Source organism: Exiguobacterium sp. s145 (assembly GCF_018618835.1).
GTDB lineage: Bacteria > Bacillota > Bacilli > Exiguobacteriales > Exiguobacteriaceae > Exiguobacterium_A > Exiguobacterium_A artemiae.
Genome location: NZ_JACSMV010000028.1, coordinates 1 through 40,876 on the forward strand (window position 1 = coordinate 1; position 40,876 = coordinate 40,876).

General features: G+C 40.0%; 44 protein-coding genes. 4 read left to right on the forward strand and 40 right to left on the reverse strand.

All coding sequences use genetic code 11. The features are described 5' to 3' along the window. Positions 1-59 precede the first annotated feature (59 nt). Positions 60-1,121, reverse strand: coding sequence for a hypothetical protein (locus KNQ07_RS14995; protein ID WP_214767633.1), 1,062 nt, complete (start codon positions 1,119-1,121; stop codon positions 60-62). A 436-nt stretch (positions 1,122-1,557) separates the two neighbouring features. On the opposite strand from KNQ07_RS14995, the gene KNQ07_RS15000 reads away from it, so the two are divergent. Both KNQ07_RS15000 and KNQ07_RS15005 read left to right on the forward strand, forming a co-directional pair. Then, positions 1,558-1,992: a sigma factor gene (locus KNQ07_RS15000; RefSeq protein ID WP_214767634.1), complete on the forward strand. Its 435-nt coding sequence runs from the start codon at positions 1,558-1,560 to the stop codon at positions 1,990-1,992. Beyond that, positions 1,989-2,828 (forward strand): tyrosine-type recombinase/integrase, encoded by an 840-nt coding sequence (locus KNQ07_RS15005; protein WP_214767636.1) that lies wholly within the window; start codon positions 1,989-1,991, stop codon positions 2,826-2,828. The genes KNQ07_RS15000 and KNQ07_RS15005 overlap by 4 nt, the downstream gene beginning before the upstream one ends. On the opposite strand, the gene KNQ07_RS15010 is transcribed toward KNQ07_RS15005, so the two are convergent. The 23 genes from KNQ07_RS15010 to KNQ07_RS15120 all read right to left on the reverse strand — a co-directional run bounded on the left by KNQ07_RS15010 (position 2,806) and on the right by KNQ07_RS15120 (position 26,646). Beyond that, on the reverse strand, positions 2,806-3,624 hold the full coding sequence (locus tag KNQ07_RS15010) for a tyrosine-type recombinase/integrase (RefSeq protein WP_214767638.1): 819 nt from the start codon (positions 3,622-3,624) through the stop codon (positions 2,806-2,808). The two genes, KNQ07_RS15005 and KNQ07_RS15010, sit on opposite strands and share 23 nt — an antisense overlap. A 185-nt stretch (positions 3,625-3,809) precedes the next feature. Continuing rightward, on the reverse strand, positions 3,810-4,049 hold the full coding sequence (locus tag KNQ07_RS15015; protein WP_214767640.1) for a hypothetical protein: 240 nt from the start codon (positions 4,047-4,049) through the stop codon (positions 3,810-3,812). Positions 4,050-4,129: 80 nt separating this feature from the next. After that, a complete protein-coding gene (locus tag KNQ07_RS15020; RefSeq protein ID WP_214767642.1) occupies positions 4,130-5,365 on the reverse strand; it encodes a transglutaminase domain-containing protein in 1,236 nt (411 codons plus the stop codon). A gap of 164 nt (positions 5,366-5,529) precedes the next feature. Beyond that, positions 5,530-6,696, reverse strand: a complete 1,167-nt coding sequence (locus KNQ07_RS15025; RefSeq protein ID WP_214767644.1) for a nucleotide sugar dehydrogenase — start codon at positions 6,694-6,696, stop codon at positions 5,530-5,532. 19 nt (positions 6,697-6,715) lie between these two features. After that, positions 6,716-8,443, reverse strand: a complete 1,728-nt coding sequence (locus KNQ07_RS15030; protein ID WP_214767646.1) for a phospho-sugar mutase — start codon at positions 8,441-8,443, stop codon at positions 6,716-6,718. Positions 8,444-8,470: 27 nt separating this feature from the next. Further along, positions 8,471-9,421, reverse strand: coding sequence for a mannose-6-phosphate isomerase, class I (gene manA / locus KNQ07_RS15035; protein ID WP_214767648.1), 951 nt, complete (start codon positions 9,419-9,421; stop codon positions 8,471-8,473). Positions 9,422-9,445: 24 nt separating this feature from the next. Then, positions 9,446-10,417: a UDP-glucose 4-epimerase GalE gene (galE, locus tag KNQ07_RS15040; protein WP_214767652.1), complete on the reverse strand. Its 972-nt coding sequence runs from the start codon at positions 10,415-10,417 to the stop codon at positions 9,446-9,448. A 4-nt stretch (positions 10,418-10,421) separates the two neighbouring features. After that, the gene (locus tag KNQ07_RS15045) at positions 10,422-11,495 is read right to left on the reverse strand and encodes a hypothetical protein (RefSeq protein WP_214767654.1); all 1,074 of its coding nucleotides are present in this window, start codon (positions 11,493-11,495) and stop codon (positions 10,422-10,424) included. A gap of 58 nt (positions 11,496-11,553) precedes the next feature. Further along, positions 11,554-12,945 (reverse strand): sugar phosphate nucleotidyltransferase, encoded by a 1,392-nt coding sequence (locus tag KNQ07_RS15050; RefSeq protein WP_214767656.1) that lies wholly within the window; start codon positions 12,943-12,945, stop codon positions 11,554-11,556. Positions 12,946-12,971: 26 nt separating this feature from the next. Beyond that, positions 12,972-14,216, reverse strand: coding sequence for a glycosyltransferase family 4 protein (locus KNQ07_RS15055; protein WP_214767658.1), 1,245 nt, complete (start codon positions 14,214-14,216; stop codon positions 12,972-12,974). Between the two features lie 4 nt (positions 14,217-14,220). Continuing rightward, entirely contained in the window at positions 14,221-15,297 is a 1,077-nt protein-coding gene (locus KNQ07_RS15060; RefSeq protein ID WP_214767660.1) for a glycosyltransferase family 4 protein, read from the reverse strand. Between the two features lie 8 nt (positions 15,298-15,305). Beyond that, positions 15,306-16,733, reverse strand: coding sequence for a lipopolysaccharide biosynthesis protein (locus KNQ07_RS15065; protein WP_214767662.1), 1,428 nt, complete (start codon positions 16,731-16,733; stop codon positions 15,306-15,308). Beyond that, the gene (locus KNQ07_RS15070) at positions 16,702-17,262 is read right to left on the reverse strand and encodes an LbetaH domain-containing protein (RefSeq protein ID WP_214767665.1); all 561 of its coding nucleotides are present in this window, start codon (positions 17,260-17,262) and stop codon (positions 16,702-16,704) included. Before KNQ07_RS15070 ends, KNQ07_RS15065 begins: the two co-directional genes overlap by 32 nt. 3 nt (positions 17,263-17,265) lie before the next feature. Further along, positions 17,266-18,231 (reverse strand): GDP-mannose 4,6-dehydratase, encoded by a 966-nt coding sequence (locus KNQ07_RS15075; RefSeq protein WP_214767667.1) that lies wholly within the window; start codon positions 18,229-18,231, stop codon positions 17,266-17,268. After that, positions 18,232-19,182, reverse strand: coding sequence for a glycosyltransferase (locus KNQ07_RS15080; protein ID WP_214767669.1), 951 nt, complete (start codon positions 19,180-19,182; stop codon positions 18,232-18,234). It abuts the gene before it with no gap. Continuing rightward, complete coding sequence (locus KNQ07_RS15085; RefSeq protein WP_214767671.1) at positions 19,145-20,473, reverse strand: O-antigen polymerase; 1,329 nt, start codon at positions 20,471-20,473, stop codon at positions 19,145-19,147. Before KNQ07_RS15085 ends, KNQ07_RS15080 begins: the two co-directional genes overlap by 38 nt. Positions 20,474-20,529: 56 nt before the next feature. Further along, positions 20,530-21,609 (reverse strand): GDP-mannose 4,6-dehydratase, encoded by a 1,080-nt coding sequence (gene gmd / locus KNQ07_RS15090; RefSeq protein WP_214767673.1) that lies wholly within the window; start codon positions 21,607-21,609, stop codon positions 20,530-20,532. 17 nt (positions 21,610-21,626) lie between these two features. After that, positions 21,627-22,571 carry a GDP-L-fucose synthase gene (gene fcl / locus KNQ07_RS15095; RefSeq protein WP_214767710.1) on the reverse strand — a complete coding sequence of 315 codons (945 nt, stop codon included), beginning with the start codon at positions 22,569-22,571 and terminating at the stop codon, positions 21,627-21,629. Between the two features lie 26 nt (positions 22,572-22,597). Further along, on the reverse strand, positions 22,598-23,230 hold the full coding sequence (locus KNQ07_RS15100; RefSeq protein ID WP_261966337.1) for a sugar transferase: 633 nt from the start codon (positions 23,228-23,230) through the stop codon (positions 22,598-22,600). Positions 23,231-23,366: 136 nt separating this feature from the next. Next, entirely contained in the window at positions 23,367-24,254 is an 888-nt protein-coding gene (gene galU, locus KNQ07_RS15105) for a UTP--glucose-1-phosphate uridylyltransferase GalU (protein WP_214767677.1), read from the reverse strand. Between the two features lie 190 nt (positions 24,255-24,444). Beyond that, positions 24,445-25,209, reverse strand: coding sequence for a tyrosine-protein phosphatase (locus KNQ07_RS15110; protein WP_214767679.1), 765 nt, complete (start codon positions 25,207-25,209; stop codon positions 24,445-24,447). Between the two features lie 11 nt (positions 25,210-25,220). Continuing rightward, positions 25,221-25,916: a CpsD/CapB family tyrosine-protein kinase gene (locus tag KNQ07_RS15115; RefSeq protein WP_214767682.1), complete on the reverse strand. Its 696-nt coding sequence runs from the start codon at positions 25,914-25,916 to the stop codon at positions 25,221-25,223. Further along, positions 25,909-26,646 (reverse strand): YveK family protein, encoded by a 738-nt coding sequence (locus tag KNQ07_RS15120; protein ID WP_214767685.1) that lies wholly within the window; start codon positions 26,644-26,646, stop codon positions 25,909-25,911. Before KNQ07_RS15120 ends, KNQ07_RS15115 begins: the two co-directional genes overlap by 8 nt. Before the next feature lie 199 nt (positions 26,647-26,845). On the opposite strand from KNQ07_RS15120, the gene KNQ07_RS15125 reads away from it, so the two are divergent. Continuing rightward, positions 26,846-28,018 carry a hypothetical protein gene (locus KNQ07_RS15125; RefSeq protein ID WP_214767687.1) on the forward strand — a complete coding sequence of 391 codons (1,173 nt, stop codon included), beginning with the start codon at positions 26,846-26,848 and terminating at the stop codon, positions 28,016-28,018. A gap of 41 nt (positions 28,019-28,059) precedes the next feature. On the opposite strand, the gene KNQ07_RS15130 is transcribed toward KNQ07_RS15125, so the two are convergent. The 8 genes from KNQ07_RS15130 to KNQ07_RS15155 all read right to left on the reverse strand — a co-directional run bounded on the left by KNQ07_RS15130 (position 28,060) and on the right by KNQ07_RS15155 (position 35,213). Further along, positions 28,060-28,986 carry an LCP family glycopolymer transferase gene (locus tag KNQ07_RS15130; RefSeq protein WP_214767689.1) on the reverse strand — a complete coding sequence of 309 codons (927 nt, stop codon included), beginning with the start codon at positions 28,984-28,986 and terminating at the stop codon, positions 28,060-28,062. A gap of 176 nt (positions 28,987-29,162) precedes the next feature. After that, positions 29,163-30,410, reverse strand: coding sequence for a hypothetical protein (locus tag KNQ07_RS15135; RefSeq protein ID WP_214767691.1), 1,248 nt, complete (start codon positions 30,408-30,410; stop codon positions 29,163-29,165). A gap of 613 nt (positions 30,411-31,023) precedes the next feature. Continuing rightward, positions 31,024-31,719: a hypothetical protein gene (locus KNQ07_RS15140; protein WP_214767693.1), complete on the reverse strand. Its 696-nt coding sequence runs from the start codon at positions 31,717-31,719 to the stop codon at positions 31,024-31,026. A 16-nt stretch (positions 31,720-31,735) separates the two neighbouring features. Beyond that, positions 31,736-32,188, reverse strand: a complete 453-nt coding sequence (locus tag KNQ07_RS16170; RefSeq protein ID WP_251139573.1) for a S8 family serine peptidase — start codon at positions 32,186-32,188, stop codon at positions 31,736-31,738. After that, positions 32,130-32,570, reverse strand: a complete 441-nt coding sequence (locus KNQ07_RS16175; RefSeq protein WP_251139574.1) for a S8 family serine peptidase — start codon at positions 32,568-32,570, stop codon at positions 32,130-32,132. Before KNQ07_RS16175 ends, KNQ07_RS16170 begins: the two co-directional genes overlap by 59 nt. Then, positions 32,567-33,256 carry a hypothetical protein gene (locus KNQ07_RS16180; RefSeq protein ID WP_251139575.1) on the reverse strand — a complete coding sequence of 230 codons (690 nt, stop codon included), beginning with the start codon at positions 33,254-33,256 and terminating at the stop codon, positions 32,567-32,569. Before KNQ07_RS16180 ends, KNQ07_RS16175 begins: the two co-directional genes overlap by 4 nt. 253 nt (positions 33,257-33,509) lie before the next feature. Beyond that, a complete protein-coding gene (locus tag KNQ07_RS15150; RefSeq protein ID WP_214767695.1) occupies positions 33,510-33,923 on the reverse strand; it encodes a hypothetical protein in 414 nt (137 codons plus the stop codon). Positions 33,924-33,986: 63 nt separating this feature from the next. After that, positions 33,987-35,213, reverse strand: coding sequence for a UDP-glucose dehydrogenase family protein (locus KNQ07_RS15155; RefSeq protein WP_251139576.1), 1,227 nt, complete (start codon positions 35,211-35,213; stop codon positions 33,987-33,989). A 126-nt stretch (positions 35,214-35,339) separates the two neighbouring features. Between KNQ07_RS15155 and KNQ07_RS15160 the strand changes: the two genes are divergently transcribed. After that, positions 35,340-35,585 carry a hypothetical protein gene (locus tag KNQ07_RS15160; protein WP_376778098.1) on the forward strand — a complete coding sequence of 82 codons (246 nt, stop codon included), beginning with the start codon at positions 35,340-35,342 and terminating at the stop codon, positions 35,583-35,585. Positions 35,586-35,652: 67 nt separating this feature from the next. On the opposite strand, the gene KNQ07_RS15165 is transcribed toward KNQ07_RS15160, so the two are convergent. The 8 genes from KNQ07_RS15165 to KNQ07_RS15200 all read right to left on the reverse strand — a co-directional run. Beyond that, positions 35,653-36,501, reverse strand: coding sequence for a pirin family protein (locus KNQ07_RS15165; protein ID WP_214767697.1), 849 nt, complete (start codon positions 36,499-36,501; stop codon positions 35,653-35,655). Positions 36,502-36,633: 132 nt separating this feature from the next. Further along, positions 36,634-37,065: a helix-turn-helix domain-containing protein gene (locus KNQ07_RS15170; RefSeq protein WP_214767700.1), complete on the reverse strand. Its 432-nt coding sequence runs from the start codon at positions 37,063-37,065 to the stop codon at positions 36,634-36,636. Positions 37,066-37,181: 116 nt separating this feature from the next. Further along, positions 37,182-38,741, reverse strand: a complete 1,560-nt coding sequence (locus KNQ07_RS15175; RefSeq protein ID WP_214767702.1) for an SdrD B-like domain-containing protein — start codon at positions 38,739-38,741, stop codon at positions 37,182-37,184. A gap of 136 nt (positions 38,742-38,877) precedes the next feature. Continuing rightward, on the reverse strand, positions 38,878-39,201 hold the full coding sequence (locus KNQ07_RS15180; protein WP_214767704.1) for a four-helix bundle copper-binding protein: 324 nt from the start codon (positions 39,199-39,201) through the stop codon (positions 38,878-38,880). A 132-nt stretch (positions 39,202-39,333) separates the two neighbouring features. Next, positions 39,334-39,756, reverse strand: coding sequence for a hypothetical protein (locus tag KNQ07_RS15185; RefSeq protein WP_012371521.1), 423 nt, complete (start codon positions 39,754-39,756; stop codon positions 39,334-39,336). A 7-nt stretch (positions 39,757-39,763) separates the two neighbouring features. Next, complete coding sequence (gene fabZ / locus KNQ07_RS15190) at positions 39,764-40,186, reverse strand: 3-hydroxyacyl-ACP dehydratase FabZ (protein WP_012371522.1); 423 nt, start codon at positions 40,184-40,186, stop codon at positions 39,764-39,766. 27 nt (positions 40,187-40,213) lie between these two features. After that, positions 40,214-40,510, reverse strand: coding sequence for a DNA-directed RNA polymerase subunit beta (locus KNQ07_RS15195; RefSeq protein WP_214767706.1), 297 nt, complete (start codon positions 40,508-40,510; stop codon positions 40,214-40,216). 77 nt (positions 40,511-40,587) lie between these two features. Continuing rightward, the coding region (locus KNQ07_RS15200; protein WP_214767708.1) for a hypothetical protein at positions 40,588-40,876 on the reverse strand (289 nt) is incomplete at its 5' end.

Below are 40,876 nucleotides of genomic sequence, written 5' to 3' on the forward strand. Positions count from 1 at the left end.
ACAGGCATTATCAAGAAATTAAATATTTAGTGGCAAAGTTCTGTACTTTTTTCTGCAATTCACTGCACAAACCTATTGCAAAATACAAGTGCGGGACTCTTCTCTTCCGAATAATTCGGCGAAGTATTTTTGTGACCGATATACGTATAGTCATAGGTCTGTTTTTTTTCAAAAAAGTCCCGTTGCTGATAAAGCACGACGGCTTCCGTAATCACTGTGATACTGCTCGATAACATCAAGATCGTCAGCAACGCCGTGATGAACTTCAAGCCATACGTCATCGACAGGAGTGTCCGCGAACGATAACTGTTGGCAAACGCTTCTTTGATCTGCAAACGACCAATCAGCAGATAGACGAGTCCATTACAGACCAGTAAGACAAGCACTAACAGCAACAGGAACGGCAAATAAGGGTCAAGCGGCGTGACCTGACGCAACAGACCGAAGCTGAGAGCGAAAATACCAAGCACAATCACGGAATCGAAGGCAATTGACTTTCCAATCATTAGCGACAATCGTTCTCCCATCGATAAACGAACCAACAGCTCTTTACGGTTCATCGATAGTTCATAAAATGTCATCAAAACGGTGATGATGACGAGCGACCAGATGCCGAGGACACGATTCCGCTCAGCCTGTTCGTTATAACCCAGTTGCGGGTGATTCCCCGCATATGTATCAATCAAGTCCATCTTAAATGCTTTGACGGCAGAGGAAGATCCGATCCCGTAAAAGTTCGGTGTATAGGCAAGACGTGGATGCTCCCGTAACGGTTTGAACGTGAAGGTGATGTCACCAAGGAAAACACTGTCGTATGTACCGCTTCGAATCTGCTGATTCGCAAGGCGTTTCTCGACACCTGCCGTTTCGTAGATCGTCTTTGTACTCGAGAAACTGCCATTCGGCGTCTCTTCATACGTAAAGACCTCCACCTGATTTCGCTCGGCAGCGGCATAGATATCAGCAATCATCTGTTTTTCCGACTTTTTCGGATTCGGATACAGGGTCGTCGTATCAAACGGTTCAGCGAATCCTTCCAGTGTCAGCATGCGGCTTTCACCGATGATGAACAGACTCGTCACGAGAATCAACGTCATCAGTAAGACTTTTAATGGTTTCATCGGCATTCCCCCGTAATTCTGCAGCAATCGCTCGGCCACTTTTCTCTGTTTACCGTAGCATCTTCCGCCAATCCGCTTCTACTTCTCTCTTGCACATCAAGGAAAGCAGTATCTGAAAAATACCGTCGGTTCTTTTAACTTCGGTCTAGCGGACTGCAAAATACCGTAGAAGCAATCAGCTTTCAAAAAAAGATTTTCTTTTCGAACACCGCCTCGGATAAGTAGAGTTATCCTCCGTCTTCAAATCATCTTTTTTGAATCATGCCAACGGTTTTCTAAACTTTCCAATTGCCGACTGCCGTCATTTCTTCGACTGAATACGAAAAACCACTTGAAAAACCGCCTGTTTGCATCACTCCCTTTAGGATAACTCTACTTATACTGAAACTACCGCGGAATACATGGATATGCATATCTCAGATTGGATGCTCTCAGAATGAATGAAGCCTTAAAACAATGGATCCCCCTCGTTAACTCTCTTCTCTCCCGCCTTTCGATTCACCCGAATGAACAGGATGAATGCCGCCAGGCCGCACTTCTCCGACTTTGGAAATCAATCGAGGAAGACAAGGTCATGACGGTCACCTTCGCCCGGATTCGTGCGAAAGGAGCGATGCTTGATTATTTAGCGACCCGTAACCGGACACTGGCCGGTGAAGTCGCCGTCGAAACGTTACCGGAACTCCCCCGCCAGCAGCAAGTCTCGTTCACTTACTTACTCGATCAACTGAAACAGGAACTCTCACAGAAGGAATTCACAATCCTCCAAGCCCTGCTCCACGGAAACGAGGAGACACTCGGCTACTCGCCGGCCCGGCTCCGTTCGCTCAAATCAGAACTGAAACAGAAGGTTCAGGAGATCCTCCTATGATGACGTTTTACTTGGAACGGTTATTGGCCATCATCGAACAGTCACCGCGTTACAGTCCGCTGACGAAAAAAGCTTACCGTGCTGACGTCCGCCATTTCTGTACCCATGCGGAAACGATTGATATCCCCTCCCTCCACCGTTATATGAACCAGTTAAAACAAACCTATGCCCCGACGACCGTCGCCCGCCGGATCCATGCTTTGGCGACACTCTTCGATACCCTCGTCACTGAACGGTCCCTCACCAAAAATCCCTTATCCCAAATCAAAAAACCGTCCCATCCAATCCCGAAACACCGGACCACTTTCAGCTACACCGATGCCCGACGTGTCATCGAATTGATAAAAGACGAAACGACCTATGCCTTCTATTTCCTGCTTTTACATACCGGTCTGCGGTTCAACGAAGCCCGACAATTATGCCGGACCGATCTCGATCTGACCGAACGCCAACTGTTTGTCCGTCACGGCAAAGGACAAAAAACGCGCTATATTCCACTCCATGATGAGCTGATCACGGTCCTAACACGATACTTCGACGTGCAGCCAAACGACGGTTACTTGTTTCAAAACGACAATGGACGCCTTCTTGATCCGAATCAAATCCGGAAGCAACTCCGGCTCGCCAGTCAACAGATTCTTAAGCGGACACTGCGACCACACGACTTGCGGGTGACCTTCGCGACGACGCTGTACCGGGAACATCACGCCGATTTACTGACGGTCATGCGCCTGCTTGGTCATAGTGACGCCAAGACGACGCAACAGTATATCCTCCCGTCGTCAGAAGTCGCCCGCTCCTCAATCAATCGGCTCATGCCGACAACGCATCAATGATGTGCTGGAGCTTCGTGTCCTGACTGAGGATGTAGCCTTCCGTTGTCCGGGAGCTGCTGTGCCCAAGCAACCGTTGAATCTCAAGTAACCTGCAATCTCCCATCTGATAGAGATGTGTGGCAAAAGAAACACGTAAGTCGTGCGGATGTAACGGTCGTCCACGGGTAGCGAGTGACTGTTTGCGTAAAATATCACGCGCTTGTTGCTCATTGATTGCTTGACCACGAATGGAACGAAACACGAGTCCTGTCGTCCTTCCTCCTAAAAATACTTGTAGCTTATGGACCAGACTCTCTCCGAGCGGAACTGTCCGCAGGCGTCGTCCTTTGCCGTGTCGCACGAGTAACGTCGACGTCGCAAATTGAATATCCTCGATCGACAACAAACGGGCCTCCATGAAGCGGAGGCCCGTTTGACTGATGAGTTCGAAGAAGAGACGATACGTTGGATGATTGATTTGGCGAATCGTTTGAATCACCTCTTCAAGCGGGTGATGTTCGCGTTGCTGGATCTGCTGATGGACAATCGGACGGACTTGTTTCATTGGATTTATCTTAAGCCGTTTCGCACGGACCAGTTCATTTCCGAGTGCCGTCAACGCATGATACCGTCGCATCGCCGTTGCTGGTTTATAGTGTTGAATCAAATGATCAAAATACATTTGAAGGGACTTCTCCGACCATTCGACACAACGCTTCTTCATTTGCCGTAAATCACTTCGGTAGGCTTTAATCGTTTGTTTGCTGTAAGTGATATGCGTGAGCAGGTAGTGATCCAAATAGTCAATGTGGGTCATGGGGAAAACCTCCTGTAGAAAGTATCTCTTCTCCATTCCCGTTTCATTTTCGACTCAATCTTTAGATGATATCTTTTTTTTGCATCCGGCTTGTTTACTTTTCTCTATTTATTAGTAAGAATAGATATCTTTACCACCTTTAGAAATTTTCCGTTCTCATTTTAGATATCTACTTCCTGTAATTCTTATTTGGAAAGTACCGGATTCGATAACGTTGTGGATTTTGTAGAATCGATGCTGTCCACCATTAATTTAATGCCGTTCATTTTACTGATATTCAGCTTAATGTGAACCGGATCCTCATCATAGTTCAATTCATACTCAGCGAGGACTTTGTTCGTTTTTGTATCAACGATTTTGAAAAACGTTCCTACTCCGTAATTTCCATACAAGTCAAGTTCCATCGCACAAGTCTGCACTCCCATTCTGCATTACACATACCAAAAGTCTTGTATATGAACTGCCCAATTCGCTCATCTTTTACGATTCATTCATTAAAAATTGCTTAATAATCGTTTTGAGCCGTCTGTGGATACTGCTTTTTGTTCCACGTATGATCCTTGCTCAAAGTTTGATCCGATACGAGGAGATAATCCTCCTGTACTTCATCCGGCCGGTTAGGAATTGGGTCATTCCAAGTCGTGTCGAGATGGTACCACTGCCCTTCCAGCTTCACCATGTTCCAAGCATGTAATCCTCCGCCGGCATGTCCGGAAATGTAACGGATGTCGACACCTGCTGCCTGTAAAAGGAGATACGCTGTCAAGGCATATCCTTCGCAGACGCCTTCTCCGTTAAAAAGAATCGAGTATGGCGTATACGGACTTTCCTTGCTTTTTAGTTTGTATGTCGTATGACGAACAATGTAATCATTGACGTATCGGACTTTTTTATCATCCGACCAGTCGTTTGGTATTTTTTGAACGATTTGTTTGACCTTTTCGTCAACCTGATTCATCTGTTCCGGTGTCAGCGCATAATCGACCGTCACTTCGTAGTCAATGTACGATCCATAATCAAGTGATTGACCGTCTCCGCCTTTATACAACCGCATCAGATAAGGTTCATGGTGCTGGAGCCATTCCCAGGCTTGACCGCTCACTTTCGTAAAGGACTCTGCTCGTCCGACATACCGGATGACAAACTGTTTGTCATGTCGACTGATATGGTAAGCAAGCGCTTGTCCCATTTCTTCAGTAGACGTCACTTGCGCGGGCAACGTATAACGGGTGGCTTTCGGAGTCATTCCGACAGCTGACTTCGGAATCTCGATTGGCGAACGGGTATCTGCTTCATCCGGCGTCCCCAGCCATTGAGTAAAACCGGTTTTGAATGAGGTTTCCTGATAGGTCACGAACACAAGACTTCCTTGAACTATACTGCCTAAGACAAAGACGGATGCAATCAGACGAAGAAGCATCAGTTCAAAAAATGAAGTGAAACGGGACCAGGAGCCTTTGATCAACCGGTTGAGTTCACGATCAATCAAATCATCGATTCGTTTCGGATTAACGGAAAACTTACTTTTTACAGTATAGGAAACGGTATTATAAACGGGCTTCAAAATTTCAAATTGTTGACCCGGATGATCTTTCCATCGAGATAATTCAGGATGGACTATTTGGAGTTCCTGTCGAAGCATCTTGCGGATCGTTTTACGAAGACGCAATGAGCGAACAACACGGTGAGTAAGCAATAAAATCCCTAAAAACAGAATGAAATAGATGAAGAATGTTACCAAACAATCACCTTCTTAGTTAAATTGTAAATAAAATCCTATTTTTAATTGTATATGATACAAATTAGCTTCCCCTGATTTTTAATTCAGATATAATTAGCCTTCTAGACATTTAAGTACTGCAAAAAAATCTACTCCTTCTTAATAGTAAGAAGAAGTAGATTTTTTTAATCGCGACTATATAAATCGCGTGTATAGACTTTTTCTTCAACATCACTCAATTCAGGATGCATCCGGTTCGAAAGAATGACATCTGATTCTTGCTTAAACGCTTCAAGGTCACGGATGACACGAGAATTGTAGAAGGTATCTTCCTTCAACACAGGTTCGAAGACCGTCACTTCAATTCCTTTTGCCTTGATCCGTTTCATGATGCCTTGAATCGACGACGCGCGGAAGTTGTCTGAATCTGTTTTCATCGTCAAACGATACACACCGACGACTTTCGGATTTTGTTTGATGATAGTATCCGCAATGTAGTCTTTCCGTGTACGGTTCGCTTCAACGATCGCACCGATGATATTGTTTGGTACTTCATCATAATTCGCAAGGAGTTGCTTTGTATCTTTCGGTAAGCAGTAACCGCCATACCCGAACGATGGATTGTTGTAGTGATTGCCGATCCGGCTATCGAGTCCGACACCTTCGATGATTTGTTTTGTATCAAGATTACGAACTTCTGCATACGTATCGAGTTCATTAAAGAACGCGACACGCATCGCTAAATAGGTGTTAGAGAATAGCTTGATGGCTTCGGCTTCTGTTGAGTCAGTCAAAAGAATCGGTACATCCTTTTTAATGGCTCCTTCAAGTAAAAGGTCCGCAAACTGTTGTGCTCGTTCTGATTGTTCACCGACGACGATCCGTGACGGATAGAGATTATCATGAAGCGCTTGTCCTTCACGCAAGAACTCCGGTGAGAAGATAATGTTTGGTGTATCGAACTTCACTTTTAATTCTTGTGTGTAGCCAACCGGAACCGTCGATTTGATGACCATCGTCGCATCCGGATTGATGGCGAGGACTGTCGCAATAACACTCTCAACCGTCCGAGTGTTGAAGTAGTTCCGTGTTGGATCGTAATCCGTCGGAGTCGCAATAATGACGAATTCAGCATCTTTGTACGCTTCAAAATTATCAGTTGTCGCATACAGATTCAATTCTTTGTTTTGTAAGAAGTTTTCGATTTCGGCATCAACGATTGGTGATTTCCGATCGTTGACAAGCTCGACACGTTCTTTAATGATATCAATCGATGTGACTTCATTATGTTGTGCGAGTAGGACAGCCATCGAAAGACCGACGTATCCTGTTCCTGCTACTGTAATTTTCATATGTTTGCTTCTCCTTAAATTAAATCGTAACACCTTGGATTGTGTTCATGAATTCTTCTTTTAACTTTCTCAACATTTCTTTACTTAAGTCGAGCGTATCTTCTTTCACGCTAAAGTAAAATTTGATTTTGGGTTCAGTGCCAGATAGACGGAGTGTAATCCAAGTATCCCCTTCTAAATACAACTTCAATACGTTTGAAGTAGGCAAATCAATTTGCGACATTACTCCAGTTTGATAATTGTTTCTTTGACCCGAAAGATAATCTTCGATCATTACTACCTTTTTACCTGCCACTTCGTTTATAGGAGATTGCCGAACCTGTTGCATCATTTCTTGAATCTGAGTCGCACCATCTTTACCTTTTAAAGTTAATGATACAAGATCTTCTTGATAATAACCGTACCGGTTCATTAACTTAAGAAGTGCAGTGTGTAAAGTGATTCCTTGCTCATGATAGTATGCTGCAACCTCTGCAATGAATACCGCCGCTTGAACCGCGTCCTTGTCACGTACAAAAGCTTTAATCAAATAACCATAACTTTCTTCGTATCCAAATAAAAATGTATGGGAAGACTGTTCTTCGAATTGTTTGATCTTTTCTCCAATAAACTTAAACCCGGTTAGTGTATCGATTGTCTCCATACCATAATCTTGGGCAATTGTACGTCCAATCTCGGAAGTAACGATCGTTTTAAGGACAACTCCATTCACAGGAAGAGTTCCTAATCCCTTCTTTTGCTCGAGAATATAATATAGCATTAAGGCACCTGTCTGATTTCCAGTTAGCACTTCATACTGTCCTTGCGCATTTTTGACGGCAACCCCTAAACGATCAGCGTCCGGATCCGTCGCAAGTAACAGATCAGCATCATGCTTTTCTCCGTAACGAATTGCGTATTCAAAAGCAGCATGCTCCTCCGGATTGGGCGAGACAACAGTTGAAAATTTCGGATCTGGAGTCATTTGTTCTTCTACTAGAATGATATGCTCAAAGCCAAATCGTTTTAATCCTTCCGGAACAAGATGATGCGCCGTTCCGTGTAGAGGTGTAAATACAATCTTCATATCAGATTTTGCAACTTTTCGAAGTTGAAGGGTATCAAGTGCAGCCAGGTACGCTTTATCAAACTCTTCACCAATCATTTGTAACAAACCATTTTTCAAAAGAGTTTCATATTGTACAAATGGAATCATCAGTTCATTTTCGACTTGGTTGATATAAGAAGTGATGACTTCTGCCATCTCAAGCGGCATTTGGCCGCCGTCTTCCGCATAAATCTTGATTCCATTGTATTCAGGAGGGTTATGACTTGCTGTAATGACAATACCAGCGAATGAATTTAAGTAACGGATTGAGAACGATAACTCAGGTGTCGGACGAAGTGCGTCGAACACATACGATTTGATATTATAGTGACCTAGCACTTGAGCGATTTCCATCGCAAACTCTTCGGATTTATATCGAGAATCATATGCAACGACGACTCCACGTCGCATTGCTTCTTCTCCTTGCTCAACGATATACCTAGCGAGCCCGTCAATTGCTTTTCGCACTGTATAGACGTTTAAGCGATTCGTCCCAACTCCTAATTCGCCACGCATTCCACCTGTTCCAAACTCGAGCGTTTTGTAAAAACGATCTTCCAGCTCCTTTGGTTGATTCAACATCGTATCAAGCTCTGTCTTTAATTCTAAGTTGAGATTGCTATATGTAATCCATTGTTGCGATTTTTCGATATAATTCATAGTTCCTCCATCATGCTCTATCTAATCTTAACGACCAATTTCACTCGTAATCCATTCCATCGTTCCAAACACGACAATATCATGCGTGCCTTTCGTAATGATTAGATGATCTCCCTTTTTTACTTCTAACGCTTCATCGTCAGTTTGTAATAATCCAGTTCCCTCAATAATTGTCATCAAGGAAAACTGTCTACGACTTGGATAACAATAACCATCACTTACCTTGTGATGATACACATTGAACTCAGACGATTTGACTAGAGTTTGTATACTTCCTGCTTCGACCATCAATTCAGTAGGTTCAGCGAGAACCGGAACATCAGGAACCGTTGTTACAGCAAGTGCTTTCTCTAAATGAAGTTCCCGTTTAGCACCCTTATCATCTATACGGTCAAAATCGTACACTCGATAGGTCGTGTCACACGATTGCTGAGTCTCAAGAATCATGATTCCTTTACCAATAGCGTGGATGGTTCCACTCTCAACAAAAACAAAATCACCTTTTTGAACAGGTTGTTTTTTCAGTAAAGCGGTCCACTCTTCATTAGAGACAGCTGTTTCCAGTTCTGCTCTCGTCCGGGCAGTATGACCAAGAATTAGCTCGGCACCGGGTTCAGCATCAAGAACGTACCAACACTCTGTTTTACCGAACCGTTCTCCTTCCAAGCTATATGCCTGTTCATCATTCGGATGGACTTGAACAGATAAATCATCCGTGGCATCCAGTATTTTAACAAGTAGAGGGAATGTCTCATGAGTAAAGTCACCAAACAATTCTTGGCGCTGATTTTCCCAAAGATCGGATAAAGTACGGCCGCTGTAGGGACCATTGCTAACCTCATTTTCACCATTTTGATGGGCAGAAATCCCCCAACACTCACCAATCAAACCGTTTGGGATATCGTAATTAAAATCTGCTTTTAGTCGTTGCCCCCCCCAGATACGTTCTTGGAAAATTGGATTCAGTTTTAATATCATGTTTTTCTCCTTACTGTTCAAACTTTAATTAACTTTCACTTCATAGTTCCAAGCATGTTGAATGATTTCGTCTAAAGAATATTTAGGCATCCATCCTAACGCTTGATGAATTTTTGCCGAACTTGCTACCAATTGTGCAGGGTCTCCTTCGCGTCGGGTACCTAAATGAACATTTGCTTTATTTCCAGTAACTTTTTCAGAAGCTTGTATGATTTCTTTAACTGAATACCCTTTGCCATTCCCTAAGTTAAAGACTTCTTTAGTGATAGTATTATTCAGCAGACCATCTAACGCTAAAATATGAGCATCAGCTAAGTCACAAACATGAATATAATCCCGAATACATGTACCATCTTTTGTATCATAGTCTTGACCGTAAACAGTGATGTTTTCTCTTCTCCCGTTCAGGTGTTGTAAGACGATTGGAATCAAGTGTGTTTCAGGATTGTGATTTTCACCGATTGTTTGATCTGGATGTGCTCCAGCTGCATTAAAATATCTTAAAGTGACGTAGTTCAACCCATTTGCTTGATGCAAATCTGATAGTATTTGTTCAATCATCAATTTAGAATGACCATATGGATTAATGGGTTTAACAAGTGTTTTTTCCGTAATGAGCGCTTCTTGTACTAAGCCATAGGTCGCTGCAGTAGACGAAAATACAAAACTGTTTACTTGATGATCTATCATGACAGATAGAAGAGTTAGAGTAGCACTTACATTATTTAAGTAATACTTCATTGGATTAACCACTGATTCTCCTACAAGGCTGTTTGCAGCAAAGTGCATAACTGCTGAAATTTCATAGTTGGTAAAAATACTTCTGAGGATATTTTCATCGCCAAGCTCACCTTGAATAAAAACAGCACGTGAATCAACAGCAAACTGAAATCCTGTTGATAAATTATCTAAAATGACTACTTTTTTATTTTGATCAAGTAATTCTTTTACAACATGACTTCCAATATAGCCAGCGCCACCCACTACAAGAATCATTTGTTCACCTCTTCAAGTTTTTTTCTAAGTCTTTAATTAATAAATGCATTACTTTTTTTGAAGGTTTTATTTGGATGTCTTTTTTCAATTGGTTGATTAATTTCGAGTTGAAACGAAGCATTGATAATTCTTTCACTGTATAGACTTTACAATAATTTGAATTTCCCAGTATCTCGATAGTTGATTGATCCTCTAGAAAAGAATTTCGATTAATCAGTATTAATCTACTAGATCCGTTTAATGCTTCACTGATTGTGCTCCAACCGGGTTTTGTAATTGTAAAGTCAGAAGCCGCTATGTAATTTTGCGTTTCAGTATAGTCGCCTGGAATTTTAAATACATTCGGATGATTTATATCAACATGTGAAGAGACAATAAATTTACAATTTTCGGTTGACCACAATGAAGAATTGTTCTCAAATTGATTACTATGATTCACTTTCATACCTAGTCCATAAAAAATCACAGTATCTGACGATGAAATATCTAAATCAGATCTGATTTTTTTCACTTCCAAATCATCGATTTCTCGTGAAAAAAAATCATGTTTTTTAGTTTTTAGATTTGAATCAATTTGCCCTTCTAGACATAAGTAATGCGTCATTTTAGCATAGGCATCTCGCATGACTTTTAGCCTGGAGTCCAAAATAATATCTTTGTATACATCACTCCATAAAAAATTTGAAATTCCTATACTGGGAATATCCAAATCATATGCAGCTTCAATAGCCGTCGGATAAATATCTGAGATGATATAGTCAATATTCTGTTCAATCAAAAAATCACTTTCATCTCTTATTTTTTGCGTCCGATGGACGAGATATGATTCATACATCTCTTGAATTTTTAGATGATCTAGCTCCAAAGTATGTGGGTTTAATATATAACCAACATCTGTTTCCAAAGTGCGAAAAGAGATGCGAGAATCTATAAGTGATTTCTTTAATAAATTTTGAGCGAAACTATGACAAATAATAATATTGAAATGTTTATCATTTTTTAACAGCTCACGAATGATTGCAATACTCCTTGTAGCATGACCATATCCATAATCGGAAATGTAATAGGCAATATTCATTTATTTCCTCCAAACAAAAAACGGGAGAGAAGCATAGGTTCTCTCCCCGGGTAAGCAATTAGTAAATGACACGAGAGTCGGATTGATTGAAGCACGAGAGAACATCTGACCATTTATAATGAAGGCGAACAAAGTCTTCTTCTGTAATTTCAAGACCGGTCTGTACCTCGATGAATTCTAGTTCAGAAAGTGCATAAATACCGTGCTCTTTGCCTGCTGGCAAGTGAACAATATCACCGGCTTTAACTCGAGTAATTCGCCCGTCTACTGCCAAGTCTCCCTCGCCTCGAACAATCGTCCAAACTTCATCTCTCAGCATATGACGATGATAGGAAGAATTACGTCCGGCATAGATACAAATCCGTTTTGTGACCATTTCTTTTTGTTCATCGTATTTAGCGTAATCAAGCGTCCGCGTCCAGCCCCACATCCGTTCTTCATACATGGGTGGTTGGTCATATTGTCCAATATAATCTTTGATTTTCGGACTAGCTTCTTTTTCAGAGACTAGAATTCCATCAGGACTAGCTGCAATAACAAGGTTCTTTACTCCAATGACTGTTACCGGTATATCAAGTTCGTTAATGAGATGTGTATTTATACTATCTTCTGAAATGATACCTTTACCGATTTGAGACGTCGCCATTTCTTCCGTCAGCGTGTTCCACGTCCCTAGATCTTTCCAGTAGCCGTCATAAGGAACAGCGATGATGTTATCTGTTTTTTCAACTACTGCGTAGTCAAAACTGATTTTAGGTAATGTCGCATAAATATTTAGTAATTCTTGATAATCTAAAGGCAACTGATTTTCTTCAAGCGTTTTAAGCAAGTATCCTAAACGAAAAGCAAATACACCACAATTCCAAAGTGCTCCTGATTCAATCAGCGTGGCAGCATCTTCTTCAGAAGGTTTTTCTGTAAAATTTTGAACTTGAATATGATCGTTAGACATACTCGAATCTGTTGTAGGAACCATATAACCATATTTAGAAGAAGGATACGTTGGCTTTACACCAACTAATGCTAAATCAGCATTAGTTGAAATCAGCATTTTTTCTAATACTTTAACTTGCTCAAAAAATTGGTCATCAACATAAGGATCAACTGGTAACACAACTACAACTTCATTCTCATCCACGTTTTGAACTGAATATAGATGACTCGCAGCAAGAGCAATAGCTGGATATGTATCACGACGCTCAGGTTCGATTATTAAAGGAATGTGTTCACCAATTTGCGCATGAATCATATCTCGTTGCATTTTCGACGTCGCAACCATCGCATCGTTCGATAATCCGGTAGCTTCGAGTTGACCCCAAACGCGCTGTACCATTGACTGTTCCTGTAAATTATGGCTTTCAAGCACTTTCAAAAATTGCTTCGAACGTGTATCGTTCGAGAGAGGCCATAGTCTTTTGCCGGACCCGCCTGACAATAGAACAAGTTTCATATCACACTTCCTCATTTCTCTTTTTATTATTGATTAATGATGTCATTTAAAGTCTCTTTATATTTGTTAAGAGAAAGTTCTTTTTTCAGATACGAATCAAGATATTCGCGACCACGCATTCCCATTTTATAACGTTCTTCGTGCGTCAGATTATAAATTGATTTAATGTTTTCAATAAAATGTACGTAATCTTGTGGTTCCGAAACCAATCCAGAGTTGCTTGTCGAGATTAAAAATTCAGCCTCACTGCCTTGTTCAAGAACTCCTAAAATAGGTTTTCCTGCTGCCATGACACCATAAATTTTACTAGGAACAGACACGCCTTTTATTCCCTTTTGATTCACAACAAGATGGACGTCCGCCACATTCAAAGAATATTTAATGAATTCTTTTGGCTGATACGGTAAAAACGTAACATTTTTTAAGTTTTCCTTAGACACGTAGTCCTGCATTTCTTTTTTTGATGCCCCTTCACCGATATATAAAAAGTGAATGTCTGGAATAGACTGCAATTCAGAAGAAATTTTGATCAAGTTCTCTAAATCATAATATAGACCTAAATTCCCAGAGTACATAATCACGAACTTGTCTTCTAAATTGTATTCGTTTAAAAATGCCAAAACATGAGTGTCCTTTTTAGATAACGGAATGATTTCGTTCTCATCCGTCCAGTTATTAATTACGCTGTGACTGAGTTGATGATTTTTTCCGAAGCGATTTTCTAGTGTTTGTTTCATATCGTTGCCTACTAAAATAATATGATCAGAAAAACTACAATTCAGCTGATCAATTTGTTTAGCAATCTTATGTACGGTTCCCCCTGTATAATTTACGGCCGCTGCTTGCTCAGGATTAAAATCTTGAATATTGTATACGTGCTTAGACCGTTTTAAAAACTTTCCGATTGTTCCTATTAACCCACCCAAGACCGGGGGTTGCGAAATTGTATAAATTAAATCCACATTCTTTTCTTTTAACAAGGCAATGTTAGCTAGTACAAAGTATTGTAAAATATACTTCATTCGACTTAACTTCGAACGTTTATTTACTTGAGGAAGTTGGACACGAACAATCTTCATTCCATTCCAGTATTCTGTTTCAATTTTCTTTTTAAACTTTCCAGAATAAGTGTCTTGACTGTATCCTGGTTGTGCCGCAATAACAGTGATTTCAAAATCATCTTTAATGTGCATACAAAGCTCGGTCATCAGTTGACCTGTTGATGCGTAATCAGGGTAAAAGTAATTGATTACAAATGCTATTTTTTTCATTTTCTTACCTCTCGTCCTTGAACTCTAATATTTTTATCAGACGTTGAATATACATCTCTTCGGTGAACTTTTCTTTAGCTTTACTTCTATTCAAAAAACCAACCTTTGTAATTTTTTCTTTCTGAACATCTAGAAGTTTATCAACAATAGAATCTATTGATTTTTCTTTGACATAGAAGCTATTCTCCTCATGCAGTACGTCTTTTATACCGCCTATTCCAGTAGTTACGCACAATAATCCACTAGCCATAGCTTCAATAACTGAAATTGGTTGACCTTCATTAGGATAATAGGTTGGCAATAAAAATACTTCTGCGTCTTGTAAGAGTTTCTTTTTTGAATGGCCGTCCACTACCCCGTGATAGAAAAAAATTTGGTCGAATTTTTTATCATTAACAATTTCATTTATAATTTTTTCACTATCTTTTTCAAAAAAACCGCCTGCAATATGCAGTTCGAATTTATTCGGCATAATTTTTTCAAGTTTTTTAAATGCATCAATGACCTCTTTGTAACCTTTTGTTTTGATTAAATTACTCAAATATAATAATTTGATTTTTGCAGAATGTTTTCTTTTACTTAAAATTTCTTCATACTCATTTTCTGTCATGAAGATAGAATCTTCCGCAAAATTTTCACATATAAAAATTTTTTCCTGACTTATTACATCATCAAATAAGAATCGATGACTTTCTCCCAAAACAATGATTTTATTTACACGACCAATTAAAAGCCTATTAAGAAATTTTTGGAAACCATTCATACTTTTGTATAATTTTTTATAATATCCTCCATGATAATGCAAAGTTATATTATTTTTTTTTATTAGTAATAAAAAAATAATCATCAAATCTCTAAGATTACCTATTTTTGAGTGAGCAATAGTGAAATAGGTAAGTTGGTTTTTCAGTTTGAAAATATTATAAAATGCAGCTGGAAGTTCTTTTTTGTTTGTAATATTAATCTTTTGAACATTGTATTTTGCATTAAAATTTTTAGAGTTGATCATTGATTGTAAGGCTTTTGATAAGCCATGTATTGGTGGTGGAAATTGACCTATCATTGCTAATTTTTTTCTCATAATATCTCCTAATTAATAATATCTATTCTTTTTATATTTTTCGCTTTTTCTGTAATATATTTGTAATTAAGTAACATGTATAGAATCAAAATAGTAATATTGAGCCAAAAGGTATTGAAATTTAATTTTATAATATTTATTGTAGCAACAACTATAATAAACATTGAATTTAAAAATAAATAATTAATATTAAATCTATACCAAACAAATCTAGATACAGTTGTTTTAAAAACAAAATAAATAAAATAAGACAGTCCTATTGATATAGAAGCTCCTAAAGCAGAAAAATTTTTTGTCAAAATATAGCAAAGACTTATATTTATGATCGAAACAAGCAATGCAATCCATAGATTTAAATTGCTTCTCCGCTTAAATGCAATTCCTAATCCAGTAGATTCAGAAATTGTGTAAAATACAGGATATAACAATAAAAAAGGCAAATAATTTACTATATTTTTATAGTCGCTAGGCACAAGATTAGGAATAATCGGTTGAAGAGTAATTATAATCAAATATATGGTTACCATACAAAAGCATACTAATGAGTTCATCGTCTCGAATTTATTGTTTGATACTTTCTTTTTTTCCCATTTAAAGGCTGTCGGTAACCATAAATTTGTAAATATAGATTGAAAAATCAGTATCAAACCAACTATTTTCAGAGCAGCTAGATATTCACCTAATTCTTTCAAGGTTGAAAATCGTGATAGAAAATAACGATCTGTTGAATTTAATAACCAAATGACAAGAGAAAAAGGAATAAACGGTATCCCATAAGCTAATAACGGTTTAAGACCTTTAAAATCAATTAAGTACTTAAAATATGTTACTTGATTATTTTTATTAACTAATTTGACAAGTAAGAATAAATCTACTACCAACTGACCTACAATAGTAGAAAATATAATCATTTCAAAGTTATTGTTTACAAATATTAAAGTAATCAATGTCAGTATAAAAATCAGGATTTTTATACTGACATTGATATTTGCAAATTCTTTCCCTTGTCCTTTCATTCTCAACGTCAATAATATAAACCTTTCAATAACTAAAAATGGTAACCAAATAGAAAACAAATAGACTAACCAAATACTTTCTCCTAAAAACAAGTAATTATTGATTTCATTTTTAAATATAATTATGAAGAACAAAAAACTAATGGATAATATAAATGGTAAAGAAAAGCATTTTAAAAGTAATTTCCCCTTATCTTCTGCTTCATAGTACTCTCTAACATAAGAGTGATCCATCCCTAAGTACAAAATTGAATTAAGTAGGAGTTGCACAATAAAAAAAATTGCTGTTTTACCATACTCTTGTGGATTAACTAGCCAAGTTATCATAGGTATAGTTAACATAGCTATTAATGAGGACAATAGTGGACCTAAAATAAACCCCAAATACTTACTTTGTTGAATTTTGTTTATTGCATTCATGTCTCTTCAGGATCCTCACCATATTATTTTGATTCAAGTATACTGTTTCATTAGTTTCTAAGCTTTTTCTAATTAAAGTTTGCGGTCCAATACTAACGTTATCATCGATTAAGATATCTCCTATGACCACTGCACTAGGATAAATAGTTACATTATTTTTTATAATAGGATATTTGTTTTTAGAAGAACCTATCGTTACGTTTTGATAAATATTTAAATTTCTACCTATTTTCACACCATCACCAATAACAATACCTGTCACATGATGTATTTGAAATCCAGTTCCAATCAATGCTTTATTTCCAACTTCTACTCCATATTTTTTTATATTGTTATTTCTAATAAATATAGAAATCAATTTGCCAACACTGTTTTTAGAAAAAAAGTAGTGTTGGCATCTAATTAGTGATGTTACTCTGAAATTCAAATCCAAAATAATGTATCTAACAAAATTTAATCGCGATAGTTTTTGTTCGTATCTAACTTCATAATCACTTTTTATCAAATGTTTAAGTTGATTATAATTCATAAGTCATTCCTTATTTCCTTCCAAAAACCATTCAACAAATTTCTTTATACCGTTTTTGAAATTAGTAGTCGGATTGTATCCGAGCATCTGTTTAGCTTTCGAGATATCAGCATAAGTTTGAAATACATCTCCAGGTTGCTGTTCTAATCTTTTTAGCTTTGCTGTTATATTTAGTTCATTTTCAATCGTTCGAACCATGTCTGTTAAAGAAATCGTTTCTGATTCACCTAAATTAAATATTTCATACACTTTTTGATTTTCTGTCACATACAAAATAGACTTATAAATACCATCAATAATGTCATCAATATACGTATAATCTCTTTTCGACGTTCCATCTCCGTAAAAAGGAATTTCTTTTCCTTCATAAATCATTTTAGTGAATTTATGTATCGCTAGATCAGGGCGTTGCTTTGGACCGTATACCGTAAAGAAACGAAGTTGTATGACATCTAAATCATATAAATGATGATAAACATGACTAGTAACTTCACATGATTTTTTTGTAGACGCATACGGTGAAATTGAGCGATCAACTACATCGTCCTCATGAAAAGGAACTTTCTCATTATTTCCATAAACTGATGAGGAAGATGCCGACACAATTTTTTTCACATTAAATTCTTTACAAGCCTCTAGAATATTTAAAGTACCTTTAACATTTACATCTTCATATAGTAAAGGATTTTGAATTGATGGTCTCACTCCAGCCATAGCTGCAAGATGGACTATTAAATCAAAAGAATGATCTTTAAAAGCCGTTTTAATAAAAAATTCGTCTCTTATATCACCTTCAAGAAGAGTGTATTTTTTATTTTCTAGTTGCTTTTTTATATTATTTCTTTTAATTTGAGGATTATAAAAATCATTAAAGTTATCAATGTTTACAACCTGATGTCCTTTCTTCAAAAGAAATTCGCTCAAATGTGATCCAATGAATCCTGATCCACCCGTAATTAGAATTTTCATTTAATATCCTACTTTCCTAATTAGTTGAAATCTCAGAGCATCTACTATTAACTTTCTAGAATATCTAGAAATCAACAGACATTTTAAAATATAATATATTTTAAAATGTAATTTATTTTCGCTTCTTGCTTTATCAAATGCTATTTTAGCTAAATTGAATTTTTGTCGTGAATCGTTATCGTAATTTCTACTGATAAATTCATTCAAGTTTTCCTCAGAAAAGGAATCTAGTTTTTGTTCTTTTTTCTGTCGTTCTTGATACATTTTTTGTATGTAGTCAGCAATTATAAATTGCTTAAAACCTTTAGAAATTGAAATACTGTTATCACGAACTCTATAATCTACTAAATACTCATTTAACAAGTAAATTTTTAAGTTATTAGTAACCATTCTCAGCAAAAAATCGTAATCTTGGCTACATTCAAAATTTCTATATCCATTCAACTGAATAAATGTGTTTCTTTTCATCAACCATGAAGGATGTATTAAAAAGTTCATAATTTCTAAGCTTTTTTTTATTTGTTTATCATTCATACTTACAAGTTGTTGTTCACCGAATTTTTCACCGTATTCGTTAATATATCTACAATTAGATGTAACCAAATCTACTTCATGATTGGCCTCAAAAATTTTCATTTGCTTATCAAAGCGATTTACAGAGCTGATGTCATCTGCATCCATTCTAGCAATATATTGTCCCGAAGAGGCTTTAAAAGCTTTATTTAAGCTCAATGCCAAACCAATATTTTCTTCATTTATTATTATCTTAATAAAATCATACTGGTTTTCATAAATTTTCAATCTATTTACAATTTCAAAATTATTTTTATTATCGATGACTATGATTACTTCAAAATTTTTATAAGATTGATTTAGAAGAGAGTTCATACTCTCTTCTAACCAAAAAACATTCTCATTGTACGTTGTCATTAAGACTGAAATTGCTTTCATTATATTTACCTTTTCTCTCTTTATTCCTCATTTTATCATCTACAAATTTACACATATACATAACAATCACTGCATATAAACATAGTTTAAACAAAGTAATAGGATCGTAAGCAAACCATCTAGGGATTGTGGAAAATGCAAAAGTTATATAAATTAAAGTACTCTGATTATTTGAAATATAACTACTTCTGAATAAAAATGCTAAATATATAGAAATAATTATGACCCCAACAAATGAAAACCAAACATAAAAATATGTTGAAATCAATCCTCCGCCTCCAGATGGAGTAATCTGCTGCGAAAAATATGATAGCTTTCCTGATAAATCTACTGTTGAAGATGGCATAAATATTCTTTTTACAAATTGAAAAAACGCATCTATTCTAAAACTATTATCGAATATATTATTTTCAATTAGCCCTACATAAACAGCAGAATTATAAAAAACATCTCCTTGATTACTACCTATATATTCGGAACCATCAATTCTATAATTTTTAAAGTTTAGTATATTTTCTAGTGATAAATTCACTCTGAATTTTTCAATTATTTTCATGAATATGAACCCTAAAGATACTGAAATCCACATCAACTTTGAAGAAATATATTTTTCAAAAAAGACAATGAATAATAATATCAACAATTGTAATACTTCAATTCGACTTCCATACATAAAATTTTTAAGAGAATATATTAAACATATAAAAAATATGAATGATATTTTTTTCTTGTTTTTACCTGAATATAAGTAACTACTTAATACAAAAATTAAAAAGTACTCGTTTACCGCATAACTTTGTGTATCATTAACAGTTCTATATCCACCGTTTGAAAAAATACTTTCACCTTTTTTACCTACTAAAGTAATTACAAACATAATAAATATCGAAAAATAGTATATCAATATATTATTTTTCACTTCAATTCTATCCGAAATAGATTTATATTTTTTATGAATTTTATCACTAGTAAACAAATAAATAAAAAATATAAATACAGAGTGTATTAAGAGTGCTTTATAAAAATATTCATTAGTTTGATAAGCTGTATAGAAAGCAATTTGATTGTCACTAATAAAATATGGTGATAAATAAAGTAAATAAGAAATCATAAAGATTAATAGTAACTGAATAATTTTTGAGTTCTTATACTTCCAAATGAGAAAAGCATTCAATAGTATCGCGAACATAAACAAATTATTATTCTCTGAATAACTATTTTGCAAAATCAAAATCACAAAAATAATAGATATTATAATTTTTTCTATAATAGAATTAATATACAATCTCATTTAATCACCGTTTCTTTTTTCAACTATTTAATTCTCTATTTTAAAATCAGTGATATTTAGTCAAACATTCTTACTTTCTCAATTTCTTTTGAAACCTTCTCTAAGTCGTGTCTAACCATAATTTCTACAAGCTGCTCAAACGATGTCTTAGTAGGATTCCAGCCTAAAACACTCTTCGCTTTTTCAGGTGTTCCTAAGAGTTGTTCTACTTCTGCCGGACGGAAGAATTTCGGATCTACGGATACGATTAATTCTTTCGTCGCTTTGTTGTATCCTTTTTCATTTACACCTGTCCCAGTCCACTCAACCTCGATACCTGCATGCTTAAATGCCAACTCAACGAATTCACGAACTGTGTGCATTTCACCAGTCGCAATGACGAAATCTTCAGGCTTGTCGTGTTGTAACATCAACCACATGCACTCGACATAGTCTTTCGCATATCCCCAGTCACGTAAAGAATCCAGATTACCCAGTTTTAATTCTTTTTGTTTTCCTTGTGCGATGCGTGCTGCTGCAAGCGAAATTTTACGTGTAACAAATGTTTCGCCACGACGTTCTGATTCATGATTGAAGAGAATACCGTTTACAGCAAACATGTTATACGATTCACGGTAGTTTTTCGTAATCCAGAAACCATACATTTTGGCGACACCGTATGGTGAACGTGGATAGAACGGTGTTGTTTCTGATTGTGGTACTTCTTGAACTTTTCCATAAAGCTCTGAAGTTGAAGCTTGATAAATACGAGTTGTTTCAATTAATCCAAGAATTTTTACGGCTTCAAGAATTCTTAATGTACCAACTGCATCGACATCTGCTGTGTATTCTGGTACATCAAATGATACACGTACGTGCGACTGAGCAGCTAAGTTATAGATTTCATCTGGCTTAATTTCACTGATCAAACGGATGACGTTTGAAGTATCCGTGATATCTCCATAATGAAGGTGGAAGTTTTCATTGTTATACATTGATTCTGCTTCATTTTCATTCATGACATCTTCTAAACGCTCTTGGTTATACGAAGAACTACGGCGAATAACACCATGGACTTCATAGTCCATTCCCAGTAAAAACTCTGCTAAATACGATCCGTCTTGTCCCGTAACTCCTGTAATCAATGCCTTTTTCATTTGATTCACTCCTATGATTATACTTTTTTTAATGTCTCTGTATTATTTAAGAACCACTCGTATGCTAACGAGATACCATCTTCTAATTTCACATCAGCTTTCCAGCCTAGCTGATTAATTTTTGTTGTGTCCACTAATTTACGTGGTGTACCATCTGGTTTTGTCGTATCAAATTTTAGTTCACCTTCGAATCCGACTACCCGTTGCACCGTTTCAGCAAGTTCCTTAATCGATACGTCTTCTCCCACACCAATGTTGATGATTTCATCCTCATTGTAATGATTCATTAAGTACACGCAAGCATCTGCTAAATCATCTGAATACAGGAATTCACGTTTTGGTGTTCCTGTTCCCCATACTTCAACTGACGACTGATTCGATAATTTCGCTTCATGGAATTTACGAATCAAGGCTGGCATAACGTGAGAAGACTGGAGGTCAAAATTATCATTTTCTCCGTAAAGATTCGTCGGCATCGCCGAAATGTAATTTGTTCCATACTGTTTGTTGTAGGACTGACACATTTTGATTCCAGCAATCTTAGCTAAAGCATAAGCATCATTTGTCGGCTCTAACGGACCTGTTAATAGATACTCTTCTTTTAAAGGCTGTGGTGCTAATTTAGGGTAAATGCATGTACTACCTAGGAACAATAACTTTTCAACTTGATTCCGGTACGAAGCGTCAATTATGTTCGTTTGAATCATCAAGTTGTCACGTATAAAGTCAGCTGGGAACTCATTGTTCGCAACAATCCCACCGACTTTAGCTGCTGCTAAAAAAACAAACTCGGGCTTCTCATTTTCAAAAAATGCATCGACCCATTGCTTATCGCGTAAATCTAATTCTTTACTTGTACGAACTATTAAGTTTTTATAGCCCTCTTTTTCAAGTTTACGGAGAATAGCAGATCCGACTAAACCACGATGTCCTGCAACATAAATTTTAGAACTTTTATTCATCATTCCATTCACACTACTTTCTCAAATTAATACGCATCTTTTGAACCAAATAATACTGTAATAGTTTTTACAATAATTTTTAGATCCATCATGAAATTCCTGGTTTTAATATACAAAATATCTAAATCCACCATTTCTTTAAAACCAATATTACTTCGACCGCTTACTTGCCATAATCCAGTACATCCTGGAACAACCGATAGACGTTGTAAGTCGTATGAAGTATATTCTGCTACTTCGCGTGGAAGCGGTGGTCGTGGACCGACAAGCGACATTTCACCTTTTAAAACGTTCCATAATTGCGGCAACTCATCCAAGCTCGTTTTACGAATAAAGCGTCCTACTTTTGTGACTCGAGGGTCATTAGCCATCTTAAACATGGCACCGGTCGTCTCGTTTTGTTGTAACAGACTAGCAAGGCGTTCTTCTGCATCTGAAACCATCGATCTAAATTTAAACATTTTAAACGTTTTCCCGTTCAAACCTACTCGATCTTGAGAGAAGAAGATAGAAGATTTTTTATCTTCCACTTTAATAATTATTGCTAATAAAACTAGACATGGACTCAGTATAAGTAATCCAAACGATGAACCTATTACATCTAACAGCCTTTTAAAGATAAGATAACTTTTAGACTCTTCTAACGAAATCGGATTAATAACAAAGGTATCAGGGACTCTTTCAAAGTGTGCTTCTTCAATCAATACTTTTGAAACAGAAGGAGAATCTGTAAGTGTCGTGACAGCTGTTTCCTCTTGGATGGAACTTAATTTATCCAAAACAACACTCTCCTTTTCATTTGGTTACCGGGACTTTCAAATCAAGTAGTTCATACATCATTTCACGTACATCATCACTTAAATCTTCTCGTTTCAAAGCAAATTCTAGCGTCGTTCTAATGAAACCAAGCTTTTCACCAACATCGTAACGTTTCCCGTCAAACTCATAAGCAAAGACACGCTGCATTTCATTAAGACGCGTAATCGCATCGGTCAATTGAATTTCACCGCCTGATCCTACTTCTTGTGTCTCCAAGTATTTAAAGATGTCAGGTGTTAATAAGTAACGGCCTAGGATAGCTAAGTTTGATGGTGCTGTTCCCGGCGCCGGTTTCTCCACAAATGATTTCACTTTATGTAACTGTTTCGAAATACTGGTGCTCGGATCAACGATGCCATAGCGTTGTGTATCTTCATCAGCAACCGGTTGTACACCAATGATCGAACTGTTGGTAATCTCATACTGCTCAATCAGTTGTTTTGTACATGGCACTTCTGCCTGAACGATATCGTCACCCAACATCACAACAAACGGTTCGTTTCCGATGAAGGCTTTTGCTTGAAGAATCGCATCCCCAAGTCCTTTCGGCTTTGACTGACGAATGAAGTGAATATTGATATTTGTTGTTGCTTCCACTAAATGTAATAACTCGGATTTATTTTTTGCGATTAGATTGGCTTCGAGCTCGGGAACGGAATCAAAATGATCCTCAATCGCCCGTTTTCCTTTCCCGGTAATAATCAAAATATCTTCAATTCCGGATTCAATGGCCTCTTCGATGATGTATTGAATTGTCGGCTTGTCGACGATTGGTAACATTTCTTTCGGCATCGCTTTGGTTGCCGGTAAAAAGCGTGTTCCTAATCCAGCTGCTGGAATAACTGCCTTTTTTACTCGTTTCATCTCTAGCACTCCTAAACTATTTTATATTTGTCAAAATATATTTTCTTTTACAATCTTTCCTTAATTTAAGATAACACATACCATAATCTACTTACTATATAGTTTTCCATTTCTTCATAATGTAAGCGTTAACAAGAAAAAAAGAGAGTGTTATCACCACTCTCTTTTACTTTGGTCCAATTTTTTTCAATTAGACCCATTGACCTTTCCAGTTTTTTTCAACCGGATTAGGTGGGTTGAAAGTTACCAATTGATTGAGAAGAATCGCTTCGTTGTTCTCGTAAATTTCTTCATACAGCCAATCTTCCAGTTCATTTTCTAAAAACTTCCGGCATTGTTCCCAGTAGAATGGACGTTTCTCAGTATGATGGGCATCCGATGCCACCAGATGTGCCAAACCATTTTCAAGCAGAGCAACAGCAAAACGTTGTACGTCTTTTCCGTACTTACCAATCAAACTCGCACATGTCACCTGACTGATTGCTCCGTTTGAAATCAACTCAAACAGCAGCGTCGGGTTTTGAATGATCGCTTTGTTTTTTTCCGGATGGGCAATTACCGGGATATAGCCGTCAGAAATCAATTCGGCAAAGACTTGACGCGCATACGATGGAATCCCGCTCGATGGAAACTCAATTAATAGATAACGGGATCCGGCAAGCGGTAACGCGACTCCTTTTTGAACTTCCTCAATTAATTCTCCCGTCAAACGGATTTCATGACCGGGATAGACGGTGACGGGGATGTTTCGTTGATGGAGCAGAACGTTTAACTCATCGACCGTCAATTTAACATCTACATCTTCCGTCTCGAACTGCGGATGGAACAGATGCGGTGTCGCAATGATGCGTGTTACCCCTTCATCTGCTGCTTGTTCTGCCAGTTGTAACATCTGTTCGATACTTGACGGACCATCGTCGACAAGTGGTAAAAGGTGACAATGAAGATCAACCATGTTGAAACCCCTCATTCATAGGAATAGTAGTATTGATATGCTGAATCATCCGTCAGCTCCCGGCGGTTCAGGACGACGCCGAGAATTTTTGCTTCTGCTAATTCGAGCTGTTCTTTAGCCTTCAGCACACGTTGACGATCCGATGTCATGCAGCTGACGACAAGGACGACGCCATCCGTCAGTTTTGATGTAATCCGGCTGTCTGCGACTTGCAGTAACGGCGGTGCGTCCAAAATGATGACATCATACTTCTCCCGAAGTTGGCCGATCAGGTTGCCCATTGCCTTCGATGATAAAAGTTCTGCCGGATTCGGCGGAATCGGTCCCGCCGTCAAAATCGACAGGTTCTCGATTTTTGTCGGGATGATGGCTTTTTCAAGCTCTGCCTGACGTGTCAGCAGACTGGATAAGCCAAGACCATTCGCTACCTTAAATGTATAATGTACCGTTGGACGCCGCATATCGGTATCGATGATCAAGACACTTTTCCCCTGTTGGGCATATGCGACCGCAAGATTCGATGAAGTCGTCGACTTCCCTTCGCTTTGTGTCGCTGATGTTACGAGTAACACTTGAATCTCTTTATCCACTGCCATGAATTCGATATTGGTCCGGATTGTCCGGTATTGCTCTGCAATCGGTGATTTCGGTTGTGTGACTGTAATCAGATTCCGGGCATCTTTATGCATCTTGTTTTTCTTAGCCATATTGTTTTGCCGCCTCCCGCTTGTTCACTTTCGCTTTAGCTGATGTCTTGAAGACCTTGCTCTCAATGTCCGGAATACTGCCCAACACCGGAAGATCGAGAATTTGTTGCACTTGATCCTCTGTCCGGATGCGGCGATCGAGCACTTCACGCAAGAAAGCAAGACCCACACCCAGCAGGAAACCGACGACGCCGGCGATTGCGGTATTCAATAAGATATTCGGACTGACGGGTGAAGTCGGAATTCCTGAGACCGACAACACTTTGACGTTATCCACATTCATTAAATCAGCAATGTCTTCACTGAAGACTTTTGCGACCGAGTTGGCAATATTCGATGCAAGGGCGGCATCCGTACTTTGGACTGATACGTTGATGACCTGTGAATTTTGTTCACTTTCGACAGTTATCATCTCGTTTAATGCCGAAATACTGCTCGGTGCATTTCCGACTTCTTCCTGAACCTTTTCTAAAATCGCCGGGCTTTTAATGATGACCCGGTATGTATTGACGAGTGTGACCGAGGACTGGACTTGTGACGCATCAATCACATCGTTTTCCTGTTTTTTTGGTGTGACGAGAATTTGTGTATCTGCTTGATAAGTTGGTTTGATCAAAAACGTACTGACGGCAAATGCAATCAGGGCCGCTACAACCGTTAATGCAAGAATCCGCCAAAGCGATTTCTTTAAAACTGAAAATAGTTCTTGCAAGCTAATCGTTTCATTCATGATTTGATTATTCTCCTTTATTTGTCTAATGCAGTGACTTTTTATCAACTAAAAATTAGTATAACAAAAAAATTGGAAATGGTTGATATAATTTTAGGAAATATTATACGTTTATTGAAACAGGTTGCGTATAATAGAAAACGACATGTTTTTTGTTATATATAAATTCCCGTAACTCGACATAGGAGGAAAAAAACTTATGCATCGCTCCCTACAAGCACTTCAATACTATACATCTCATTCGGAAGAAGACATTCAACGTCTGCATGAGCGTGTACGTTCCAGTCTCGACTCAACCGAATCACTAACCGATACGTTGATTCGACTGACCGGTCAGACACCGCTCGTTCCCTTCAAACAGGACACGGTGACTACCGACGAATGGTCCGCTTTTTTAGCCGGTAAACATCATCAGACGTTGGCTGATTTTTACGGCACGCTTGTCGCTCGTCCGATTCTTGATGAAGATGGACCGGTTGCTCCGAAAACCGACGAAGACAAGGCCCCACACTTATCCCGTACACAGCCATCAGCAGAACCCGATGTTTCCCGGAGAAAAAAGGTGAAAGTCAGACGCCAATCGCGCTCAAAACGGTCGATCCCTTGGGGCTGGCTCGCACTTTTGATGGTATGTTTCCTTCTCGGAGCCGCCGGAACGTATGTCTATTCCAACTACATCGCAAGTCCGAATATAATCGAACCGAAATCAACGGTCGAGGAACCGGTAACAGTCGAAGAAAGTCAAACAACGGATCAGGACACAGAGAACACGAACGCAGATGTAATGGAAGAATCCAACATTCTCTACATCAAAACAAGAAACAGCAACATCTACAGCGATGACACCTTAACCGACGTCCTCTACGAGGCCGACTTCGGTGATGGCTACCGGATTCTCGAAACAACGGATACGGTCAGTAAAATTGAACTGACGGCCGAACTGACCGGTTACATCAAAAACAACGAAACAACCAAAACACTTCAGGAAGACTCAATTGCAGATGAATCTCTCTTGGCATGGGTTAATGATAATCTCGACACAAGCTTCGTGACAGGAACACTCATTGACCTTATCGGCAAAACAAGCGCAGAGTTGAATAGTGATTACGGGGCACCAGAACGAACTTTTTCGGACGAAGTCAACACTTACTTATTTTACGGCAATCGTTTCTTTACTCTTCAAAATGATAAAGTGATCGCCATTGACTGGTTAGAAACAAGTCTTACGAATGAGCAACTGGCGACTTTGGCACCACTGCAACTCGAAACGGAAATAACTGGTCTTGTGACGAGTAATTCCTATCGCTTGCAACGATTTGAAAAGGAAGGAAATGGTTCTAGCCGGATTCGCTTAGCTGAACAAAATTTATAATATAAACAAAAGGACAATCCGAAAACGGATTGTCCTTTTGTTTATTCCAGACCAAGCGAATAACGTAATGCCGTTTTAGTTTGGGTAAGTGAATCGTCTGTCGGATGCCAGTAATAAATGCCATCTGCTTCTTTTCCACCAGTTCCTTCGAGCTTTAAGTTCTTTTGGTTTTTGAAAGCGTCCATGTAATCGAATGCCAATGTCTGCATCGGTTTGAACGAGACATTCGTCTGTGCATTTTTTCCGACAACGTCCATAATAGCATTGAACTTGCTCACTGAAACATCCGATGATAAATTCGAGACCACCTGCTCAATAACTTGGCGCTGACGCATTTGACGACCGAAGTCTCCGCGTGGATCATCGTAACGCATACGTGTGTATTTCAAGGCCTGCTCTCCGTTCAGATTAATCTTACCGACAGAGAATTTTTCTCCTTCATAATCGAAATCAATGTCATTCACTACTGTGACACCACCAACTGCATCAACTAGTGACGTGAACCCTTGCATATTAATTTCTGCATAGTAATTGATTGGAATATCAAGAAATTTTTCGACTGTCTTGATTGCCATCTCCGGTCCACCAAAAGAATAGGCATGGTTAATTTTATCATTTGTACCATGACCGACAATATCGACTTTTGTATCACGTGGGATACTGATCAGACGGCTTTCGCTTTGTGTCGGGTTGAGGGTCATGATCATGATCGAGTCACTCCGTCCCCGCTCACCCGGACGTTGATCCACTCCAAGTAAAAGTACAGAAACTGGTTTCTGCTTCTCAATAATTTGGTCTCCGGTATTCTTGATAGGAGACTGAATCTTTTTAACCGTCTGATCGACTTGGTAATATGTATAACCAATAAATCCCCCGATTCCTATGATGAGTACTGAAGCAATTAATAGCATGATTTTTAGAGGCGTCCACCGCTTCTTTAATTTTTTTCGTTTTTTGATGCGTTCCACTTTTACACTTCCCCTTCTTTTTGTACATTATTAACTATGTAAGTTTCTATGAGTTCTCATTACTATCGGTTCAATGAGAATCATTCTATAGTTGAGTATACATAAAAGTTTGCTAGATTTGCAAAAAACGGAAAAAGATGAAAAAATACAGCGATCTACTGTTTATTCATTTTTCGTTAGACCCACTCATCAATTTCTTTTTTTATTTGGTCAAAATCCTCTTCACGTATCTTGTTATTTTTATATAAGCACTTTAATTCCGATTCAATTTCGCGCTTCATTTTGAATTTATCCTTTAAAGCAACGCCTTGGATGATCAGCACAGTTTTATATTTTGAGGGAGATCGGTAAATTTTTTTCAAGACATGAAGATCTGTGTTCTTACAGTCATATTCGAAATATACCGGAGGGTGCTTTCGACTGATGTAACCCGTAATACTGATAGTAATGAGTATGACACTGGAAATGACTTGAATGAGATGAGCAGACAACCAGACTAATGGTTTAGTCGCGGCTTTCGAAAATCCTTCCGGAAAGGACACATTAAACAATAACACTGCAAACGAATATTCTATCACTTTAAAAACAGCATTGAACGTAAGTTTCCAACCATCATCTTGTGTTAATTGTATTAAGTAAATGGATGCCGCTAAAAATGCAATCTCAATTACACTTTTGATAGCCAATACGATTCTATCCGGTCCGGATAAAAAGCTTTTCGAATAACCGGAATCGGTAATATCATTATAAAAAGCTCTCCCTATATCGAGTGTGCGCAGTACCATCCTTAGAAATACTGTCCACATTACAATATAAAGTAAAACAAACTGTACAACGTGTAATTCGAACAATAGAGCTAAAACACCTGAAATAATGAATATACACAATCCGAGAATTAAATTATTCCGATTTCGTTGCTTGATGTTACCAGTTCTCGTTTCCATTAATAATGCATTCATATTATGCCCATGAACTTGATAATCCAGTTCAAGCTGATCTATTGTTTCCCTGTAATCATCATTAAAAATTTCTCGGGCCTTATCGATAAACTCTTTAAAGTCCTGATATTTTCTCAGTTCTAAAAATGTGGATTCTCCGACAGCACTATCCTGAATATCTGATTTCAAAAATATCCGATCGTATGGTCCCTTTATTTTCTTCAGAAAATCATGCGGATAATACGATAATTTTTTTGAACTGTGGTCGATTAAATATTGAATCAATGCAAGATTCTCGGCATTTTTTTTAGACTGATTCGCAATCAGGTATTCATTTAGCACTAAATTTAAAAAGAATTTTCGTGTTTTGGATTTTTTATTAAACAAATCAACAATAAAAGAAGTGATAACGAATGGAAAATAAATGATTAAAAATACCACAACCAATATTTGTTGTACGAATAAAGAAACTGTTGAAACTAACATATACATACCTGCAAAAATAACAATTATTGAAAGTATATAGAATCCAATCCTAGGTGTATGTATCTTCTTGATTTTTATAAAGTGATCAATGTTTGATTTCATAATAAAAAACAATAAACACGAATTGGCTGCTACAAGAAGGATTAAATACACCCCTGTTATATTCTCATTCGAAATAAAGGAAAAGGAAAAAGGTAAGAACACTGATATGAGCAGTTTAATCGATCTAGTATTGGTTTTTATAAACTTTTTTCTCGACACAATATATGCATTTTTTCCTGGCAAATAAAAATAGCCGTCCAGCCTCGAAAAATTACTCATTACATACACTGTAATTCCTTGAAACAGGAAAAATTGAATATAAAAGTACAGCGTTAACGATATACTCTTGAACTCTAACGTATTCAATGATTCTTTACTGAATTCTTTAGTTGTTGCTATAAAAAAATAGGAATATATCACCATAAACACAAAAAATACAAGATATATGGCTACCGGTCTATTGATTGCCTTACGTTCCATTTAAAAATTCACTTCCACTTGTTTTTTTAGGATAAACAATAAATCACCTTCTTCAGAATAAGAGAAGGTGATCTTAAGCATCTGGATTTTTTTACAGCGAGGCTTCCCCCGAAACTACATAAGTTTTCTTTTTCGCATCATAATCGAGCATTACAAGTTTTTTTGTTTTCGTTGTCGTAGGGAAAATATACGTTTTCGACCTTCCTTTAATGCCCAAACCTAAATCAAGTTCTTTTTTTGTTTGAATAGACGTCATATCAATCGTATCAAGACCCGCCCATTCTCCAAGACCTTTCCCCGATAAAACTGCATCTAGCTGCTTTTCTGTCATGTTCGTTTTGATTTTTCCACCTTTGACCAGTTTCATCTTACTTTCACGGAAACCTGAACTCATGTCATCCCGAAATAGATCAAGTGATTTTGATGTCAGGCGGTAAAGTGAGTCATTTTTCTTCGTCATGAACATCAAAGTTGTCATATCCAGCGGAAAAACGACCTTTTTATCATACACACTGTACCCCAACATTTTTTGTCCATTCGTGATGGATGTCATTTCTGCTTTTTGTTTCAGCACGGTCGATCCGCCTTTTTGCATCAATTGCTTCTTGTACTCTTTCCCGTATATGACTTTTGCCACTTGAGCAATCGTCATTCCAGGCTTCAGGGCATTATACTGATTCGTCGCCTTTACTTCCGTTTTCGTTGCCGCGTTTACCGTCACTCCACTCATCAGTGTGGAACCGGCGATCAGTGCCGCGATTGTTAATTTCCCGAATGATCTTGTCATGTGTTTTCGCTCTTTTCTATAAGATATTGGTTAATTCAAAGTATCTGTTTAATAGCCGGACGGCACGATCGGCATCCAGTCGACCGTATCCGTATGATGTGTCATAGCCTTTTTTTCCAAGGTCTTGTGCTGATTTTTTAAGGATACTTTCAACTTCCGACGCCTTGACCGTCGGCTTCAAGCTGTAGAGAAGACTCGCGACACCGGCAACATGTGGTGCTGCCATGGACGTCCCGCTCCAGAAAGCCGATTCGCCGTCACTGAGATAACTCGGAATGCCCTGTCCCGGTGCAATCAGATCAAGTCCAATCCCATAGTTCGAGAAGGTCGATCGTTTATCCAACCGGTTGGATGACCCGACCGACAGGAAATACTTCGATCGTGCCGGATAAGATAACTTGTTTGTTCCTTCATTGTCGGATGCGACAACCACGAGGACTCCTTGTTTTTTTTGCATACGCCAAAGCATCTCCAATCGCCCTAGACGAAAATCCACCACCCATGCTAATATGGATGACCTTCGCATTATTCTTCACGGCATACATAATGCCTTTCGCGATATCAGAGTTCGAACCATAACCTTCCCTATTAAGGACTTTAATCGGAAGAATTACTGCTTTGGCATTGATTCCAGACATACCATACGTATTATTGCTATTTGCCGCAATGATGCCCGCGATGTGCGTACCATGTCCGTGATCGTCAATCGCGAGTTTCTGACGATGTACGAAATCATAGCCAAGATCCATTCGGACACGCCTAGAAAAATCAGCATAGGTCGGATTAATACCGGTATCAATGACAGCAACTCGTACCGGCGATAGTTTTTTCGAAGTAATCCGTTTTTTCATTGCCTCAACATTAATGTCTGCTCCTTTAACGCCATTCTGTTATCCGGTATTATCCAACGACCACTGGTGCGATTTAAAAATATCTTTTCCAAGTCCACGCATCCGACTGTCGAATTCGACATAGGCAACACCAGTCTTTTTTCAAGTTGTCGCTTTGAGACAAGTGCTTGCATAACGGTCCGATAGGTAAACTTCTCCAGGCTAAGCTTTGAATCAATCGTCTCACGTTGGATTGCATCCGTTTTCTCAAAAATCTTTTGTTTCTGACTAATCGTTCCTGCCACTTTGACAACAAGGCTGTTGGATTCTTTTTTCGTGTTTGGCTCAATAACTTGTTCGCGCAATGGTTGCAATCGCTCCAGTTTAAATGGAACAACGAAAGAGGTATTTTTCTTTCCTTCAACTGTTATGTACTGACGACCGCTCCAACTAAGTGGAAAAATCAATGTCTGATTACTGATTTGATGATAACGTTCGTAAACTAGTTTTCGATCATAGCTTGATCGTGATTCGTAAACCGTCACAGCTTCTGTCGCATCCGCATAAAACTTCAGATGTGTCCCATCCATCAGATAGGTTTTCGTATCAAAGTAAAATAATGCTTTCCCTTTGTTATCGAATGTCCCTTTAATATAAGCCTTTTTGTTTTTTGGATGGAGTACAGATAGCTTCTTTTCTCCTTTCACCGTTGCTTCCCTCTGAACTTGGTCTGTTTTTATTTAATTTGATGAAACAATTTATTGTAAACATCTGATCTCATCTTTTTATCGACCTCTTTTTTTGATGTTTGAAGTGATAGATATAAAAACAGTCGAAAGCTTTTGATAAAAAAAAGGAAATGACCATATAACTAGTAATGGTCACTTCCTTCTTTGACTCTTTTTAATAAAGTCATACATTGTCAGATACAGGAAAATCCTTGAAGCAAGCGGAATGATGTCATAAAACGGTTTGATTCGCTTGTTCCACTGCATTTAAAAAATCTTCTCTAGGAAACTGGTGTTCGATGTCCGCTGTTACTTCAATCATTTCATCCAGTCGACGCAACTGAATCGGCAGACCCCGCCCGATCCATTCGAGCTGTTGCTGGAGATGCCGTCTCGCCCGGTCGACTGTATGCCGTTCTGCTGCCGTGAACTGCCGTAAGTATTGCAGGACATAACCGAGTCCGAATTCAATCGGAATCCGTAGTTCGGCCCCTTTGTCCTTGATCCGGATCAGACCCGCTCCGTAATGAATCGCCCGTTCCCACTCCTCACTGATTCGTTCGTACCAGTTTCCGTTTGTCAGACAATGTGTTTCCAGTGCGCCTTTCGGACCACTCGGCATGACGCTGAAATAATCGATTTTCATCCTTCTTCTCCTTTGCCATAAAAAATAGGATGAATCCTTGATGGACTCACCCTATATGACAGGTCAGGAAGTTGGATTGTTCGAAAATGTTTTACTCGGTCGACCGATTCCTTCATATTGGACATCACCCGGCTCATCAACGAATGCCCAACAGTTACGTCCGTCAATCAAACGGGCGGTCTTCATGTTCGCTTTCAGTTGTTTTGGCGTGACATGCTTGATGTCGTCCCACTCCGTCATGATGACAGCGACTTCTGCCCCTTTAACGGCCTCTTCGATCGTCTTTTTTTGATCGAGCAACGTTTTCGCAGCCGGATCGTATCCGGTGACGATGACACCCATTTTCGTCAGACGTTCTGCCAGACGTAATGCCGGAGCATCCCGTAAGTCATCCGTGCCCGGCTTAAACGATAAACCTAACAAAGCAATCCGGAGACCCGGTCGTGGATCGATTTTTTGAAGAACGTACTCGAGCTGAGCTTCATTCGTCCGGTCCGCTGCCTCAATGACATGAAGATGTTCACCTTGTCTTTGAGCCAATGTCGTTAACGCGGCAATATCTTTCGGAAAACATGAGCCGCCGTAACCGGCACCCGCTTTTAAGAACGCCGGACCGATACGTGGATCAAGACCAATCCCATGGGCGACATCCTCGACATCCGCTCCGACGATATCCGCCAGCCGTGCAATCTCATTGATAAAACTGATTTTGACGGCCAAAAAGCTGTTTGCTGCATACTTCGTCAATTCAGCTGTCGTCGGATCGACATGGACGATTGGCGCGTTCGTTTTAAATAAGTCGGCCAGACTCTCCGCCAATCCTTGATCGTGCGTCCCGATGATAACCCGGTGCGGATTACGCATATCCCGGATCGCTGTCCCTTCCCGAAGAAATTCCGGTATCATTGCAAAGCGTAACGATGGATACATTTCCTGGAGGGATTCCGTCGTTCCCGGTGGAATCGTCGATTTCAAAACGACCGCAGCATCCGGTTGAATGGAATGAATCAATTTAACGACTGCCTGCACTGCCGACAAATCACAACTTCCGTCTGCCCGTTCCGGTGTTCCGACTGCCACCAAATACAGGTCGGATAGCGGATAGTCGGTCGTAAAGGTCAAACGACTTTGATTTTTTTGTAAGGCCTCTTCAATTCCTTCTTCCGTAATCGGTGCAATCCCCTGCGCTAATTGTTCCATCCGCTCTTTATTTAAATCGACACACACTACATCGTGTTTGGCATCGGCTAGTCCAATCGCGGTCACAAGACCAACAATATCCCGTCCCAATTACCGTCACTTGCATCTCATCACATCCTTCATCAGTTTCCCTGTCTTCACTATACGGGAGCGAAAGTGATTTGTGCATCGAAAAAGCTTTTCGAATACGCTATACTGAATACGGGAATGGGAGGAATGCTCGTGGCGATTATCATCTTTTGCCTCGTATGTCTCTTCGCATATCGTATCCGCAAGCTTCCCGAAGCGATTCGGACGATCTTACTCATCCTCGGTTTACTCAGTGGATGGTTCGCGCTGTTTGAGATCATCAGTTATTTAGAAGCGAACCCTTACCTGGCCGCGATCCCGATTGCACTCGGGCTCGGTTACTGGTTTTGGCGCCGCAAGAAAAAACGGACGACCGGTTCTGCCTCAAATTGAGGTCGAGCGGTGTCCGCCTATCGATCACACAAGACCAGTCCGATCAACGGAACTGGTTTTTTTGTCGTTACAGGACGGCCGGTGGTCCGAATTTTCCGTCATGGTAATCGCGGTATGCCTGACGGATCTCGTCTTCCGTGTTCATCACGAACGGTCCGTAAGCAATCGTCTCCTCCCGGATCGGTTGGCCGGAGTAAATCAGGACCTTCGTCCGGCTGACCGCCGTCAGCGCAAGTGAACTGTCCCCTGCTGCCTGTTCGTCAAACGTCAATGTCGCGGCCATCGTTTTCGAAAGTCGCGTTTCGCTTGTCCCGGCCTCCAGTTCGCCGGCTAAGACATACAAAAAGGCATTATGGTTCGTCGGTAAGAGGTGCTGATACGTCGCACCCGGTGCCAAGAAAACTTCACTCATCGTAATCGGGACAAGACTGTCGAGCGGTCCCGTCACGCCGGCAACCTCACCGGAATAAACGCGGACATGTCCGCCGTCAAACGTCACGACCGGGGCTTGTTCAAGCAACACGTTTTGATACGATGTCGTCGTCTCTTTCAAACGTTTCGGCAGATTGAGCCAGAGTTGCAACGTATGAATTAAATCGTCATCGACCGCTTCTTCTGCATGCCGCGCCGCCCAGCCTGCATTCATGTACTGGATGTCTCCGGCGTCAAGAATGGAGTGCCCGCCATGATTATCGATATGTTCGAGCCGACCGTCGATGACATACGTGATTGTCTGAAAGCCGCGGTGCGGATGATCGGAAAACGTTCCGCGTTTGAACCAGTCCTCCGCCATCAGGATAAACGGATCAAACTCGTCTTTGCGGTCCGGTGACAGCACCCAGCCCTGTTGGACATGGGGATAACCGTTTTGTTGATACGTCACTTGCCAATGATTCTTGATATCACGTTCGAACATTTTTCCAACCCCTTCGTTCATTATACTTTCATTGTCGCACACCCGAGTCCGGAAGCCGTATTCGTTTGCTCGTCAAAGGATTTTTGTGCACAAAAAAACGATTCCGGTTGACGGAATCGTTCAGCACTTCGATTACAGATGTGACGCCTTTTGTTCGAGGGCGGCAATCTTCTCTTCGATTTCAAGCAGCTTCAGTTCATGTTCGAGTTCGAGGCGACGTTTTTTCCGTTTCAGTTGGCTCAGTTCTTCTGCAACCGACTCCGGTGAAGCTTCCGGGCGCGGCGGTGCCGACTGATCCATTGACTGACGGAGCGGATCAAACAGGTTTGACTTGGCAAACTTCGCCGCTTCCGGACCAAACAGGTCGTTGATGATCGGCAAAACTTTATTCATCGCGTTGCCCGGGATCTGTGACTTCTCGTCAACCAGACGTTTGAGTGCCAGCTCGTCGACCAAATACCCTTTACCGTCCTGTTCCGCATGTAATTCGCCTGTGCGGATCCAGCGGCGGACCGTCTCTTCTGATACGCGTAACAATTCACTGATCTGTTTTGTCGTTAACATCGTAATCCCTCTTTCCCATTCATTTGATACTCTTACTATACACACGTGTGTGCGTGTGTGTCAATCAATACACACATCAAAAACCCTCCGAACCGGTATGGTCCAGAGGGTTGTCCTTATCCTGCGCGTCGTAACAGTAACCAGAGTCCGACGACTGCCAGTCCTGCTCCTGTCGCTGCGTACGGGAACGGTTTCTCTTCCCCTGCTTGCGGGAGTCGTTCACCGGACGCATTGCTATTGCTTGTGCTTGTATCCGGATTTTCTGCTTTGACTTCCGTAACCGGAGTTTGGACCGGTTGCGTCGATGTCTTCGTCGGTTGCGGTGTTGGTTTCGGTTCCACGACCGGTTTCGCCTTCTTGATTTCAGCAAGCAGGAAATACCCCATCGTCTCATCCGTCAACGTGACCGAATCCGTCGTTGCTTTTCGTTTGAACAGTTTGAGGAATTCATCGTATCCCGGGAATTCTTCTTCGTCTTCATCTGCCATACCGACAGCAAGGGCTTCCGCTCCGGCTTTCGTCAATTCGAACGAATCCATCATCTCATCGAGCGAGACGTGGTGCATCGCTTCGACTGTGTATCCGGCAGCGACTTCCGTCTTCACTGTGTACGTTCCCGGTGTCAATTCGATCGACAAGGCATCGTCTTTTCCGACTTCTTCCGTGTAGACGTCTTTCCCCGTGATGGCATCCGTAATCGTATAGGTTGCAGGAATCGTCTGCTCCGTGTAACCCGGAATCTGATCGTTATTCGCATCGAGGAAGTTCGTGACGATCAGAAGGTTCGCCATGTCCATTTCTTCGTCTTCGAGACCGTAGAGACCGGCATCGACTTGAACGATGTCCCCTGCTTGCAGCTTCACTTTTGCCAGGTCATCTTCGTCAAGATCCGAATCGATCGTCGGATCCGTTCCTTCGTGTTGAGGAGACGTGTAGTAGTAGCCGATGTCCATGCCGTACACTTCAATATAATAAGTACCCGGTTTGATGTCCTTGAACGTATAGAGTCCGTCTTTCGTGTAAACTTCCTCGACGACATCATAGTTTTTATTTAAGAGGTACACCGGGACGTCACTGATGCGTGTTTCTTTTTCCTGACGGATCCCGTCTTCATTTTCATCAAACCAGATGATTCCGTTGATGATTCCCGTCGTCGCCTTTACCGGTTCTTCCTTGACGGGTTCCGTTTCCGGCTTCGGTTCTTCCTTGACGGGTTCTTCTTTCACGGGTTCTTCTTTCACGGGTTCTTCTTTCACGGGTTCTTCTTTGATTGGTTCTTCCGTCGCCGGCTCCTCCGGTGTCGGTTGTTCTTCCGGCGTTGGTTCCGTTGTCACGGGTTCTTCCGGTGTCGGCTCCGCTTTGACTTCGCGGCCGAATTGAATCAAAATCGTCTTCGCCTGATCCGTCGATGTTACTTTCACGACAGGTGCCGTTTCCGCTGTAAACGTGACGGTCGGGTTTTTGACGATATCAATTGCTTGTCCCGTCAATCCGCCTTCAAAGACCAATTCCGTTTCAGATTCAAGATTGACTGTCCCTTCTCCCGTGAATGTCAACGTATACGGATTCGTTCCCGTTCCGGTGACATCCCATGCAGAAATCGTTTCTGCCTGAGCTGGTGTGATGATACCAAAGACAAGCAGACACGCTGCTATGTACATTCCAATTTTTCGCATTATGTTTGTTTTCGCTCCATTCTAAAATATGTGTTACCTAGATTTTAAACAATAAAGGGAAAATAAACCACCTGATTTCCGAAATTCGTCCAAGAAAAAGACGACTGTCCCTCAAAAAGGATCAGTCGTCTTAAGATTATACGAGTGAATCACAGGCTTTCGCACACGCTTCACAGGCTGCAGCACATTTTTGACAGTGGTCATGATCGTGTTTCGAGCATTCTTCGGCACAGGCTAAACAGATTTCCTTACAGGCCGTCGCAAGCACGGCGATGTTTGGACTGTTTCGGACGATGGCCTGACTGAGCAGGCTGCAAATGTCGGCGCAGTCCCGGTCAAGACGAATACAATCCGTCATATGAGTAACGTGGGATTCATTCAGACAGGCGTCAAAACAAGTGTTACAGGCGACGATACAGGCTTCGAGTGTCGTTAGAGCTTCCTGATGTGCTTCGTGCATAATATGATTCCCCCTTTGAAGTGATGACTAAGTAAACGCTAGTATCCTTCTTCCCCGGATACACTCTCTTAAAACAAAAAAAGAACCATACGATAACCGGGGAACAACTGGTTATCGTATGGTTCTTTTCCATTAACGGACGACTTCAAGCGGAATTTCAATGCCACGTCCGGCGCCTGCATCGATGATCAGGACCGGCAAACGGTTTTCATCGAAGACTTCTTTTTCAATCGTCGTATCCGACGTGTACGTTCTGATTTCCCCCATCTTTTTCGCCGTAAACGAAACGAAGGGGAACGGAATCGACTGATTGGCGACATCCAGTCGAATATCAACTTGTTGGTCATCCAGCCGGATGTCATTTGCCGTCCGAATCGTCAGACGCATCCGGTCGTTGTCCGTTGCTGAAATCTGAGCCGAGATGTTTTCCGTTTGTCCGGCACGCGTGACAGGATCGATGATGACCGTCGGGGAAGCGGTCTCCACCTCGTCAGCACGCTGACAACCGGGAATGACAAGCAGCGAGATTGCCAAGGGAATCAGCAAACGCTTCATCACGGATTCACTTGATTGCGAAAGTCAGTTCAGCAGTACAGGCGACTTCCCCATCGACTGTTGCTGTGGCACGCCCTTTACCGATCGGTCCACGCAGTTTCGTCAGTTCGACTTCCAGTCGGAGCTGGTCACCGGGAACGACCTGACGCTTGAAACGACAATTCTCGATGCCGGCAAAAAAGGCCAGTTTGCCTTGGTTTTGTTCCATCTTGAGAACAGCAAAAGCACCAACTTGCGCCAACGCCTCGACAATCAACACACCGGGCATGACGTTGTAATCCGGGAAATGGCCGTTAAAGAATTCTTCATTTGCCGTGACATTTTTGATTCCGACAGCCCGTTTTCCTTCCTCGACTTCGAGAATCCGGTCGACGAGCAAAAACGGATAACGGTGCGGAATGACTTCCTTGATTTGTTCAATCGTATACATATAGCGCAGCTCCAATCACTGGTTAATTTAAGATTTTGTCCAAAAATCGGTGATGCGGGTCCATGTGTCGAGCTTAAGGACATCCATCGCTTCGCCACCACCAAGTGTCGCATATCCAACCATTGCGCCGATCACTAACGCAAGGACAATAAGAAGAACAATGATCAATAAACGAGCAATAATCGGAACGCGACGTGAAGAATACTGACGTAATTTTTTACGTTGCTTCGGTTCCTGTTCTTGCGGCTGTTCGTTCTTAACCTCTTGATTACGTTTCAGACGTTCACGGGTCGGTTGGTCCGTTCCGGCTTGATTTTGTACCATCTTGATCACCTTTCATTGGTTCAGTCTAAAGAACAGTATAGCATATTAGTACCTGGTATTAAATAGTTGCAGTTCAGCTACAAAACGGTTCTTTTTTTAAGTGTAACATGCACAAACCGTGAACTTGTAAAAAAAGTTCTGCATTTTATATATAAGGAAGAAACAGAACCATCCGGTCTTTTTTTAAAAAATTTTTCAATTTTTTCAATCCAAACAAAATCCGGGTGCGTATGCTGTTCAGAACGATGCAGACAACAACTACCAAATATACAAAAACAACACCCAAATTTGAGAGGATGAGACAAGATGAAAAACACGAAAAAATTCGCAGCAACAGCCATGGCAGCAGCACTCGTATTACCAGGA

Excerpts from the sequence above, each read along its gene's own strand:
- KNQ07_RS15125 (WP_214767687.1), top strand. The coding sequence starts at position 26,846 with ATGCATCGCTCCCTACAAGCACTTCAATACTATACATCTCATTCGGAA.
- KNQ07_RS15185 (WP_012371521.1), bottom strand. The coding sequence starts at position 39,756 with ATGAAGCGTTTGCTGATTCCCTTGGCAATCTCGCTGCTTGTCATTCCC.
- gmd (WP_214767673.1), bottom strand. The coding sequence starts at position 21,609 with ATGAAAAAGGCATTGATTACAGGAGTTACGGGACAAGACGGATCGTAT.
- KNQ07_RS15165 (WP_214767697.1), bottom strand. The coding sequence starts at position 36,501 with ATGTTCGAACGTGATATCAAGAATCATTGGCAAGTGACGTATCAACAA.
- KNQ07_RS15150 (WP_214767695.1), bottom strand. The coding sequence starts at position 33,923 with ATGAAAATCGATTATTTCAGCGTCATGCCGAGTGGTCCGAAAGGCGCA.
- KNQ07_RS15005 (WP_214767636.1), top strand. The coding sequence starts at position 1,989 with ATGATGACGTTTTACTTGGAACGGTTATTGGCCATCATCGAACAGTCA.
- KNQ07_RS15160 (WP_376778098.1), top strand. The coding sequence starts at position 35,340 with ATGCTCGTGGCGATTATCATCTTTTGCCTCGTATGTCTCTTCGCATAT.
- KNQ07_RS15010 (WP_214767638.1), bottom strand. The coding sequence starts at position 3,624 with ATGACCCACATTGACTATTTGGATCACTACCTGCTCACGCATATCACT.
- KNQ07_RS15195 (WP_214767706.1), bottom strand. The coding sequence starts at position 40,510 with ATGGTACAAAATCAAGCCGGAACGGACCAACCGACCCGTGAACGTCTG.
- KNQ07_RS15075 (WP_214767667.1), bottom strand. The coding sequence starts at position 18,231 with ATGAAAATTCTAATTACGGGTGGATCAGGATTCATTGGATCACATTTG.
- KNQ07_RS15030 (WP_214767646.1), bottom strand. The coding sequence starts at position 8,443 with ATGAATTATATCGAAAAATCGCAACAATGGATTACATATAGCAATCTC.
- KNQ07_RS15070 (WP_214767665.1), bottom strand. The coding sequence starts at position 17,262 with ATGAATTATAATCAACTTAAACATTTGATAAAAAGTGATTATGAAGTT.
- KNQ07_RS14995 (WP_214767633.1), bottom strand. The coding sequence starts at position 1,121 with ATGAAACCATTAAAAGTCTTACTGATGACGTTGATTCTCGTGACGAGT.
- KNQ07_RS15135 (WP_214767691.1), bottom strand. The coding sequence starts at position 30,410 with ATGTTAGTTTCAACAGTTTCTTTATTCGTACAACAAATATTGGTTGTG.
- galU (WP_214767677.1), bottom strand. The coding sequence starts at position 24,254 with ATGAAACGAGTAAAAAAGGCAGTTATTCCAGCAGCTGGATTAGGAACA.
- KNQ07_RS15065 (WP_214767662.1), bottom strand. The coding sequence starts at position 16,733 with ATGAATGCAATAAACAAAATTCAACAAAGTAAGTATTTGGGGTTTATT.
- manA (WP_214767648.1), bottom strand. The coding sequence starts at position 9,421 with ATGATATTAAAACTGAATCCAATTTTCCAAGAACGTATCTGGGGGGGG.
- KNQ07_RS15025 (WP_214767644.1), bottom strand. The coding sequence starts at position 6,696 with ATGAAAATTACAGTAGCAGGAACAGGATACGTCGGTCTTTCGATGGCT.
- KNQ07_RS15120 (WP_214767685.1), bottom strand. The coding sequence starts at position 26,646 with ATGAATGAAACGATTAGCTTGCAAGAACTATTTTCAGTTTTAAAGAAA.
- KNQ07_RS15085 (WP_214767671.1), bottom strand. The coding sequence starts at position 20,473 with ATGAGATTGTATATTAATTCTATTATAGAAAAAATTATAATATCTATT.
- KNQ07_RS15175 (WP_214767702.1), bottom strand. The coding sequence starts at position 38,741 with ATGCGAAAAATTGGAATGTACATAGCAGCGTGTCTGCTTGTCTTTGGT.
- KNQ07_RS15055 (WP_214767658.1), bottom strand. The coding sequence starts at position 14,216 with ATGAAAAAAATAGCATTTGTAATCAATTACTTTTACCCTGATTACGCA.
- KNQ07_RS15060 (WP_214767660.1), bottom strand. The coding sequence starts at position 15,297 with ATGAGAAAAAAATTAGCAATGATAGGTCAATTTCCACCACCAATACAT.
- KNQ07_RS15170 (WP_214767700.1), bottom strand. The coding sequence starts at position 37,065 with ATGTTAACGACAAAACAGATCAGTGAATTGTTACGCGTATCAGAAGAG.
- KNQ07_RS16170 (WP_251139573.1), bottom strand. The coding sequence starts at position 32,188 with ATGCTTTGGCGTATGCAAAAAAAACAAGGAGTCCTCGTGGTTGTCGCA.
- KNQ07_RS15110 (WP_214767679.1), bottom strand. The coding sequence starts at position 25,209 with ATGGTTGATCTTCATTGTCACCTTTTACCACTTGTCGACGATGGTCCG.
- KNQ07_RS15180 (WP_214767704.1), bottom strand. The coding sequence starts at position 39,201 with ATGCACGAAGCACATCAGGAAGCTCTAACGACACTCGAAGCCTGTATC.
- KNQ07_RS15045 (WP_214767654.1), bottom strand. The coding sequence starts at position 11,495 with ATGAATATTGCCTATTACATTTCCGATTATGGATATGGTCATGCTACA.
- KNQ07_RS15115 (WP_214767682.1), bottom strand. The coding sequence starts at position 25,916 with ATGGCTAAGAAAAACAAGATGCATAAAGATGCCCGGAATCTGATTACA.
- KNQ07_RS15050 (WP_214767656.1), bottom strand. The coding sequence starts at position 12,945 with ATGAAACTTGTTCTATTGTCAGGCGGGTCCGGCAAAAGACTATGGCCT.
- galE (WP_214767652.1), bottom strand. The coding sequence starts at position 10,417 with ATGATTCTTGTAGTGGGTGGCGCTGGCTATATTGGAAGTCATGTTGTA.
- fabZ (WP_012371522.1), bottom strand. The coding sequence starts at position 40,186 with ATGTATACGATTGAACAAATCAAGGAAGTCATTCCGCACCGTTATCCG.
- fcl (WP_214767710.1), bottom strand. The coding sequence starts at position 22,571 with ATGAATAAAAGTTCTAAAATTTATGTTGCAGGACATCGTGGTTTAGTC.
- KNQ07_RS16175 (WP_251139574.1), bottom strand. The coding sequence starts at position 32,570 with ATGAAAAAACGGATTACTTCGAAAAAACTATCGCCGGTACGAGTTGCT.
- KNQ07_RS15140 (WP_214767693.1), bottom strand. The coding sequence starts at position 31,719 with ATGACAAGATCATTCGGGAAATTAACAATCGCGGCACTGATCGCCGGT.
- KNQ07_RS15080 (WP_214767669.1), bottom strand. The coding sequence starts at position 19,182 with ATGAAAGCAATTTCAGTCTTAATGACAACGTACAATGAGAATGTTTTT.
- KNQ07_RS15000 (WP_214767634.1), top strand. The coding sequence starts at position 1,558 with ATGAATGAAGCCTTAAAACAATGGATCCCCCTCGTTAACTCTCTTCTC.
- KNQ07_RS15015 (WP_214767640.1), bottom strand. The coding sequence starts at position 4,049 with ATGGGAGTGCAGACTTGTGCGATGGAACTTGACTTGTATGGAAATTAC.